This window comes from Pseudoalteromonas sp. PAST1, assembly GCF_021532515.1.
GTDB classification, from domain to species: Bacteria; Pseudomonadota; Gammaproteobacteria; order Enterobacterales; family Alteromonadaceae; genus Pseudoalteromonas; species Pseudoalteromonas simplex.
The window spans coordinates 1-57,671 of sequence record NZ_JAKGBH010000009.1 but is presented as its reverse complement, the minus strand read 5'-3'; the positions used below and the strand labels follow the sequence as shown (position 1 = coordinate 57,671).

The following is a 57,671-nucleotide window of genomic DNA, read 5'->3' as shown; positions in this document are numbered from 1 at the left end:
CCGTACGTTTGATGGTCGTGGTGGCGCAGGCGGTGGTCAACAACGTTTCGACCCGCTAAATAGCTGGCCTGATAACGCAAACCTTGATAAGGCACGTCGTTTACTTTGGCCTATAAAACAAAAATACGGTCGCAGCATTTCTTGGGCTGACTTGATGGCGTTAACAGGTAACGTTGCGCTTGAATCAATGGGCTTCAAAACCTTTGGTTATGCCGGTGGTCGTGAAGACGATTGGGAACCAGATTACGTATACTGGGGCCCTGAAGGCAAAATGTTAACTGACGAACGTCGTGACAAAAAAGGCAAACTTAAAGGCCCATTAGCGGCAGTTGAGATGGGCTTAATCTATGTAAACCCAGAAGGCCCTCACGGTAACCCTGATCCACTACTTGCAGCAGACGACATCCGTTTATCATTCGGCCGCATGGCAATGAACGATGAAGAAATCGTTGCACTAATCGCCGGTGGTCACAGCTTTGGTAAAGCACACGGTGCGAAAAAAGCGACCTGCTTAGACAAAGAGCCTGCAGCAGCCGGTATCGAAGAGCAAGGTTTAGGTTGGAAAAACAAATGTGGTAAAGGTCACTCAGAAGACACTATCACTTCAGGTCTTGAAGGTGCATGGACAGTGACACCAACACGCTGGTCAATCAACTACCTACAAAACTTATTTGCTTTTGAATGGGTTAAAACTAAGAGCCCTGCAGGTGCGACTCAATGGATCCCTGAAAATGGTCAAGCGTCTAACCTAGTGCCAGATGCACACATTAAAGGTAAGCGTCATGCGCCTATCATGTTCACAACTGATATCGCGTTAAAAGCAGATCCTGAATTCCGTAAGATCTCAGAGCGTTTCTTAAACGACCCGAAAGAGTTCGAACTGGCATTTGCTAAAGCATGGTTCAAACTAAACCACCGCGATATGGGCCCACGTGCTCGTTACCTAGGTGACCTAGTGCCAGAAGAAGTATTAATTTGGCAAGACTACATCCCTGCGGTTGATCACAAACTAGTAGACAGCAAAGATATCGCATCACTTAAAGCTAGCATCTTAGATTCAGGTTTATCTGTATCTGAACTAGTGCGTGTTGCTTGGGCATCAGCAGCAAGCTACCGCGACACAGATATGCGTGGTGGTGCAAACGGTGCACGTATTCGTTTTGCTCCGCAAAAAGATTGGCCGGTAAACAACCCGAAAGAAGTGGCTAAAGTACTTAGCAAACTTGAGAAAATCCAAACTAAGTTCAACAAAAAAGCATCTGGCGGTAAAGAAATTTCACTTGCAGATATGATTGTTCTTGGTGGTGCGGCTGCAATCGAAAAAGCAGCAAGCGACGCAGGTTTCTCTATCGCAGTACCGTTCAAGCCAGGCCGTATGGACGCGTCATTAGAAATGACTGACGTTGAATCATTCGAAGTACTTGAGCCAACAGCAGATGCGTTCCGTAATTACTACAGCTCAGCATGGAAATCACCGGCTGAAATGTTAGTTGAACGCGCTGATTTACTAAGCTTATCAGTACCAGAAATGACTGCACTACTAGGTGGTATGCGTGCCCTTAACGCGAATACTGACCAAACTAAACACGGTGTATTCACGAAAAAACCTGGCACATTAAGCAACGATTTCTTCGTTAACCTATTAGATATGTCAACGAAGTGGTCTAAGTCTTCTGAAGAAGGTGTTTACGAAGGCCGTGACCGTCAATCAGGCAAACTTAAGTGGACAGCAACACCAGTAGATTTAATCTTCGGTTCAAACTCAGAGCTACGTTCAATTGCTGAAGTGTATGCCTCTGACGATGCTAAACAGAAGTTCGTTGATGACTTCGTAGCAGCGTGGACTAAAGTAATGACGCTAGATCGTTTCGACCTACGTTAACCCTATATCAATCGTGTTAAGTCGATTGGTATCATATTTTCGCAACCAACAAAGCCGCTAAGTTAGCGGCTTTTTTATTTCAAATCGAGTTATTAGAGCACTTTGAGATTTACAGGCACTCGAGTTCAGCTTATTACTCAATAGCATGAAGCCACCGTAACATTAGATGTAGGTCGCCATTTATGGCGTCATAATAAACGCGCTAAAGCACGACCTACAAGCAAGTGCTAACCTAGCAACTAGCAGCTAGAAACTTAAATCAACAATACTGCCCTGCTGCAAAGCCGCAGCTCCAGGCGTATTGGAAGTTGTAGCCGCCTAGCCAGCCGGTGACGTCAGTGACTTCGCCGATGAAATAAAGGCCCGGTGACTTTTTCGCTTCGAAGGTTTTTGAGCTTAATTCGTCGGTGTCTACACCGCCAAGCGTTACTTCGGCTGTTCTATAACCCTCTGTGCCGTTGGGTTTAATTTGCCAATTGTGAATGTAGTCATGTAATGCGTCGATTTGCGCATGGCTTAGTTGGTTTACATTGCAATCTGGGATCGCTTTCGTGTCGTGCAGCATTTCAACAAAACGTTTTGGTAAAATTGTCGCAAGGGTATTTTTTAGTGACTTTTGCCCTTGGCTTTGACGCCAAAGCTCAAGCTGCTGCTTTAAATCGAGCTCGGGTAACAAGTTGATGTACACAGTTTGCCCTGCACGCCAAAAAGAGCTGATTTGTAAAATAGCTGGGCCCGAAAGGCCACGATGTGTAAACAAGATGTTTTCTTTAAACTGGGTGCCATCTTTACTGGTAACCAGACAAGGAATGCTGATCCCCGATAACCCATCAAAGCGATCTTTATCATGCTGGTGCAACGTAAATGGCACTAATGCCGCCATGGTTGGTAGCACTGCTAAACCAAATTGCTCTGCAATTTTATACCCAATTGGTGATGCACCGAGCTTAGGCATGGTTAATCCGCCCGATGCGACAACTAACGACTCGCATTGATAGCTATCTTGCTCGGTAATAACTTCATAACCCACATCGGTTTTTGTCACGCTGAGTACTTCGTTACGCAGCGCTATGTTAACACCTGCCCACTCACACTCAGTTAAAAGAATGTCAACGATATCTTGTGCGCTGTTATCACAAAATAGCTGACCCAGCGTTTTATGGTGATACGCCAAGCCGTGACGGTCCACCAGCTCTATAAAGTCATGTTGGGTATAACGGCTTAAACACGATTTTACAAAGTGAGGATTGCCACATAAGTATTTGTCTGGGCTTGCATTTTCATTGGTGAAGTTACAACGCCCGCCGCCGCTGATTAATATTTTACGGCCCGGCTTCTTGCCCATATCAAGCACAGTAACATTGCGACCACGGTAGCCTGCTTGTGCAGCGCACATCAAACCTGCGGCGCCGGCGCCAATCACAATTACATCTACTTGGGTCATTAATCATACTCACTAAAAAAATTTAGCTGATTATAACAAGTTATTGTCGTCGCAGTGTTAACTCAGAGATGTTTTTACAAAAAAGATAAATCCAAAAAACGAAATAAAGCAAAAACTCAAAACCATAAAATTATAACTTTATTATGAGAAAACAATCAAAAAACACCATAAAAAGACTGATTTAGACGTCTATACATTTAGTTATAACCAAAATAGAGACAACCATAATAAAACGATATTTTAACTAAATTAACATATATTTTACCTTTGTCCCCCTTCACGAAAAACATCGTGGAGATTTACATAACAATCTAGGGATCATTATGACAACTAACAACAACTTGAAGAAATGCGCAATTGCACTGAGCTTGACTGCGTTGTTTGGAACAACAGCAGCTATGGCTACTCCAGATCAACTTATGTCACCATCTATGCAGGAAACTGCAGCTAAATTACAAGGCCAAGAAGGCTTTGGTACTCAATTTATCATCAAGTATAAAAACAATAGTGATGAAATGATGACCATGTCGGCAGCAGAACAAACGCCGACTATGATGAACAAAAAAGCAAAAGGCTTTATTAAAAACTTCAGCAGCAAAAAAGGTAAAGTAAAAGCACAATACGTTCGTGCAATGGCGATGAGTAATCACCACGTAATGCGTGCTGATAAAAAACTATCAGCTGAAGAAACCCAAGAATTTATGCAAGAAATGGTCGCTTCTGGTAACGTTGAATACATCGAAATCGACCAAATGTTAAAGCCGTTTGCGACGCCTAACGACCCTCGTTATGACGACCAATGGCACTACTACGAGCAAGCGGGCGGTCTTAACCTTCCTACTGCTTGGGATACAGCAACGGGCAGCGGTGTGGTTGTTGCGGTACTTGATACTGGTTACCGCCCTCATATTGATTTAAATGCTAACATTCTTCAAGGCTATGACATGATCTCTAACGTGTCTGTAGCGAACGACGGCGGTGGTCGTGATAGCGATGCACGCGATCCGGGTGATGCAATCAGCGCTAACGAATGTGGTTACACACACAGTGCACAAAGCTCAAGCTGGCACGGTACACACGTTGCGGGTACTGTTGCAGCAGTCACTAATAACGGTGAAGGTGTTGCCGGTGTTGCTTACAACTCAAAAGTAGTGCCAGTGCGTGTACTTGGTAAATGTGGTGGTTTAACTTCTGATATCGCTGACGGCATCATCTGGGCATCGGGTGGTTCAGTTTCTGGCGTACCAGCAAATGCTAACCCTGCTGATGTTATTAACATGAGTTTAGGTGGTAGCGGTTCATGTAGCTCAACAACGCAAAATGCAATCAATCAAGCGCGTAACAACGGTTCTGTAATTGTAATCGCTGCAGGTAACGATAACGATAACTCTGCAAACTACAACCCTGGTAACTGTAATGGTGTTGTAAACGTTGCATCTGTTGGTCGTAACGGTGGTCGTGCATACTACTCAAACTACGGTAGCAACATTGACGTTGCAGCACCGGGTGGCGCACAAAGCTTTGCGAATGACTCTGAAGGTGTATTATCTACTCACAACTCAGGCTCTTCAAGCCCTAGCAGTGATTCATACCACTACTCACAAGGTACATCGATGGCAGCTCCACATGTTGCGGGTGTCGCAGCATTAATCAAACAAGCTAAGCCATCAGCAACACCTGATGAAATCGAAAGTATCTTAAAATCGACAACTCGTTCTTTCCCAGCAACATGTACTAGCTGTGGTACAGGTATTGTTGATGCGGCAGCCGCGGTTGCAGCAGCCTCAGGTGCAACACCGCCACCACCAACGGGTAACGTATTAGAAGATGGTCAAGCACTAACTGGTTTAAGTGGCTCTGCTAGCAGCCAAACTTTCTATACAATGGAAGTGCCAACAGGTGCGACTAACGTAACCTTCACAATGAGTGGCGGTTCAGGCGATGCTGACCTTTACGTTCGTGCAGGTAGCGCACCAACAACATCAACCTATGATTGTCGCCCGTATAAAGGCGGTAACAACGAAGTATGTTCTATCGATAACCCAACAGCAGGTACTTACCATGTAATGCTGAATGGTTACTCTGCATACTCAGGTGTTAGCCTAGTAGGTGATTTAACAACTTCTGGCGGTGGTTCAGGCTCAGGTTCACCACAAGCAGGTGGTGGCACAGTAACAGATATCTCTGCAAGTGCAGGCCAATGGAAGCATTACACTATTGATGTTCCTGCCGGTATGGCAAGCTTTACAGTAACGACATCAGGCGGTACTGGCGATTCAGACTTATTCGTTAAGTTTGGTAGCCAACCAACATCATCAAGCTATGATTGTCGCCCTTACAAAAACGGTAACGCAGAAACTTGTACGTTCAGTAATCCACAAGCAGGTACTTGGCACTTAAGCTTAAATGCTTACCGTACTTTCTCGGGTGTTACACTGGATGCGCAATATCAACCTTAATAGTTGATCTCCTAAGTCACCCCCAGGGACTTTCAGCCGGACTTACGTCCGGCTTTTTTGTACTAACTTAAGCACGAATTGCTATTAAAGCTTTTCTAGCACAGCTTCAGCGCGGCTTACTACAAACTCTTTGTCTTGTTCAACAAACAGCCCTGTTACAGTTTGGTTTTCAACGATCATTGCATAACGTTTAGAACGTATACCACCAAAACCAGCTGTGTCTTTATCTAAACCAAGTGCTTTGGTAAAACTTGCATCACCATCGGCTAACATACGAATATGCTCAGCGTTATGAGCTTCACCCCATGCTTTCATTACAAATGCATCGTTCACCGATACACAGTAGATTGCATCAACGCCTTTAGCAGTAATTTTATCGGCCAGGGTAATAAACTCAGGTAAGTGAGCATTAGAGCATGTTGGTGTAAATGCACCCGGCACCGCAAACAACACTACTTTTTTATCTGCAAATAATGCCTCTGTTGTTAAGGTTTGCATGCCTTCGCTAGTTAATTCACTAAGGGTTGCTGTAGGTATAGTGTGGCCTTGTTCGATCATCGTAATTCCTTGAAAGAAAATAAGAGTACAGAGTATATACCTAAAAAATTGAATACAGCATGATTTTAAGGACAAACAACGTAAACCATTGCTCGCCCTTTGGAAGGTTATAAACCTAAGCTGGCTTTAATGGTATGCATTTGCTCTTGTAGGCGATGCTGAATATCACTAACCAGAGAGTTTGATTCGCTTACCTGCCCTTTCATGCTTTGCATTGATTGACTGAAGTTTTCTAGTAAGGCGTTTTGCTGTTTAGCCAGCTCCATAGCATCAAATGCGACCTTATTTGCATCTTGCGCGTTGCCAGCTACGCCTTCGGAGTTACGTTTAAGTTCTTGGGCATTTTGTGTTTGTAGCTCGGCATCATTAGCCAGTGCGCTAATTTGCTCCGATACCATGGTGGAGTTTTCACTTAAGCGGTTTAACTGATTGTTAATATCATCAAGTGAACCCTGCGTTTGTCTGGCAAGTTTTCGTACTTCGTCAGCGACCACCGCAAAGCCTCGGCCATGCTCACCTGCACGCGCCGATTCAATCGCTGCATTCAGTGCTAATAAGTTTGTTTGCTCAGCAATATTTTTGATCACCTCAATAACTTGGCCCACATCATCAACGCCTTTTAATAGCTCTTTTAAGCTATCTAGGCCTTGCTCAACGCGTTCTTCAGTACGAGAGCTTGCGGTTAACATGCTATCTGCAAAGCCTAGGCTCTGCTCCATCGCACCAAAGGTTTGTTTGGCGTTATCAGCAACTTGACCATTGATGTTATTGACCTGCTCACCAATGTCTTGAATATCAGTAAGTAAACTTTGGTTTTGTTCAACCTGAGAGTGGCTAGCATCAGTTTGCTGGGCAATCGTATGTAAGTGCTCGCTCATCTCTAGCATAAAGTCATTAATAACCTTAAGCATTTGTGCTCGTTCTTCTGCTTCACCACGCTGGCGCTCAATCAATTGATTAAAGTAATGGGCAATTTCACCGACTTCAGTTTTCGGATTTTTACTCTCAATGTTTTTAAGCTCATTACTCTCAATTAAGAAAGCAAAGCCATCACGCAATTGACGCAGCGGGTTAAGCACTTGGTTACGCTGTACGAAATACACACCCGCTGCTAAAACCACCAGCATGCCAATGGCTACACAAAACACGATAAACACTTGCTGCTTAAGGTCGCTCTGTTCATCTTTTAGCTTTTGCTCTGCACCGAGCACCGTTGTAGACAAGGCGCCTATTTGCTCGCGCAAGGCTTGCATACCGGTTTGACGCTGCTCTGCTTGCTCAAGAGTGGATGCTAAATCACGTGGGAAGCGTTTGGGCCAGCTACTTAACTCAGCTTTAATATCACCGGCTAAATCTTCTGCTTCTTCACCAAAAAATAAAGCGTCTTCATCCACTTCACTCATTACACCTAGGTTTTCGAGTCTGTCGATTTTAGTAGCAAGAGCATTTAAGTTTTCAACACTTTGGTTAAGGCTGTTTTTAGTGTCTTGATCAAAGTTGATCACTAACTTGTAAGTATATAAAGCAAGTGATGTCACTTCGCTGTAGTAGTCAGCAGCAAGTTGATAATATTCAAGCGCAAGCGCTGTTTGCGGCTCGGCTTTACTTGCATAGCCAATTAATGATGACGCTGAACCTGCCATTTGTCTTAACGAGTTATCAAGCAGCGCCATTTCGTTACCCGATAGCTTACCTAAAGCGCGGTACTTACCATTGATGTCTTTATCGAGTGCTGTTAGCTGGCTATTAAGCTGACTTGCAAGATCACTAGGCAACTTAGCTAAATGCTGCTTTTTAACATCACTTATCAGCGTAGAAGCTTTATTTAAATGTTGGCTGTCACCTTGTTCTAAATAATCATCAAGGTAGCTTTTTAAATCAATAATGATGGTGTTTTTTAGCTTGTTATAAGCGTTATCTTGTTGCTCTAAACCGAATAAGGTTTGACTTGCCCAAAACAGAGTGGCTGCTAATAAAATACTAGCGAGAGTAAGTAAAACGGCCAATAGCCGAGTAAATGATGACACGCGCATAAACGATATTCCCAAGTAACGTTGCGCGCGTAGAATATTAACCTTTTATGACAATATGATGAAATACCACCATAAACAACTACACGAAAAAACCAGATACATCCAAAAACATTAGATTTAAACCATTGCCGCTTTTACATATACATCAAAGCGGTTTTTTTTGGTTTTGATTTGCATACTCGGGGTTTTGTCATTTAAAAATGGCGCGTAGTCAGGGCGCTTCACAACTACTCGCTTACTAGCAAGCGGATAAGCAAACTCTAATAGATCATCGGCATCGCTATCTGAGCCCACAAGCTCTTGGAATACTCGCATTTCTTTTTTAACGAGAGCTGATTTTTCACGATGAGGAAACATAGGATCTAAGTACACAACATCAGGAGTATCACTACACTGCGCCAGTAACGTATGACTAGAGCCAAACACTAAGCTCATGTTTTCTTTCATCCAGGGGCCAATTTCTGCATCGTTATAGGCACGTTCTAGGCCATCAAATAATAGCGCGGCAACTACTGGATGGCGCTCATGTAAAATCACTTTACAGCCTAGTGATGCCAGTACAAAGCCATCACGACCAAGGCCTGCGGTGGCATCAAGAACCACTGGTGTGGCACCTTTATTTAACCCTACAGCCTTTGCTATAGCTTGCCCTTTACCTCCACCAAACTTACGGCGGTGAGCAGCAGCACCCGTTACAAAATCAACGTGGATTGCACCTAGCTTAGGTTCGTCCTTTTTTTTCAAGCTAAGACCTTGGTCGTCATAATGAAGCGAAAAGCCCGCATTCTGCTCAGCCCACTTAGCTAAACCAAAACGCAACTCTATTGCATCTAAATAAGGGCGCATTTCTTTAAAAGGACAATGAATTACCACACAAAACTCCGAGCTATATTAATCGGCGTCAGTATAGCATGGCTTAAAATAGCTCGATATCCGTTTGTGAAGTGACATCTTCAGTGTGACTAGGCTCTGCCATTTTTTGCAAACTGGCGAGAAGATCACTACGCGCTTCAATAATGTGTTTTAACTGATATTTTATAAACGCTAAATCATCATTGAGCGAAGAAAATAATAACTTAGTCTGCTCTAATTGCTGTAGATGAAAAGTTACTTCATCACTACTCGACAAATTGCTTTGTGCGACTGACTTATTTAACTCATCCAATTGCGCAGCTAGCTTTTCAACCGCTCGTTCGCGTGAATCACTGTTTTGATACATTTGTTGAGATAGTTCATTAAAGGCATTCCCAATTTGCTGTGCCTGAGTCAGTGCTCGCTCATTAATTTCCATATCTTGAACTTTTGCGTTTGTGACTTCGAGGATGTGCGGGAATAAATCTTTATAACGACCATAAAGTTGGGCATCATCAAGTGGCATGTTTTTGACTAACATTGACACTTTAGGGTAATTAATAATGGTGCGGTGGCTAAAATCAACAAAGCGATTCGCATCACGATGTTTTTCTAGTAACTCCTGCTCTAAAGGACATACTCCACCTTCGGCACAGCAAAACACGCCAACATCGTGATACCAAAACGCCAGCACGACATCAAGCTCCATCGGGTTAAAAAACTCAAACATATGCTCAGATAACGCTTTGATATCATGCGCATGATAAGTCTGCCCAACGTAGCGCATGATGCGTCCCATATCACCTGAATCTGTCATCGCTATTTCGGCGGTTATTTGCGCTCGCTCAACATCACTGGTTAATTTTTTTGAATGCTGGCGGTACTGATATAACACACGAATTCGTGCCATCAGCTCTTCAGCATTGAATGGTTTTACAATGTAATCAGCTGCACCTGCGTTATAGCCTTTTACACGGTCTGGTAAGTCCGCTTTACCCGATAAAAACATCACAGGAATATCTTTAGTTTGCGGGTTAGCTTTTAATTCGTTACACACCTCGTACCCTGATTTAGCAGGCATTTCAACATCAAGTAAAATAATGTCTGGGCTGTACTTTATCGCCTGTCTTAATCCTTCTTCACCATTTTTAGCATGGATCAACGTGCAAAAGCCCGATAGTGATTCTTCAATCACATGATGGACATACTTATCATCATCAATGGCTAATACAAGTTTTGACATACTTAATTCCTGCAACTGTTTTTAAAAAGAATAGTACGCAAGATTGAATTTGCTAAGAATTATTAATAAAAAAGCGCCTTACGGCGCTTTAGCTTAAGTAATGTGTATTATGCTGCAATACCACTATGTCTTAGTAGTGCATCAACTTGTGGTTCGCGTCCACGGAACTTTTTAAATAGCTCCATTGGCTCTTCGCTCCCCCCTTTTTCTAAAATGTTCTTTAAGAAAGCTTCGCCCGTTGCTGGGTTAAAAATGCCTTCTTCTTCAAATTTAGAAAACGCATCGGCCGAGAGTACTTCAGCCCATTTATAAGAGTAATAACCTGCGCTATAACCGCCTGCAAAAATATGGCTAAAGCCATGCTGGAAACGATTAAACGCTGGCGCTTTAACAACAGCCGTTTTACTGCGTACCTCATCAAGTGTTGCTTGAATATGACATGGCTCACCCGCTTTGTAAGTATGGTGAATAGTAAAATCAAACAACGAGAACTCAAGCTGACGCAGCATTTGCATACCTGATTGGAAGTTCTTCGCCGCAAGGAGTTTATCTAGTAACTCTTTTGGTAATGGCTCATCTGTTTCGTAATGACCCGAAATAAAGCTCAGCGCTTCTTCTTCGTAACACCAGTTTTCAAGGAACTGACTTGGTAACTCAACCGCGTCCCATGCAACACCGTTAATACCAGCAACTGGCGCTGCATCAACTTGTGTCAACATATGGTGAATACCATGACCAAACTCATGGAATAACGTAGTCACTTCGTTATGCGTAAACAAAGCCGGCTTATCACCCACTGCTTTATTAAAGTTACACACTAAATACGCAACTGGGGTTTGTAATTCGCCGTTTGCACGTACTTTTCGACCCATGCAGTCATCCATCCAAGCACCGCCACGCTTGCGATCGCGGGCATATAAATCTAGATAAAAGCGACCACGTAACGTGTTGCTGTTATCGTAAATTTCGAAGAAACGTACATCAGGGTGGTAAGTATCAAACTCTGTCACTTCTTTAACGCTAATACCAAATAAACGATTAACTGTAGTGAATAAGCCACTTAGAACTTTATTGGCTGGAAAATATGGGCGCAGCACTTCATCAGAAATCGCGTACTTCTCTTGCTTGAGCTTTTCGCCGTAGTAAGCGTAGTCCCATGCAGCCAGTTCAGTCACACCGTGCTTATCTTTTGCGTAAGCTGTTAGCTCAGCAAGCTCTTGCTCAGCTTGTGGCTTAGACTTAGCAGCTAAATCTTCTAAGAATGAGAAAACTTGCTCTGGCGTTTCTGCCATTTTAGTCGCCAATGACATATCAGCGTAGCTGTTAAAACCAAGTAACTCGGCAAGTTCATGACGCAGGGCAAGCTCTTCGCTCATAATAGCTGAGTTATCAAATTCACCAGCGTTAGGACCTTGATCAGAGGCACGCGTCACAAACGCAGTGTAAAACTCTTCACGTAACTCGCGGTTATCAGCATAAGTCATGATTGGTAAGTAAGATGGAAAATCTAACGTGAATACCCAGCCTTCTAGCTCTTTGCTTTTAGCTGTATCAGCACCTAGTGCTAACGCAGACTCTGGTAAACCAGCCAGTTCGCTTTCATCTGTAATATGCTTTTGCCAAGCAAGCGTGGCATCCATTACATTGTTACCAAACTTAGAGGCCAGCTCAGATAAGCGCGCACTGATTTCGCCATAACGCTTTTGTTGTTCAGGCTTTAAGGCAATACCAGATAGCTCAAAATCGCGCAGTGCATTAGTAATGGTTTTTTGCTGGGCAGTCGTTAGTGTTTTAAATTCATCACTGTTGTGAAGCGCGTTGTAAGCATCGTACAAACCTTGATGCTGACCAACAAAGGTTGAATACTCAGATAACAACGGCAAACATTGCTCATAGGCTTCACGTAACTCGTCGTTATTAACGACAGAATTCATATGTGATACCGGTGAAAATAAGCGTGATAACTTGTCATCAGCTTCTTCAAGCGGAAGCACCAAATCATTCCATGTGTATGATTTGCATGCCAGTACCTCATCTATTTTGGTACGACACTCAGCAATCGCTGCTTTTAATGCTGGCACTACGTGTGCTGGTTTAATTTTAGAAAACGGCGGAAGCCCTTCTAAACCAATGAGCGGGTTATTTTCTGCAATTGTCATTTTCGTTCTCAAATTTTATGCGAAGATGATTTTGAAGTTGGGGCGAATTGATGAAATACAAGGGGCTTAACCTTGGTCTTTATTATGCTATTATCAACTTATTACTAAATCGATTAATTAATAAAAAGTTATCTATTTTTGAGGACAAACTATGGCTCAGCATTTTGATTACATTGCAATTGGTGGTGGTAGTGGCGGTATTGCCTCTGCAAACCGTGCAGCAATGCGTGGCGCAAAAGTCGCTCTTATTGAAGCAAAACACATGGGTGGCACCTGTGTAAACGTGGGTTGTGTTCCAAAGAAAGTAATGTGGCACGGCGCACAAATTGCTGAAGCAATTAACGCATATGCACCTGACTACGGCTTTGATGTTGAATTAAAAGGTTTTAGCTGGGCTAAATTAGTTGAAAGCCGCGAAGCGTATATTGGCCGTATTCACCAAGGTTACAACAAGTACTTATCTAGCAATGGTGTAACTGTAATCAATGGCTTTGCTAAGTTTGTTGATAACAAAACAGTTGAAGTAAACGGTGAGCTATACACTGCTGACCATATTCTTGTTGCTGTTGGTGGTCGCCCTACTATTCCTAACATTCCAGGCGCTGAGCTTGGTATTGATTCAAATGGCTTCTTTGAGCTAGACGCACAGCCTAAGCGTGTTGCTGTGGTTGGTGCAGGCTACATTGCCGTTGAAATCGCAGGCGTACTTCATAGCCTTGGTACAGAAACACACCTGTTTGTTCGTAAAAACAAACCACTACGTACTTTTGACCCATACATTGTTGATACGCTTATCGATATTATGGCAAAAGAAGGCCCAACTCTTCACACTGAGTGCACACCTAAAGAAGTAGTTAAAGAAAGCGATGGCAGCTTAACCATTCACTTTGAAAATGGTCACAGCCAAAACGTTGATGAAGTTATTTGGGCAATTGGCCGTACACCTACAACTGACAAAATCAACCTTGCTGCAGCAGGTGTTGAAGTAACTGAAGCTGGTTACGTTAAAGTAGACGAATTCCAAAACACCACAGCTGAAAACGTATACGCAGTTGGCGATATCATCGAAAACGGTATCGAACTTACGCCAGTAGCCGTTAAAGCAGGTCGTATTTTATCAGAGCGCTTATTCAATAAAGAACTACCTGATGATTTAAAAATGGACTACGAGCTAGTACCTACTGTGGTATTCAGCCATCCACCAATCGGCACAATTGGTTTAACAGAGCAGCAAGCGATTGATCAATACGGCAGCGATAACGTTAAAGTATATAAATCAAGCTTTGCAGCAATGTACACAGCGGTTACTCAGCACCGTCAAGCATGTAACATGATGCTAGTGTGTGCAGGCGAAGACGAAAAAGTTGTTGGCTTACACGGCATTGGCTTTACCGTTGACGAAATGATCCAAGGCTTTGCCGTTGCAATGAAGATGGGCGCAACCAAAGCAGACTTTGATGCTGTTGTGGCTATTCACCCGACGGGCTCAGAAGAGTTTGTAACGATGAGATAAACTCGCTTTGCGAGTCAATTTTAAAACCTTGTGGTGCTGCCACAAGGTTTTTTATTGAGTAAATTTGGTAGTGATTTCAGTACACAATCAAAGCTCAGAAATTGCTTGACTAAAAATACGTTTAAGTAAATCTAGGTTTAAATTCACACCTGCAATATTCGCATCAATCCACTCTCTCTGAGAGATTGGAGGCCACGAAACCTTATAGCCGATGCTATATAACATTTCTTCAAAAAAGAAACGTAACACTCTACCGTTACCTTCGCGGAATGGGTGAAGTAAATTTAGCTCACAAAACAAGTCTGCCACTTTTTCAATTAGTTCATCATTATTCTGACAATTCGATATTGCCGGAATGGTTCGAAATAATTTGTTAGCTTCAGGCTCAATACGCGTCCAAGTACAAAAGCGGGTATTACCCTTGGAGATATCAACATCCTAATTTGACCTGCCCACACATATAAGTCTTGAAATAAGTGGTGATGAAGATGTTTTAAATGCTCAAGTGAAAACTTAGATAGAGGTTGTTCGGGGGAGTCATAAGTTCTATAGCGTTCAGCGGTAAACTCAGCTTCAGCTTGATCTAATATATCCGATTCTCGAATATCTAATAAATTAATTAATACATCAGAGGCAGGGTAGCAATATTTATCTTGAGCTACCCCGTATTTATCGCGCATATTTACGCTTCAATTCAGCAATACTTTTGCCTTCACTATTAGTTTTCAGCGTTAGACCTTCATAGCTTAAACTGACCTTAAAGTTATCCATATCGGGCATAAACTTAGTTTTTTGCTGATTGCTAGTCTTAGCAGTTTTGGTAGTCATAAACCCTCCTGTAATACTGATAATTCTAGCTTATTCAAGCATAAATTGCCATTAATCAACTTATTCGAAAGTACAGCCAAAAAGAAGAGAAAAAGGCAATTAAAATACTGACCAATTTAAACTTTTTAATGCCTATGATTACAAAGTGAGGGGGAGTTGTTAAACTCAGCTAAAAGAATAAAAACGTAAACTACTTTGCAATCAATCACTTTATTCCCTGTACACCTTGTACAGAGTATCTTTCTGTTCCAAATGTTATTTGGTGCATTATTAATTAATAGCCAAAAACAAAGTCGTTCCTTGGTGCTGCTGTTTGCATTTCAAGGCTGTGTGTGCGCCTTTAACCTGCTAGAAGGGTTAGGGTTTTCTAGTTACTTAATTACCCCTGCATTTACATTACTGTATGGGCCTATGATTTACTTTTTTACCTTGTCGATTACAGGTAAACAGCCCTTTAAAACATCACACTACGCGGTACACTTAATTCCTGCGGCTATTTCCTTGGCCTTTACCCACTACACGCAAGCGATCATTTTACTTGGTTCGCTCAGTCAACTTGGTTATTTCTACTTCGCTTATGGCATTTTAAAGCGCTATCACAAACAACTTATGCATGCGCGCTCAGATGCTGAGAGCCTTAAATTAAAGTGGCTGATCAAAGCATTATTTATTTTTGCCATTATTGTCGTATTTGATTTGCTGCGCATGAATGTGCAACCAATCACGCCGCTCGATTTAAAGATGCACTGGTATTTATTAAACGAAATACTGTTACTGCTAATGTTTAGCTTTTTGTTGTTTCACACCATCAAAAATAGCTTTCAATTCGAACCAGTCACATTGCCTGAAGAACCCGAAGCTGAACAAACTGATTCGGCTGACGAGCAACTTGCGCAGCAAATTTTCTCAACCATTGATAACTTGGTTATTAACGAATCGCTTTATCGACAACCTAGGCTCTCACTAAACGACTTAGCAAATCAAACCGGGCTCGGTAGTAAAGAAATATCTTGGGCTATTAACAGCTCTACGGGGAACAACTTTTGTGAGTACATCAACCAGCATAGAGTGAATGATGTTAAACGCGAAATAGAGCAAGACTCACCTCAAAAACTCAGCCTGATAGAGCTGGCATTTCAAGCAGGCTTTAATTCTAAATCGACTTTTAATGCCGTGTTTAAAAAAGAAACGGGATTAACACCGAGTCAATTTAAGAAGCAAACGCAAAAGAATTAGCTCATAAAACAGACAAAAAACGTCCTAAATCCTGTTTTAGGACGCTTTTTTACAACTCAAACGCTAATTTAAACAAAAAACAACTTTGAGACTCCTGATGTACAAGTCCTATTTTTTACTACTAACTTTGTGCCTATTAATAAACTTTTCGGGTTTTGCTTTAGCAACGAATCACTCTTTAGAGGTGACGAATCAAGCTTTAAAAGTGCAGCCAAGTCGTGTTGGTGCAAGCGATCCAATCGCTTACTTTCAATCGAAAACAGCAGCAATAGAATTTGCTAAACAACAAAACTGGGCTCAGGTGAATAAACTCACAAAAATGCTCATTAATGAATATCAACACGATGGCGATACTTGGTATGTACTTGGCCTCAGTTATTTTCAATTGGCCGATTATCAAAATGCCAGCAATGCTTTGCAACGCGCACTTGCAATTGGGACTAGCTTAAAAGGCATTCCTAATGGGGCCAGTAACCCAAACGATTTAATGGTTAAAATTGCAGAGGCATACGCAGAGCTTGATAACCAACAGCAAGCCGAGTATTGGCTTAAAAAAGCACTAGCAGCAAGATGGGATGACCGCCCAACACTTGCTGGCACCAGCTTATTTAAATCTGGTATTAACCCTTACTTTGAACGCTTTGCACAATCAGCCAGTTATAAATCACTTGCGGGTAATAATTTGGATACTGAACTCAATCGAGATCAAAAATGGCGCGCCGATTTAGCGTTTTTAGTCTCAGAAATTAAACGTTTACACGTGGCAATGTATCAAAACATGAGCTCACAACAGTTTGCAGAAAAAGTAGCTGAGATTGATAAGTCGATTCCTATTCTAACCGATCAGCAAATTGTTTTTCAGTTTATGGAGCTAATTGCATTACTTGGCAATGGTCATAATCTATTGATCCCAGCATGGGGTGAAACAGGCAACTTTCAGCAACTACCATTTCAGTTTTATCAATTTAGTGACGGTTTATACATCAGCAAAGCAAGTAGCGATTACCAGCAATATGTTGGCTATAAAGTTGAGGCATTTGCCGATACACCAGCCCAGCAAGCTCTTGAGTTAACTAAACGTATTAATGCTCGCGATAATGAAATGCAAACCCTTTGGTTGGGTCCCTATTATTTAAGTTTGCTTGATGTGCTAAACGGGCTTGGCATTAACAAAGGGAGCGAGGTAACACTTACGCTCAGCTCACCACAAGGCGCTATCACCACAGTTACACCAGCGCTCAAACCAATGCAATTTGCAGGTTTTCCTAAGTTACCAAAACTTGCTGAGCACCCTACGCTTAGATACTTAGCAAAAAACAATACGCCGTTTTGGAGCGAACAAATCAAAACGAATAAATTACTGTATGTACAATTCAATGATGTGCGAAATAACAAAGATCTCACCCTTGCTGAATTTGCCATGCAGCTGCAAGCACAAATCAAACACGATGACATTGAGCACCTGGTGCTAGACCTTCGCCATAACAGTGGTGGTAATGGCTCGCTCACCCCGCCTTTGGTGGCAACGGCCGCATTTTTTAACGTATTAAAACCACAAGGAAAGCTATTTATATTAATTGGCCGCAATACGTTTTCGGCAGGCCATGATGTAGCTGTAAAGATTGCCAATATAGTGCCAGCGATTTTTGTAGGTGAGCCATCAGGCACCCGCCCGAATGTGGCAGGTGAAGCTGGCTGGTTTAACCTGCCATACAGTAAACAAACAGGCCTTATTTCGAGCCAATTCCACCAGCAAAGCCGAGCGGAAGATCATCGAATCTGGTTAGCGCCTGATATGCCAATTACACTTTCTGCAAAAGACTACTTTGCAGGTATCGATCCGGTAATGGATGCTGTTTTAACTATAACTAAGCAATAAACAGTACTGGCACAAACCTTGTAACTGTTAATAAAGTAACCAGTTATAGCAAGAGTTTGCTCTTGTTTACTGTGTAATTAAGTAGTTATTACGCAGTAAACAAGGCATTTTTACAAGGAGGCACTGTGTCTAAGTCTGCAATTTTATATCGCATGGTGACCGATGAGCATATTTGCCCATTCGGTTTAAAATCAAAAGATTTACTAGAGCGTCATGGTTACGATGTTGATGATCGTCACTTAACCAGCCGTGAGCAAACTGACGAATTCAAACAGCAGCATGATGTAAAAACCACACCACAAACCTTTATCAACGATAAACGCATTGGTGGTTACGATGATTTACGCGACTTTTTTAATCTGCCCGAGGCTGGCCAACAAGGTACCAGTTATACCCCTGTTTTAGCCATTTTCGCAGTAGCTATGCTACTAAGCTGCGGTTTCACTTATGCCAGTGGTGAGGCTTTATTTTCTATGAAGAACCTGCTGCTGTTTGTTGCATTATCCATGGCGGTATTAGCGATACAAAAGCTGCAAGACTTATACAGCTTTTCTAACTCATTTATTACCTATGACTTACTAGCCATGCGTGTCGTGCCCTACGCCTATGTTTATCCATTTATAGAGGCGTATGTAGCGATAGGTATGGTGGCTAAATTACCCGCCTTAGCTGTAGCACCATTTTCATTATTTATTGGTGGTATAGGTGCGGTATCAGTTATTAAGGCTGTGTATATCGATAAACGAGAGCTGAAATGCGCCTGTGTTGGTGGCGACAGTAATGTGCCGCTCGGCTTTATATCACTGAGTGAAAACGTATTTATGATAGCCGCAGGTATATGGATGCTAATGAGCTAATACAAAAACGCGAGGGATTGCCCTCGCGTTCATTTTAACTATTATTGAGGATTATTAAGCCGTACCACCCACGGTTAGGTTATCAATTTTAAGGCTTGGCTGACCCACACCAACGGGTACGCTTTGGCCATCTTTGCCACATACGCCAACGCCTTTATCAAGCGCTAAGTCGTTGCCTACCATCGAAATTTGCTGCATCACTTCTGGGCCATTGCCAATCAGTGTTGCGCCTTTAATAGGTTGCGTGATTTTACCGTTTTCAATTAAGTAGGCTTCAGAGGCACTAAATACAAACTTACCTGACGTAATATCCACTTGGCCGCCACCAAAGTTAGGCGCGAAGATACCTTTTTTTACCGAGCTGATGATATCAGCTTGGCTGTGCTCGCCACCTAACATATAGGTGTTGGTCATACGCGGCATAGGTAAATGAGCATACGATTCACGGCGTGCGTTACCAGTAGGGTTAACTCCCATCAAACGGGCATTGAGCTTATCTTGCATGTAGCCTTTTAGAATACCGTTTTCAATAAGCACGTTATACGCAGCTGGTGTCCCTTCGTCATCCACGTTCAATGAACCACGGCGATCAGCAATGGTGCCATCATCCACGACTGTACACAGTTCAGATGCCACCTTTTGACCTACTTTACCGCTAAACGCTGATGCGCCTTTACGGTTAAAGTCACCTTCTAGGCCATGGCCTACCGCTTCGTGTAGTAACACACCCGGCCAACCTGCGCCTAGCACGACTTCCATGCTACCCGCAGGTGCATCGATTGCTTCTAGGTTTACTTTTGCTTGGCGAACAGCTTCTTCGGCGTATTCCATCCAGCGCGGTTTGCCATCGACTAACTCTTTAAAATAGCCATAATCTAAACGCGCACCGCCCCCTGCACCACCGCGCTCACGACGGCCGTTCTTCTCAAGTAACACTGAGCAGTTTAAGCGAATAAGCGGGCGAATATCGGTGGCAAAGGTGCCATCACTTGCAGCAATTAACACTTCTTCATAAACCGCCGACATTGAACTGATCACTTGCTCAGCATCCGGCGCTAATTGACGAATATAGTTTTCAAGTTCACGTAGCAGGCTTACTTTGTCATCGTTGCTCATGCTTTGAATTGGCTGATGCGGCGCATACTGTTGTTTAGCAGCTACATCACTGAACACCTGAATTGTTTTGTTTTCGCCAGCATTGGCAATGCTACGCGCAGCCGTTGCTGCTTTGTTTAACGCTTCAAGGTTAATCGCATCTGAGTATGAAAAACCGGTTTTTTCACCGCTAACAGCACGCACACCCACACCACGCTCAACGTTGTATGAGCCTTCTTTTACTAAACCGTCTTCAAGCACCCAAGATTCGTGATGGCTCGATTGAAAATACAGGTCGGCATAGTCAACTTGGTGCTGATGAATAAAAGCGAGCGTTTTTTCTAATTCTTCTCTTGTTAATTGGCTGTCATGTAATAAATGCTGTTCAACCGTGTTCATAATAAATGCTCTCTAAATCGTTGCTGAGACTGCACAGGCATGTCTTGGCGAATTGTATTCAAGCGGTTTAAATCAAGCTCATGGCTGATAAACCCGGTACCAGAGGCAAGCTCACTGAGCGTTTCTCCCCATGGTGAAATAATAATGCTGTGGCCATATGTGTGGCGGCCATTTTCATGCTCGCCCCACTGCGCTGCGGCAACCACATAGCATTGTGTTTCGATTGCCCGCGCAGCTAATAAAATATGCCAATGAGCAGCGCCGGTGACTGTGGTAAAGGCACTAGGCACTAAAATAAGCTCAGCCCCTTGGCGCTGCATGGCGGTGAATAAGCCACTAAAACGTAGATCATAACATACTGCTAAGCCAATTTTACCAAATGGCGAGTCGACCACCACAATATCATTGCCTGCTTGCGTCGCATCAGACTCTCGGTAACTGCGGGTAGTGTCGGCTACATCTACATCAAATAAATGAATTTTATTGTACTGCGCAACCACATCGCCTTGGTTGTTAAATAAAAACGAGGCGGCTAAATACTTACCATTTTGCTGCGAAACAGGCAGGGTGCCAGCGGCTAACCAAATATCATGTTGCTTGCATAAATCGGCAAGTTTCGCTTTATATGCCTCACTTTGGTGACCTAATTGATAGCTTGCTTGGCTTTGCTTACTAAAGATCAAAAAGCTTTCCGGTAAACACACTAGCAATGGCCGAGTTGCAGGTAACTGATTCAACGTCTCTGCTAAAAAAGCGAGATTTTGCTCAGCATTCATACTTGAGCACATTTGTACTGCAACAACCTGTGGGTGAGGATTAGCCTTCATTATTATCTAAACTCGCTAAAGATGCGGCATCTTTTAATTTTAGTTGCGTCGACGACTGCGGCTGGCTTTGCGCGGCTTGCGGTAACGTCACTTCACGGCTCTTACGATCAACTTCTTCGACAACAGGATCGTTCATACTGCCTGTTACTTTAAAGTTGATCTCTGAGATCACCCGCGCTGAGTGAATCACTTTGTCGATTGCCAACGCAGCAAGACCACTTACCGGATTAACCATCCATGCCACAATCACTGGAATACTCGACGTTACCTGCGGCGCAACCGCTAGGTCGTAATCAATTTCAAAGGTATTTAAGTTTGTATGGCCTTTAATCGTTAAATCAGCAGGCACACCATCAAGTTTGGTATCTTGAGTGTAAGCAATGCCCTTTTCTAGCTGCATCGTGCCTTGCATGCTGTTATAGAAAAAGCCTTTGGAGAATACATCTCTAAAGTCCAGTTTCAGCTTACGCACTAACGAGTCTAAACTCAGTAATGAGAATACTCGCGCACCACCATCACTGATCTCAGCAAGGTGTCCTTCACCTAAACGCCAATCTAACTCACCGGCTAAACTTGGTACATCAAAGCTATAAGGTGCGCCTTGCCAAGCAAGATCAAACTTAATATTGGCGTCAGAGTCTTTTACTGTAGTAGTGATATCAAACTCATCAAATAGCGCACCAATATCGTCACTTTGTAAGTTACCACTAAAGCGTGTTTGCCCATCGGCAAATTGCCCTTTACCGCGCAATACGTGATCGCCTTTGTCGATGACCAGCTCAGTAAACAAAAGTTTATCGTTCTCCCCAACTAAGCTGCTTTTAATTTTATCGAGCTGATACTCAGCGACTTTACAATCTTCACAGTTAAACTCGATGGCTGGGACTCGGGTTAACCAGCTTAAATCTTCAGGTTCAGTGCTTTGCTCTGTTTGCTCTGCAACTTCGTTAAAATTAATACGCAGATAGTCAGTAAAAATTTGAATTGGTCTGCGTGTTTCACCGGTTGGGATCAGTGCATCGGCACGTAATTCTTTAGCATTTAGCTTTAACTCTAAATCTGATTGTTTTGGCGCTAAGCGAAATTCAAAATCATTAAAGTCGATATTGTGTAGTGCCAGTTTATTAAATTTGCCCGTTACGTTGTTGAATGCAGGCATCACACTTGGCGCATCTGACTTAACTTTGGTAAGCGCAATAATTTGATCAATTAAGCCAAACCAAGGCACTATTTCGGTTTCTGGTAAATCAATAGATACCGCAAAACCTTCACGGTTCAAACCTAAATCTTGTGCACCTAAAATTAAATGGGCATTACTAAATTTCTTTTCGCCATTATCTAAAATCGCATTAAAAAATAACTGCTCATCAACATTTGCGGTGATCAAATTAGAAATACGGTCGCCCTGTACCACTGCAGTTAATGGCCATTTCTGCTCTGCGCCTTTGTTATAAGGTGCAGGTAGTTGGCTAGTCACACCGATTAAATTACCACTCACATCGGCGCGGTAATTAAAGTCATTCGGTAAAAAGTTAAGCGACACATTAATATCTACATCACTTTGGCCGCTTAAGTAACCGGCCAGTAAACCATGGGCCTGTTCAATTAAAGGCTCAGCTTCAAGCGCTAACTTTATAGCAATTTCAGCGCGATAGTTATCAGCCACACTTTCACTGTTATAACTTGCAGTGAGCGGCATACCCATCCAATCTGCTTTGGCATTTTTTAAGTCGATTTTATCGTTGTTAAACTTAACAATACCGGTCATGTGATTAAGTGTGATCCCAGGCTGTGCAAGGTAAATCGGAATATTAGCTAACTCAACTTCACCAATCGCATCAACATGACCAGATTCTAGATCTACTAATAATTCAATTTCAGCCTGCGCTTCCCCTTTCGCTTGAACTACCTCAAATACATCAGCTAACGGTTTTGCTAACGGAGTCGCAGAAAAGAAGGGATTAAGCTTATCGCCATGGGCGCGTTTATTAATAGCAACTTTTAAGACATCTGCATTCATTAAATCGGCAATACTGACATGCACGCTATCGCCAAGGACTAGATTAACCAGCTTGCCCGACTTGCTATAGATATCCATGCGCTCATTTTCGAAATGTAAAATGACGTTGGCATCTTCAACTTCTGGCCAGCTTGGTGAAAACTTATAGTTCGCGTTTTCAACATTCGCTAACACTTCAAATTGACCTTGCTGCTCTTTGAACGGAAACCCTTTAAATGGCCCTGAGAACAACACTTGCGCTTTATTTACTTCGCCACCTTTAATGGCTCCATTGAGGTAGCTAACAAGGCTTTTGCTCATGACAGGTAACGGAAAATAATGCCCAGCGACTTTGGCATCAGGGGCATAGGCTTCAGCATATAAATCTAACCGCGGTTCATCAGTCAGGCTGAGCATCATCTCAGCAGCCACAGTTACTTCGTCGTTATCAAGCCAAATATTATCGCTACTAATGCGCCAGCCATCATCGTAATGATGAAGGTCTAGTTCTACATTTAATTGGTTATAGGCAATATCTTGGCTAAAGCTGCCGTTTGTTAATAGTTGATTATTCTCGCCATAAAGCTGAATTCGCCCAGCTGATTGATTAATTAAGCCATTAACGCGGATAGCTTGCCCACCCGGAACACCTTGCAGCGACAGCCAATTAATTTGTTCGCCCTGAAACCAAAGTTGCCAGTTATCCTGCTGACCTAACTCAAGGTAGGCATCACTTAACTGACCATTGGGTTGACGAGCTAAAAACGGGGCAAGTACTTCAAAGTTACTTAACTGCGATAACTTGGCCAGCAATGCAAAATCAAATTGCTTTAACCAAATTTGATTTTTATCGCCAAGCTGAGCTTCAAATTGTAAGGTTGGCCATTGTTTTAAATCGCTTTCAAAGGTAAGTCCGGTGCTTTTTAAGCGCCAGCCACCTTGCTTTGGAAATAAATGAAAACCACCTTCGCTTAAACTAATTTGATGCGCTTCTTGGTTTTGTTGCCAGTTGATAAAACTCGGTAGCCACTGCACTTTTACATCGCTGATCAGGCCTTTATCAAGGCTAAACCAAGTTTGTAAGTTGATGTCTGAATTAAGCTGCTGCTTGTCGGTATTAATATATTGTGCCAGCCATTTAGATACATCAACGTTCGCCGCTTGCACATAGATATCACCTGCCATGGTTTCAAGAGTCGACCCATTCAATGCCATACGGGCGTCAAAGCTACCAACAGAAATTCCTGGTAACGCTAATGTACCTGAGCCTTGATGTTGCTCAGGGGTATTTTGCCAGACAATGTTTTCAAGAATAAGCTTACGCTCTTTACCATCATTGAGGATAAAGTTAAGGCTACTATCTTGCACTGCAAAGTGCCCTGTTTCACCAAGAAACAAACCTTCGATAAGTTCTTTTTGCTCAAAGTTACCTGATTGTTGATTATTGCCTAAATCAAGCATCGTTGGTAAATCGACATCAGCATGAAAACCATTGATCACAAAGTAGCTCGATTTAAGCTGACGGGTTTTTATAGATTCCCATAAGTTAACTTCAAGGCTCGCTTTATCAATGGTGAGTGCAATGGGTGAGGTTTGGTTATCTTCAAAGGAAATATCTTCGATGACTAAGGCGGGCCCTTTTCCCTGCCAACTGGCTGAGATTGAGCCAATCGCTAAATTTACATCAAAACGTTCATACAAAAACGCTTCAATGTCATCTTTATAGTCATTCGCGTATGGCAGTGAGTACTTTACTACAGAGACAATAACGGCCAGCAGTACGAGAGTAATAGCAAATACTTGCCATAACTTACGTAAACAATAAAAGCAGACCGTTTTTGCCTTCATTACATCATTACCACATCAAACTGTTCTTGGTTGTATAAACTCTCTGTTTGAATACTGACTTGCTTACCAATAAATAGTTCCAGCTCAGCAAGGTTGTGATACTCATCATTGATCAATGCTTCACTTACCGAAGGCGCTGCGTAAACCATGAACTTATCAGCTGCATAAGCACGGTTTACCCTCACGATTTCACGCAATATTTCGTAGCAAACCGTTTCGACCGTTTTTTGCGAGCCGCGCCCTGAACACGCTGGACACACATCACAAAGAATGTGCTCCAAGCTTTCGCGGGTGCGTTTGCGGGTCATCTCTACTAAGCCTAGTGCAGATAAGCCGTTTATGTTGGCTTTTGCACGATCTTTTGCAAGCGCAGATTCAAGTGAATGCAATACTCGGCGTTTGTGCTCATCACTAATCATATCGATAAAGTCGATGATAATGATGCCGCCTAAATTACGTAAACGTAGCTGACGAGCAATCGCTGAGGTTGCTTCGATATTAGTATTAAAAATGGTCTCTTCGAGGTTACGGTGGCCAACAAACGCACCGGTATTTACATCAACGGTTGTCATCGCTTCGGTTTGGTCGATAATTAAATAACCTCCCGATTTAAGCTCAACTTTACGATGTAGTGCTTTTTGGATCTCGGTTTCAACATCGAATAAATCGAAAATAGGTCGCTCACCCGGGTAGTATTCTAATGCTCCCGATAACAGCGGCACAAATTCTTCAGTAAATTCTTTAAGCTCTTGATAGGTTAGTTTTGAGTCAACACGAATACGCTCCATGTCTTCACCTACGTAGTCACGTAGAGTACGAAACGCCAGTGTTAAGTCTTCATGCAAGATACTTTCTTTACTGGTTTTTTTGCGTTTTGTGACGATTTTTTGCCACAGCTTTTTTAAAAATTCCGCATCGTGACGCAGCTCTGCTTCAGATGCACCTTCTGCTGCGGTACGAACAATAAAGCTGCCGTCATCATCACCATATTCAGCAACAATTTTCTTTAAACGCGAACGTTCTTCTTCGGTTTCAATACGCTGGCTTACACCTACATGTGTTGCATCTGGCATAAACACTAAATAACGAGAAGGAATCGTGATATCGGTAGTTAAGCGCGCGCCCTTGGTACCTAGCGGGTCTTTAACCACTTGCACCATGATATGTTGACCTTGGCGCACAAGCTCTCGAATATCTTGTACTTTTTTGATTGGCTGTTCGTCAACGCCTTCTACAATTGAGGCACTGTTTACAATGTCTGATGCATGTAAAAAGGCGGCTTTCTCTAAGCCAATATCGACAAACGCAGCCTGCATACCCGGTAGTACGCGGCTGATTTTACCTAGGTAAATATTGCCCACTATGCCAAGGTTGCCAATTCGCTCTAGTTGGATTTCTTGCAGTACGCCATTTTCGATAAGCGCAACGCGACTTTCGCTCGGTGTAACGTTGATCAGTAATTCGGTGCTCATGTTACCCTCTTAAAAATTCGTTTAATAACTGCTCTGTCTCATATAAAGGTAAGCCGACAACCGCAAAATAGCTACCCGAAAGATGACTCACAAAGCGGCCACCTAAGCCTTGAATGCCATAACCACCGGCTTTATCTTGCGGCTCACCACTATGCCAGTAGGCATCAATTTCCGCATCGCTGAGTGGTTTAAATGTAACATCGGTGACAACAAGGCAGCTTTTTACTTGCTCACTATCAGCAATTGCCACAGCCGTCATCACTTGATGGGTACGGCCAGATAAGCGCTTCAAGGTGGCGGTAAAATCAGCTTGGTCTAGCGGCTTACCAAGTGCGGTATCATCAATGACAACCACGGTATCGCTGCCAAGTACTGGGCGGTCGGTGTAACCCATAGCAACGCCCGATTGTGCTTTGAGTTTGGCTAGGCGCTCTACATAATCACGCGGGGCTTCGTTTGGGAATTGGCTTTCATCAGCATCAACGCTAAATTGAGAAAACTCAACGCCAAGTTGGCTGAGCAACTCTTTTCGGCGCGGTGATGCAGACGCCAAATAAATTGCGGTTTGCATTATCTAATCCTGAAATGACGGCGATATTTACGCAAAATTAAGAATATCCACCACCAACAAAGCATGCCGGTTAGCACTGGCCACATATAATGCGGGCTAAAATAAACGCCCATTAAAAAGTGGTTAAGCCAAAATTGCATGAGGTGGTAAAGCGTTAAAAACAAAGCAATTAAAATGCTTTGCTGCCATAAAGAAAAGTTTCTAATTTTTTGGAAGTTACTCGCAGTGATAAATATACACACCGAATAAGTCAGTGAGTTCACACCGAGTGGCGAACCTGATGCAAGGTCCATTAATAAACCAACAACCCAGGCTGTGCCAATATTTAGACGGTGCGGCACCGCTAACGACCAATACATTAATACCATTAACACCCAGTCTGGGCGGTATGGCTCAAACGAAATTGGTAACGGCATTAGTGCCATTACCAATGCAAAAAAGATACTGATAGCAATCAGCAAAGAGTGACGACTATTCATTGCTGATGCTCTCCTGCTGATTACGCCACAGCACAACCAATAAGCGAATACGGTCAAGTTGTGCAATTGGCTCAGCATAAACTTGCGCAAAAGGACGCCCTTCATCGCGGTTAATTTCGGTCACCACGGCAACCGGATAACCCTCTGGGAAAGTACCACCAAGACCAGACGTAACCAAAATATCGCCAATACGAACATCAAGGCTATGCGGTACATGCGAAAGCTTTACCACGTTAATTTTACCAATGCCCTCAACCACGGTACGCACATCGTTACGTAAAATACGCACAGGTGTGGCATGAGTTGTATCTGTCATCAGTAGTACGCGCGAGGTAGTTGACCCCACTTGAGTGATTTGCCCCACTACACCCATTTCGTCAATCACAGCTTGGCCTTCGCTTAGGCCATCGGTTGTACCTCGGTTAATAACCACTTGGTGGCTATACGGATTTGAGTGAACAGAGAGGACTTGTGCAATAATTTTACGGTTTGATTGCTTAGCCGATGAACCGAGTAAAGCACGTAATTTATCGTTTTCACGAGATAGAAATTGCAGTTGTTGTAGTTGTTCGCTTTGTAGTAACTGCTTCTTTTTTAATGCTTCGTTTTCGGTTAAAAGCTGTTCGCGGGTATGCAGATTCTTCGCGCCAATACTAAATAGCTCATAGGGCAAGTTGGCAAGGTAAATGAGTGGGCTAACTAGAGTGTTTAGGCTGGTGCGGATTGTTGTACCACCTTGCGTGTAGCGATCGCCCACGATCAGCACGACACTCAAAAGCACTGCGACAAAAAGCCGCAGTTGCAAAGAGATGGTACGACCAAAAAGTAACTTCATTAGTCGTAGCTAAATACGTCACCACCGTGCATATCAATCATTTCTAGTGCCTTACCGCCGCCACGTGCAACACAGGTTAATGGATCATCAGCAACCACAACTGGGATACCAGTTTCTTCCATTAATAAACGGTCTAGATCCTTTAATAATGCACCACCACCGGTTAATACCATACCGTGAGCAGAGATATCAGATGCAAGCTCTGGTGGAGATTGCTCAAGAGCAACCATTACCGCGCTTACAATACCCATTAATGGCTCTTGCAGTGCTTCTAAGATTTCGTGTGAGTTAAGGGTGAATGAACGCGGCACACCTTCCGCTAGGTTGCGACCACGTACTTCAATTTCAATTGGCTCATCTGTTTTGAAAGCCGAACCGATTTGGTGTTTGATGTTTTCGGCAGTTGCTTCACCAATTAAGCTACCAAAGTTACGACGTACATAGTTAATGATAGCTTCATCAAACTTGTCACCACCGATGCGTACAGATGAAGAGTAAACCACACCATTTAAAGAAATAATGGCAACTTCAGTTGTACCACCACCGATATCAACAACCATTGAACCGGTTGCTTCAGACACTGGTAGGCCAGCACCGATAGCCGCAGCCATTGGCTCTTCGATTAGATAAACTTCACGAGCACCGGCACCCATAGCCGACTCACGAATCGCACGTTTTTCTACTTGTGTTGCACCACAAGGCACACAGATAAGAACACGCGGGCTTGGGCGCATAAAGTTGTTGTTATGCACTTGCTTGATAAAGTGTTGTAGCATTTTTTCAGTCACGTAGAAGTCAGCAATGACACCGTCTTTCATTGGACGAATTGCTTTAATGTTACCCGGTGTACGACCTAACATTTGCTTAGCTTCGGTACCGACAGATGCTACGCTCTTAGGGCCACCAGCACGCTCTTGACGAATAGCAACAACTGAAGGCTCGTTTAATACAATACCTTCTTCTTTTACGTAAATTAGGGTATTGGCTGTACCCAAGTCGATCGATAGATCGTTTGAAAAAATACCACGGAGTTTTTTAAACATGAGGCTGGATGACCTTTGAAAATTCGTTCTTATACTAGCTGCTCTCACTCTATCATGCTAATCATGAAAAAGCGCAACTGCTTTAATTAAATTGCTAAAAAAGGAAGCATCCATTGCTTCCTTTTTAAATTCTTATCGTTCGCGTACTAAACGGAAACCGATATAGTTTGCACGAAAATCTGGCGCTAAGATTAAGCGCGTTGAAACGCGTGCTAGGCTTGGAGCAAAATTCCATGCACCGCCTCGAACAGCCACATCAGACTGCCCTGACTTTTTGTTCGTCCATTCCCACACATTACCTACTGTATCGTATAGGCCGAATACGTTAGGAGAAAACGACCCTGTTGGTGCTGCGCTCCTGTTTGACCATTCGCTTCCACACCAGCCACAGTTCGCTAAATTTTTACCAATTTCGTTACCCCAAGGGTATTCAGTTTCTTTACCTGCACGTGCAGCGTATTCCCACTCAACCTCGTTTGGTAAACGAAATAACTGGCCTGTTTGACCCGATAACCAATCTGCATACGCTTTGGCATCGTTATAAGTTAAACAAACCGCCGGGAAATCGCTTTCTTGATCAAAACCCGGATTGCGCCAGTTTAGAGTTGCTTCCCAAACTGGTTCACCATTTAAGTAATATGCACAGCCGCGATCTTTTTCTGCTTCTGTTTTATAGCCGGTATTCGCAACGAATTGCTCATACTCACCAACGCTTACTTCTTTGCTTTGCATTGCAAATGAGTTAGCAATGGTTTTTTCTACCACTGGGCGCTCATTCGCTAACCCATTGCCGTTAATGTCACCCATCTTAAATTTACCAGCGGGAATAACTACAATGCTGGCAGAACTGGTTTTATTAACAATACTTGCAACAGGTGCTGTTACAGGTTGCTCTGGTGCCGCTGTCACCTCAGCAACAACTGGCTCAGGCACTTTAACTAGGTTTGCATTAATGGTTTGTGCTTTACGCAGATCAATTCGCGCTTTATAGCTTTTGTAGCCACGTTTGCGAATTTCAATATCATGAAAACCTTTTGGTAATGATGTCGTTAACCTAGTTGCACCATAGCTCACACCATCAATAAACACTTCGTCATCATAAACATTTGAACGCAGTGTTAATTCAACCATTTTAGATTTATTTTGATCAGGTAATGGTTCAACCTTAATTGGCTTTTTTACAGAATAATCGCTTACAGGTTGCTCATTAAAACGTGATACAGAGACCACTTGATTATTATCCTGAGAGTTACTGAATGTTAACTGACTATCTGAATACGTTGCGTCGTAATTTGCTTGATAATTACCGGCCAAAGGCGTGCCATAATCTGCACAAAAACGATTGTCTAAATTAAGTAGGCTACATAAACGACTGCTGTTTACATCACCGCGCATGGTCACGCTTAAATTAACGTTGTAGTTACCTTGACCACTAAAAGCACTGTTCACGACATGGCTACTTAAAATCTTAACCTGTGCACCGGCAAGGTTACGTTTCGGTTCAACTAAACGCTCTTCTGTTAAGTTAGCAAAAATCTGGTCTACAAAACGTTTAGTGGCTTTTTGTAAACCCATTTGTTGGCCGCGCTGCTCACAGGCAGCAAGCGTTTCGGTACGCTTACAGTTAATCGTATGATTAACTTCTAGCGTGCCTTCACGTGTAAACTCGTTACGTAAACGCTCAACACGTGCTGTTGCTAACTGCTCTTTTAAGCTTTCTAAGGTATTCAGTTGAGTGTGCTTTGATACACGAATTTGCTCGATATCTTTTCTATGCGAAGCAATTGCCGCCAATTGCATCGAAATATCATCTTTGTTTTGTTTATGATCAACCACAGCTTTTTGGTAACGCGACTGCGCATTGCTGATATCAAGGGTTGGGTCATCAATCAGTCGGCGATACATCTCATTCATTGCATCTAGCGCTTGGTTTTTTTCTTTATCTAGCTCAGTTGAGCGGGCGCGCAATAATTCGAGTTGTTTTTGTAACTGACTTTCTTCTTTTAGGTGTTTTTCGAGGATTAGGGTCGAGTTATCGTATTCGGCTTGTTTTTTACTGATCTCTGATTCAATGCCAGTTACCGTAGCTGTATCTTGTGCAAATGCACTTGTCGCTAGCAAACTAACTGAAATTAACAGAGATAAAGGAGCAATTCGCATATATTCCATTCCCAAAAAGCGGCAATTATTTGGTCATTATTATTTTTTATAATTAAACTCTTATGCTATGTACTTGCAAGGCAAAACACAAGCTTTGTTCAATTATTATCTCAGTTTACCTCTATTACCTTAGTTGATGCCAGTAAATAACAAAATCATTTTGGTTTAATTGACTAATTTCTATCTCTAAGACGACTTTGCTACAATTGGGCGTGTTTATTTACTAAAAAATGATACCGTGAATAGTTCTTTTGAATCACCAGTACAAACAATTCATCACCCCTTATTAGCGGCACGTAAAGTTCAGCTCAGCATCAAGCGTGATGATCTTATTCACCCGCAAATTAGTGGCAACAAATGGCGTAAGCTAAAATTTAACTTGCAAGCCATGCAGCAACAGAAGAAATCTGAACTACTCACTTTTGGTGGTGCATTTTCAAACCATATTCATGCCACAGCAACTGCGGGTAAACTATTTGGTTTTAAAACACACGGCATTATTCGCGGCCCTGAACTAGACGAAGCAAATCCAACACTTAACTACGCAAAGCAATGCGGTATGAGCTTACACCCAGTAAATCGAATTACTTACCGGTTAAGGCACGACCACACTTACTTAGCACAGTTACAAGCACAGTTTCCGAATGCCTACATATTGCCAGAAGGCGGCACCAACGCAGCTGCGCTTTTAGGTTGCAAAGAGTTAGCACAGAGCCTACCAAGTTCTGATGTGATTGTTTGCCCTACTGGCAGTGGCGGTACATTGGCGGGGTTAATTGAAGGCGCACCGCAGCACACAAAGCTGTTAGGTGTCGCAGTACTGAAACAAGCGCACTACTTAATTGATGAGATAAAGCAGCTAAGTAATAAAGCAAATCAGCAACAAAACTGGCAGCTGCTTTGCGACTTTCATGATGGTGGCTACGGAAAGTTTAGCGATAACTTGTGGCAATTTTGCCAAACTTTTAGCAAGCAACACACTATTCCGCTTGAGCCAATTTACAGCGGTAAAATGCTCTTTGCTGTATGGCAACTTATAGAGCAAGGCTACTTTGCTAAAGGTTCGCACATCATTGCAGTCCATACAGGTGGGCTACAAGGGTTAAATGGCCTCAAGTACCGAGGACTCATTGACTAACTATAGGGCGTAATATCCGCCAGCTTTTGTAATGGCTCGGCAAAGTAAAAGCCTTGCGCGGCAATAACACCTAAGTTTTTTAAGGTCGCAAGTTCGTTCTGTGTTTCTACTCCAACTGCATAGACAGGAAAGTTTAGCTCTGCCCCTTTAGTAATTATTTGCTTAACAATTCTTTGTTGCTGAGCACTTGTGTCTATATTATGAATTAGCTCTAAAGCTAGCTTAATACTACAAATGTTATTAATGCCTTTGTAGGTCGCTAGGTGCTCACTGCTGCGCACATTATCAATAACTATACCTGCCGAGAGTTTTTCTAAACACTCGAACTGTGTACTAAGCTTTTTATGCTGTTTTAAATAATCATCTTCGCTGAGTTCAAATTGCAACCTGTCGATACACTTAAAGTCATCTGTCTGCTGATTTAACCAATCCCAAAACTCATCATTGAACCAGTTCATCGCATGCAAGTTAATACTTACCTTTAAGCTAACAGACTCATTCAACAACATCTTTTTTACTTGTAAAATTACGGTTTTATCTAACAGTAAAACATCTTTTTTACTACTCATGTGTGGAATAAAGTGCCTAGCAGCAAGCAAGCCTAAGCTTTTGTGTCGAATACGGATCAATGCCTCATGCTGCAAAATATCGCCCGTTTGCAAGTCAAATAACGGCTGAAAAAACAACATAAAGTGTTTTTTCTTTATATACTCAAAAAGATGTTCTTTGCTATCAGCCAGCATGTTTGACTGCGTGTGACCAAAAGGTAAGCGATGAATATGCTGCCAAGCGCTTTGTTTCGCCAGTGCTAATGCCGATTTAGTAAGCTGATAAACCACTGCCTGATCAGCCCCTGTGCGGTAATTACACACACCAATTTTTATATCAGCGCGAGACAAATCACTACGGTAATTTAAACAAGCTTGATAGATAACTTGATGTAGTCGCTTTGTGTATTTATCAATTTCAGTGGCAGGTACATTATTTAAGGTGACAGCGATACCGCCAGAAGGCAGTAATTTAACAGAGCGATTTACAAGCTCACCAAAGCCTTTAGCAATCACTAATTTAAAGTAGTTATCGATATCAAGGTTAGCAGGAAACGGGCTTTTCCAAAAAAATAGTGCAAACAAATGATTATAATTAGTTGGCACACCATATAAGATATTCAAATCTTGGTGCGCTAATGGTTTTGGAGATGTCAACTGCTTTGGCGGTGCCTCAACCACTTGCTGCTCTTGGCTTTGTATTTGTGGCTGCTCTAAGGTTTCTAATTGCTTGAACATTTTTTTCCACCAACGGAAACCCCAATACCCAGTGCCAAGCAATATTAAATTTAAAAATATAAATAAGTGACTTTCAACTAACCATGAAGGCCAATGAAATAAGCGTAAATTAACAGTCTTATAGCTAAAAACCTCCTGCTCAAGATCGATGAAATTCGCAAAGTTTTGCGGAACGTCGCTAGCATTCATTGCAAAGCCTTGGCTTTTAACTAATGTGGCAATGATATCTTGCGACACAACCGGATCAAGGTTCAGCTCATACACCTGCTTGGCTAGTTCAGTGCCTGTTCGGTGCACTTTGTCGTGTAACACATCACTTAAAAAAATATTAAAAACAACTAACAGCAAAAATGCGGCCGCCACGTAGATGGCCTCCGGTTGCTTTATTCGTGAAGTTAAGTCTCGTTTCATTTCACAGGTTAGTTGCTTAAACATACACAAAGTGTTGTTCAAGAACCCTATAAATACAAGGCTGCGGGGCGATTTAAAGCAATATCAGAAATATCCTATAACCAGCGCTGTCAAAAGTTTTGTAATTTTAAACACCTAGCAAAAAGAGTTAATGAGAATTATTTTGTAATCAACACAACCCAAACAAAAGTAGTGATTACGAAGTATTGCGTAAATAAAAAACCCAGCAACTAAGCTGGGTTTTAAAAATTAACTCTACAATCTAATTATATTGTGAATTAGAACGGGATATCGTCATCAAAGTCGATTGGTGGTTCCATTGGATTTGATGCGCCGCCTTGTGGGGCATTTTGAGGCTTAGGAGCAAAACCACCTTGTTGAGGTGCATTGTTTTGCTGCTGACCATAACCGCCACCATATTGGTTATTGCTCTGCTGCGGTGCAGACTGCTGTTGTGGACGCTGTTGCTGCTGTGCTGGCGCAGACTGTTGCTGTGGAGCATAGCTGTTATTGCTTTGTGATTGCTGTGCACCACCGCCGTAACCGCCACCTTGTTGCTGACCACCTTGGTAACCGCCTTGTGATTGACCACCTTGATAGCCACCGCCACCACCTTGCTGCTCACCACGACCGCCTAACATTTGCATTTGACCGCCCATGTCTACCACGATTTCTGTAGTGTATTTTTCTTGGCCTGATTGATCAGTCCATTTACGCGTTTGTAAACGACCTTCGATGTACACTTGTGAACCTTTACGAAGGTATTCACCAGCAACTTCTGCTAGTTTGCCAAATAACACGACACGGTGCCATTCAGTACGCTCTTGCATTTGCCCTGTGTTTTTATCTTTCCAGCTATCTGTCGTAGCAATGCTGATATTCGCTACGCCATTGCCATTAGGCATATAACGTACTTCTGGATCTTGGCCTAAATTACCAACCAAGATAACTTTGTTCACACCGCGTGCCATGGAACTTCTCCTATAAAACGTTAGATTAAACCAGCCACTTTGCGTGCTTGGTCTAGGTCAAATTCTTTATCATTAATCTTTAAATAGCTGCGATTTTCATCACAGACAACCGTTGCTTCAATTACGCCCGGTAAAGCAACAAGACGAGAAGCAAGCGCTTGTGCCTGCTGCTCTGAACTTAATTCAGTCATTAAGCTAATTATTTTACTTCTTGGTGGGACTTGCATATTCCAAGCAAGGATAAGCCATATTACCCCAACAAGTGCCGCCGCCGCAAACACTGCTTGCGCACTTAATGCTTGAGCAACGTAACCCCCTAATAAACCACCTAAAAAGGCACCAAAAAACTGCGTAGATGAAAATACCCCCATCGCAGAACCTTTCTGGTTTGCTGGGGCAATACGCGAAACAAGTGCAGGCATGGTTGCTTCTAAAAAATTAAAAGCAATAAAGTAAACCAACATACAAATACCGATGCCAATCACCGAATCAACCCATAACGACATCGCGAGCATACTTAAAACAAGCAGTGCGATTGAGCCAATAAAGGCTTGTTTTTCTTTTTCTTTACGAATAGCCACAATCATCATTGGTGCCATCAAGAAAAACGCTAAAAACAGCACAGGGATATATAAATACCAATGATGGTCTGCGACTAAGCCGTCTTTTATCAGTTGGCCTGGTAAGGCTACAAATACGGTAGTTAATGTAAGATGAAGCAGCATTACGCCAAAATCGAGGCGTGCTAATTGTGGGTGTTTAATCAGTTGCTTAATATCATCAAGCGTAGCAAGTGTGTCACCTTTTGGCGCCTTATTGACAGCATTAGGCACCAAAAACAACACAATTAAAATACCTAAAATGGCCAATCCTGCGGTAAGCCAAAATACCCCAGCAACTCCCCACGATGCAGCAACAATAGGCCCTAGTAGCATAGCAACGGCAAAGCTCATACCAATACACATACCAATCACGGCCATAACTTTCGGACGTTGTTCATCACGGCTTAAATCAGAAGCAAGCGCCAATAAGGCACTGGCAATCGCCCCCATGCCTTGAAGTGCACGCCCAAGCGTAACCATTTGCACAGACTCAGCGGTTGCCGCAATTACAGAGCCAAGTGCAAACACACAAAGGCCACCAATAATCACTTTTTTACGACCAATTTTATCAGACAACCAACCCATAGGGATTTGCAACACGGCTTGCGTTAAACCATAAGCACCAATAGCAAAGCCAATCCAAAGCGGCGAAAACCCTTCTAATTGCTGCCCATAGATAGCCAATACTGGCATCAGCATAAATAGGCCAAGCATACGGAATGCAAAGACGCTCGCCAACGAAACGGCAGCGCGTTTTTCTCGAGAGTTGAGTGAAGATGCTGTCATGAATTACTGATCTTGCTGTCTATTAAAATTTGAGCGTGGATTCTACCACAAGCGAAAACTAAATAATCACCTGTAAGTGATGATTTTTTCTTTGATCAAGGATTAATCTTATCGCGTATTATGAGATACTGAAAAAATAATTAGGTAATAAAACGAGATAGCATGGAAAACATTGAAGTCCGAGGCGCCCGTACGCACAATTTAAAAGACATCAGCCTAACCATTCCCCGTGATAAGCTGATAGTTATCACTGGCCTATCTGGTTCAGGGAAATCGTCATTAGCGTTTGATACTTTGTATGCAGAAGGGCAACGTCGTTATGTTGAGTCACTGTCAGCGTATGCACGACAGTTCTTATCACTAATGGAAAAACCCGATGTTGATCACATCGAAGGCTTATCGCCGGCTATCTCTATCGAGCAGAAATCAACGTCGCATAACCCGCGTTCAACGGTCGGTACAATTACCGAGATTTACGATTACCTACGTTTATTATTTGCCCGTGTAGGTGAGCCTCGCTGCCCTACTCACGACTTGCCACTTGCAGCACAAACGATCAGCCAAATGGTCGATACGGTTTTAGCGCTTCCTGAAGGAAGTAAGCTAATGCTATTAGCGCCAGTGGTAAAAGATCGTAAAGGTGAGCACGTTAAGCTGCTTGAGCAACTCGCAAGTCAAGGCTTCATTCGCGCCCGTATCGATGGCGAAGTCTGTGACTTATCAGATCCACCGACCCTTGAGCTTCATAAAAAGCATACTATCGAGGTCGTGGTTGACCGTTTTAAAGTTAAAGATGGCCAACAACAGCGTTTAGCTGAATCATTCGAAACAGCCCTTGAGCTATCAGGTGGTATTGCCCATGTAGCGGCAATGGACGATTCACTCAGCGAAGATATGCTGTTTTCTGCTAATTTTGCATGCCCAACGTGTGGCTACGCTATGAGTGAACTTGAGCCGCGTTTATTCTCGTTTAATAACCCGGCAGGTGCGTGTCAAAGCTGTGATGGTTTAGGTGTGCGTCAGTATTTTGATCCAAACCGTGTTGTACAAAATCCAGAGCTAAGTTTATCGGGCGGTGCAATTAAAGGCTGGGACAAACGCAGCTTTTATTACTTCCAAATGCTGCAAGCTGTCGCAGAGCATTATAAGTTTGACCTAGAAGTGCCTTTCCAAGAGCTTAGTAAAGAGGCCAAAAAGGTAATTCTTGAAGGTTCTGGCAAAACTAAAATTGCCTTTAACTATCGTAACGACCGTGGCGACTTAATTACGCGTAACCATGAGTTTGAAGGCGTTTTAAATAATATGAATCGCCGCTACCGTGAAACCGAGTCAAACTCAGTGCGCGAAGAGCTTGCTAAATACCAAACAAGCCAAGCGTGTCCGAGCTGTCATGGCTCGCGACTTCGTGAAGAAGCTCGCCATGTATTTATAGGTCAAACAAACTTGCCAGCTATCACCACAATGAGTATTGGTGAAAGCATGGCATTTTTTGATGGCTTGAATTTAACTGGTCAGCGCGCACAAATTGCCGAAAAAATTCTCAAAGAAATTCGCGACCGTTTATCTTTCTTAATCAATGTCGGCCTTAATTATTTATCACTTGAGCGAAGTGCCGATACCCTTTCTGGTGGTGAGGCTCAGCGTATTCGTTTGGCAAGCCAAATTGGTGCAGGCCTTGTTGGTGTTATGTACGTACTGGATGAACCATCAATTGGTTTGCACCAACGCGATAACGACCGCCTACTAAAAACCCTTATTCACTTACGCGATTTAGGCAACACCGTTATTGTGGTTGAACATGACGAAGATGCCATTCGCGCTGCGGATCATATTATCGATATCGGCCCGGGTGCCGGTGTTCATGGCGGCCATGTTATTGCACAAGGTACCCATGACGATATTCTAGCTAGCAAAGATTCAATCACGGGTCAGTACCTCTCTGGCGAAAAGAAAATCGAAGTACCGGCGGCTCGCCATCAAACTACCGACAAATGGCTTGAGTTATTTGGTGCCACAGGTAACAACTTAAAGAACGTTGATTTACGTATTCCATTTGGCTTAATGACCTGTATCACAGGTGTATCAGGCTCAGGTAAATCGACACTTATCAACGACACTTTATTTAAACTGGCTCATACCGAGTTAAATGGCGCAACGACCGCAGAGGCGGCACCGTATAAGTCAATCAAGGGTCTAGAGCATTTTGATAAAGTGATTGATATTGACCAAAGCCCAATTGGCCGTACTCCGCGCTCAAACCCAGCAACTTACACCGGTATTTTCACCGGTATTCGAGAGCTATTTGCGGGTACTCAAGAAGCCCGTTCACGTGGCTATAAAGTGGGCCGTTTTAGCTTTAACGTTAAAGGTGGCCGTTGTGAGGCTTGCCAAGGCGATGGTGTGATCAAGGTAGAAATGCACTTTTTACCTGATGTGTATGTACCTTGTGATGTATGTAAAGGTCAGCGCTACAACCGTGAAACCCTCGAAGTACAGTACAAAGGTAAAAACATTCACCAAGTACTCGAAATGACCGTAGAAGATGCCCGTGACTATTTTGATAAAATTCCGGCTATTGCACGTAAACTGCAAACCCTAATGGATGTAGGCTTGTCGTATATTCGCTTAGGTCAAGCTGCTACTACCCTCTCTGGTGGTGAAGCACAGCGTGTAAAACTAGCTCGCGAACTTTCAAAACGCGATACAGGTAAAACCTTATATATCCTTGATGAACCAACTACGGGTTTACACTTTGCTGATATTCAGCAATTATTAGTCGTGCTTCACCGCTTACGCGATCACGGTAATACCATTGTTGTTATCGAGCATAACCTTGATGTGATCAAAACCGCAGACTGGATTGTCGATTTAGGCCCTGAAGGCGGCTCAGGCGGTGGTGAAATTTTAATTTCTGGTACACCTGAAGACGTTGCCGATTGTGAGCGTTCACACACAGGAAGGTACTTAAAACCATTACTATAAAAAGGATATTGCGTGCGTAGGTATTTAAAAATTGCAAAATGGCGCGCTAATAAACAGTTTCAACAACAGCAACGTAGCTGGCAGCCTCATAAAACGAGGCTGGTTGAACAGTTAAAAGCCATTTGGTTTAACTTAAGTACCGCGCAAAAGCTCTATCTTTTAGCATTAAGCAGCCTGATTGTTCTGCAATCGGGCTGGTTAAGTGCCACCATCACCATTATTGCGCTTGTTATTGAGTTTTGGCCCAAGTTTAACCAACTTTGGCACTCGCTTGCCGGCAAAGCACTGATTTTAATCTTCTATGCCAGTATCGCTAATTTTGTATTAGCTGGTGCAAGCGGCATAGTTAATGATGTAACTCATGTCTCAGCTAGTCACTTTAACTACACACATAACTTTGCCACCCTGTTATATTTACCACCTTGGGCAATGGGAATAACCCTAGGTACTTTATTGTTATTTCAACTTTTTTTACCTTTTTATATTTTTGTTTTATTGCTGATAAAGCCATTTGGCTCTGAGCGAGTTAAGTTTATTAGTCAAAGCTACTCACCATTATTAACCGCCATTGTACGCTTTGTTTTAGCGTCGGTAGTCTTTATTAACTTAATTTCATTTCTTGATGATAAGCCACCTGAAGAAGTGCTCGACAATATGGTCAGCACCTTTGTGGATAGTAAAGTCATTGCCAAGGAATCAGGTGAAGAACAGCAAAAAGCAGTCGAAGAACTTGGTAAAAAGCTCGAGCAACAACTTCCTGAAAATACACAAAGCTCAGCCTCAAGCCAAGACGTAGATGTAGAAGTTGACGGCGAAACCGCCGAAAACCTTCGCCAATTTTTAGATACCAAAGGTTACTTTGAACGTAGCAAACGTTTAATTGCCATGTTTGCTTACAGCTTTGAAGCCGATAGTTATTCACGCTGTTTAAAAGCAGAAAACAGTAAAGCCGTTGAGCTGAATGATTATGAGATTGTGCAAGTAACCCCTGATCACCATGCTGAGTATGGCTATCGATTTGAAGTCATTGCGTGCGACTCGCCAGGCGTTACCCCAGTAGAAAAATAGCGCAGCAATCTATACTACTCACTTGGCTTACTGCGTTTTTCTCTTATGAAATGAAATATCGAAAGCCCAATAAAGCCAAAGCAAACTAAGGCGATTACTAAATTAGGTATAAAAATAAGTAACATAGCAGCATCATAGCCGATCTTTGCGAATGCAGCACAAAGGCTACCAATGATAAGCTCAGTTAAGATTAGCTCCCATTCTAATGAGCTATTCGCAGGTACAGTTTTAGCCGCATAATGTTTTACTTTAAAACCCATATCAAAACCTCCAAGTTCCTATTTGCTGCATCCAAACTATCATCAAAAGACAAAACCGCAAAAATTAAATGATTTAAAACCTTATTTCCTTTCATAAGAATTAAACTTAACCCATTGAAAATATTCAAATTAATATTTTCAAACCTTATATATAAATTGCTTAGAACTAGATAAGCGACTCTAGCAGCTTTCCTCGCTATTGTAGTTTGCATCAACGGGCTACCAACCAATTTTGCTTCGCTGATAAAACTAATCAACCAATTAAAGGAATTAAATTATGGCTAACTCAGTCTTAAAAATGATGTCACTTTTAGCGGTCACTGCAATCATTATTACATCAACGAATACCTTACTTAATGCTCAAGGTACTCAAAAGCTAAACAAGAAATTAGAGACCTCTATCGAAGCATCTATTGAGCAAATGAACAATAAAATTGATCAGCAAATTGAGCAACAACTGAATAAGTAATACTTGGCTTGCTCAGCATGCTGAGCAAGCTTCTTTAAATTAACAGGCTTAAATAATGAAAACACTAACTCGACACTTGCTAATCTCATCAATTGCTGCGACAGGCCTATTAATAAGTGGTTTTGGTGCAGCAAAAAGTGCCGTATGGAAAGTTAGTAAAGGTGATGAATTTATATATGTTGCTGGTTCAATCCACGTTTTGCCGCCCAAGGAACTCCCCCTTCCTGATGAATTTAATCAAGCGTATAAACAGGCTGATATCTTAGTACTTGAAACTGATGTGCCCGCACCAAGCGATAGCTCAGCACAACTCACTATGCTTAAAACTCTTAGTTATCAAGCTGGCGAAACACTGAGTAGCAAGTTATCAGCAAAGGTGAAACAGCAACTAGAAGAACAACTTGCCCAGTATGATATGAAACTCAGCGAACTCGATAGCTTTCGCCCCTTTATGTTAAGCGTGCTAATCATGTCGCTAGAACTTCAAAAGCAACAACTTATGGGTGAAGGTGTTGATAGTTACTTCGCGAAATTGGCTAAGCGAGATAAAAAAGAAGTCGCTTATCTAGAGACCGTGGCTTTTCAATTAGACCTGTTTAAACAAGTAGGTAGCCAAGACGAAAATGCCTTTATTGAGTCACTATTAACGCAAATTTCTAGTTACCAAGCACTGTACATCGCAATGCTTAATGCATGGAAAAATGGCGATATGCAAGCAATAGATGAACTTACTCTTATGCCTTTACAAGAACATGACCCTAATACTTACCAAATGTTGATCAAGCAACGAAATCTAACTTGGCTTGGTCACATTGAAAATTATTTTACTAATTCGCAAAAAGAGTTACTGCTCGTTGGCACAGCCCACTTAGCTGGTGAAGATAGCTTGTTAGGCTTATTAAAAAATAAAGGTTATGTAATTAAACAATTGAACACAGGTGAGAAATAAAAAATGGAAAAAACAGACAAAACCGCTGCTGCACTTATCTGTTTATTTACAGTATTAATGGCGCTTAGCTTTTAATAGCTAAAAAAATACCGCTATCAAGCGGTATTTTTATTTCAATAATTTATCACAAGCTTACGGGCGAGGGATAAAACCTACCGCATCGTAGACTGCTTTTAATGTTTTTTCAGCGCGGATACTCGCTTTTTCAGCACCTGATTTCATAATGCTATCAAGTAATGACTGATCTTCGCGAATTTCTTTAAAGCGTGCTTGAATTGGCTCAATCATATTAACGACCGCTGCTGCAGTGTCTTTTTTCAGGTGACCATACATTTTGTCTTCATATTCAGGCACTAAGTCTTCAATTGAGCGCTTAGTGGCCACTGATAATAAAGTAAGTAGGTTTGATACACCTGGTTTTTCTTCACGATCAAAGTAGATACGAGCTTGCTCGTCTGAATCGGTTACTGCTTTTTTCAGTTTCTTTTCAATCTTCTTCGGCTCATCTAATAACATAATGTAACCGTTTGGATTTTCATCTGATTTAGACATTTTCTTGAGCGGATCTTGTAAACTCATTACACGTGCGCCGAACTCAGGAATGTATGGCTCTGGTAGTTTGAACACGTCACCGTATAGGTTATTGAAACGTGTTGCAATATCACGAGTTAACTCAAGGTGTTGTTTTTGATCTTCACCCACTGGCACTTGATCCGCTTGGTATAGCAAGATATCAGCTGCTTGCAGCACTGGGTAAGAGAATAAACCCACATTAACGTTATTAGCATGCTTAGAAGACTTATCTTTAAACTGCGTCATACGGTTAAGCTCACCCATTTGAGCGTAACAGTTTAAAACCCAACTAAGCTGTGCATGTTCTGGCACTTGAGATTGTACAAATAACGCCGCTTTTTCTGGGTCGATACCACATGCAGCATACAGCGCAATACCGTCAAGCACGCGCGAGCGTAGTTGCTCAGGATCTTGGCGTACAGTAATAGCGTGTAAATCAACTAACATAAAGAAACTTTCGTGGTCTTCCTGTAGCTTAAGCCACTGGTTAATAGCGCCAACATAGTTGCCTATTGTCATACCACCGGTTGGCTGAATGCCACTTAACACTACTGGTTTACTCATGATGTTCCTTTATATTTTTACTAAACTAAAAAGACGAATTTAAAATGCACTTACCTTTGGGTAAGAACGGGTATTATATCTAAGAAATTCTCGCAGAGGTACTCTGGATTGAAATCAACAAGGTTTTCACCTTGGTTATAGCCATAACTAAGCGCAACAACATCCACCTTAGCCGCTTTGGCAGCCAAAATATCACTTTTAGAGTCGCCTATCATAACCGCTTTGGCTGGGCTGACATCTAATTGCTGACAAGCAAATACTAAAGGCTCAGGTGATGGTTTCTTTGCCATATCATCACCACATACAATCAACTGAAAATGACTAGTCAGTGACAGTTTATCAAGTAGCTTTTCGGTAAAACGACGAGCCTTATTGGTGATCACCACTTTAGGAATACCAGCAAGGGCAGCAAGCCCCGTTTCTACATGTTGATAAAGCGCACTGTAATCGCCTACAACTTGGTCATAGTGCTGATAAAACAAATTAATTGCACGCTCAGCAAGGGCTTCATCTAAATGCTCACTGATTTGCATATCGCCACTCAAACCACGCTTTACAAGCGTTTCTATGCCATTACCTACCCAGCTTTCAACTAGCTTTTGTGTCACAATCGGAAATGCTAGATCAGTTAGGGTCAGGTTCATCGCAATGTATAAATCATAAACACTGTCGACTAAGGTGCCATCTAAATCGAAAAATGCCGCATCGTATTTCATGGCTCAACCTTTGCAAGCTCGTTACGCATCGCATCGATAACCGCTTTGTAATCTGGTTGATTGAAAATCGCCGAGCCTGAAACAAACATATCAGCGCCCGCTTCGGCAATTTCAGCAATGTTATCAACACCAACGCCACCATCAACTTCTAAACGAATTTTGCGACCTGAATCATCAATAATTTTACGCGCTTGGCGAAGCTTTTCGAGGGTATGAGGAATAAAGCTTTGGCCGCCAAAACCAGGGTTAACCGACATTAATAGCACCACATCAACTTTATCGAGCACATGCTCAAGGTAGCTAAGGCTGGTTGCAGGATTAAATACAAGCCCTGCTTGGCAACCACTGTCTTTTATGAGTTGCAAGGTACGGTCAATATGCTCACTGGCTTCTGGGTGAAAGCTGATGATAGAAGCGCCCGCTTCAGCGAAGTCGGGAATTAGACGATCGACAGGCTTTACCATAAGGTGCACATCAATCGGGGCTGTAATGCCGTAATCGCGCAGTGCTTTACAAATCATCGGACCAAAAGTTAGGTTTGGCACATAATGGTTATCCATCACATCAAAATGTACAACATCTGCTCCACTTGCTAGTACACGATCAACATCTTCACCTAAACGGGCAAAGTCGGCTGATAAAATAGAAGGGGCAATTAAATACTTTTGTAATGTTTCCAACATGAGAGATTCCATTAAAATTTGCGACTGCAAGAAGAGCGCATAATGTAACCCAATCGACTGCTGATTTAAACACCGCAGCTGATTGTTAAAGGGCGATTGCTTTAAGCTAATCCTTTTAGCCTATTGAATTAGTGTTATTTTAGTCAAAATTTGAGCAATAACTCTATTAAAAAGCCATCTACAACACAATAAAATGAAACAAATAATAAACATTAAATTTACTTTAAAGAGCTAATTTTATTAAATTTTTATTTAATTCAGCGATAATTAAGTTTGTTATTTGAGCAATTGTTATGTATGCTTGTTTAAGTAACACAAACAAGGGTTATTCTCATGCGTGCTTTTAAAATAGGGATCTTAATCGCGTCCGCACTTACGGTTGCTGCGTTTGTATCTTTTTCATCTGCTGATGAAGACGACTTTTTAGCAGCGGCGTCTGGTTGCTCATGCAACACGCTTAACGCATCATCATCTTCTGCTCAATGTATGAAAGCAGAACAAGAAACAGGATGGTTTTCTTGGTTAACGGGTGATAGCCGCAGTGCTCAGTTCCATTATCTTGATTTACTTGAGTTATTAACAAGTAGTGAAGAGTCAAAGAAAGTTAGCGGTTTAGGTTCTAAGTTCTAAATCGTATGAACAAATTCATGAGTGCATTACAAAGTGTCTTTGCGGCATTTTTTGGTGTGCAATCAGAAAATAAGCGTCAAGCTGACTTCAAAGAGCACTCGCTCAGTACTATCATCGTCATTGCCCTGATTTTTTTCAGTCTATTTGTAGCAGCGATTTATTTCACCGTTTCTTTGGTGCTAAATACATAGCCATTAGCTCGTTCACTTTATTGCGTGAACCGCCCTTGGGGCTAATCGTGCGTTTTACCTGAATCTCATCTAATGATGCTTGGCTGTAGATTTTACGCGTCCACACTGTATCGTGGTTAGAAATAAGTACCGGCGTGTTATTTTCGAATGCGGCTTGCTCAGCTAAATTCGCCAAGTTTGCTTGGTCATCTAAATTGAAACCGCCTTTAGCGTAAGAAGTAAATGAAGCTGTTTTACTCAAAGGCACATAAGGTGGATCGCAATATACAACCGCATTATTAGGAATAAGCTTAAATACCTTGTCATAACCTAAGCAAGTAAAGGTTGCTTGCTGAGCTTTTTCAGCAAAGAAATGCATTTCTTTTTCAGGAAAATACGGGCGCTTATATTTACCAAAAGGAACATTAAAAATACCTTTTAGATTATAGCGACACAACCCGTTATAGCCATGGCGATTCATGTATAAAAATAAAATCGCACGCTCATACACATCACTGCTTTGATTAAACTGAACACGATATTCGTAATAGGCTTCGGGGTGGTTATTAAGCTCTACAAACAACTTTTTAGCGTCGCTAATAAACTCATCGGGCGTGCGCTTAAGCTCAGTGTAAAGATTGATCAGATCCGCATTTATATCATTTAAAATATAATGCTTAAAATCAGTATTAAGGAATACAGAGCCAGCACCAACGAAAGGTTCAACTAAGGTGTCAGCATCCATACTCGCTTGCTTCAAGCGGGTACGAATATCTTCAACTAGGCTGTATTTTCCACCTGCCCATTTAAGGAAGGCTCTGGTCTTTTGCTGCATCTGCTCTTAACTTCAATTCGGTGTTGCGCGATTTTACACTAATCAGCTTTAATTTACTGATTTAGTGAAGCGATTTCTTGTTTAATTTTACTTATTTTTTTATAAAACGGCTGATTTTTACGCACATTATCAGAAAGTGTTGTTACGCCCTTCTTAGCATCATTCAGTGTGGTGTAACTACCATAAGTTACAATCCACCACGGCTTACCACTCCGTAAGCTTTGGTAAGTATTTACTTGCCCTTGCAAGCCATTTTCAGTAATAAACTTATCGCTAATCTCTTTTTTAGTCACCGCAAGTAATTGGATTACAAAATTGTCATCTGGCTGAGATAAATACCACGCATTTCCTACTAATGGCAGCTCTGGCTCAATGGCAGACTCGGTTTGCTCAGCATCGTTGATGACGGCAGCTATAACTTCATCTGTCGTTGGTTGCTCAGTCTCTTGTGTTATTCGCTCTGCTGGCAAAAGGCTATCAACAATCGCAGCCACGTTATTGTTATGACTTTCATTCTCACGGTTTTCTATCGCAGAGTTATCAACTGGCACCTTAGCTGCCTGAGTTGTGTTGTCCTCATCATTAGTAGCAACTTGCTGCTCGGCTTGAAGATCGTCTTGAGCTTGTTCTAGAACTAGCTCTTTGCTTTCTACTCGAGCATTGATTACTGCTTCTGCAGGCAGTGCTGTTGCCACAGAGTTCGTTGTATCCTGCTGGTAATGCGCTTTCCACCACTCAGTCATATCAGCTTTATATAAAAAGCCAATGATCAGCACCATGGTCGTGATTAAGAGCAAAATTAAATAAAGCAGTTTATAGCTTTTTTCTGGTGCGCGAATGTCTGCGGTTTGTTGTTCAGGCTGCCAAGCAAGTAATAAAGCTGGGTTACCATGCGCTTCTTGTAAAAAGGTGCGAAAAACTGGGTCTTCTTCAACAGGGAGGTTATCGAAAAACCAACGCATGAGCTGTTTACTTTCACTTAAATTTAGCGACTCTAAGTGGATTTCAACTGCTTGACTAAACTGCCCTGCCGATTGTGATGCAATCAGTATGTATAACGTGCTCGGGCTTTGCTTGGCAAGGACTTCTAATTGCTGAATTAACTCTTCAGATAAATGACGCCCTCCATCAATGACCCATAAACAATCACCACAAGGCTGTTGTTTATAAAGTTGATAGAAGTTTTCAGACAAACTTAAAGCGTGATCAATTAGTGGGTTGCTAAAGCTTTGTTCTAACAGTTCAGTCATAAACTGTTGGTCGGTCATTTTTCCCGACAACTGAACAAACGCTTTATTAAAGTCGAGGTATTTATCCGTGATGAAGGTTTCTAATAAATAGCTTTTACCAAGGCCAGAAGGACCGAGTAAGCAAATTAGGTTTTGCCCATATTCAAACTGCAGAGCGATTCGATCAACTAGCGCAGCACGGCTAGGCAATATTTGCGATTGCATTAGCGCGCTATTAAATCACAAACCTGCTGATCAGTAACATCACTTACCAGCGCACATTGACCAAATTGGGTAGGTAGAATAAAGCGAATCGTGCCTTTTTTATTTTTCTTATCTTTACGCATGTGCGTTAAAAACTGCTCGCTGGTCATTTCTGCCGGAATATCGACAGGTAAATCATACTCAGCAATCAATTTAATAATGCGTTCAACTTCTGCTGCGTTTAAGTCATCACGGGTATGTGCAAGGCGTGCTGCCAGTACCATACCTGCCGCAACGGCTTCGCCATGTAGCCAATTACCATAACCCATTTGCGCTTCAATTGCGTGGCCAAAGGTGTGCCCTAAGTTTAGTAATGCACGTAAACCGGCTTCTTTTTCATCTTGTGCAACAATCAAGGCTTTGATTTCACAACAGCGATAAATCACATGCTGTAAAGTTTGTTCATCAAGAGACTTAAGTTTAGTGATATTTTGCTCAAGGTAAGCAAATAACTCAGTGTCGTAAATAAGGCCATATTTAATCACTTCAGCCATGCCCGCTGCGAATTCACGCTCAGGCAAAGTATGTAGCGATTGCGTATCGATAAATACTGCTTGTGGTTGGTAAAACGCACCAATCATGTTTTTACCAAGTGGGTGGTTTACTGCCGTTTTACCGCCAACAGATGAATCGACTTGCGAAAGCAAAGTCGTTGGCACTTGAATAAAAGGCACGCCACGTTGATAACATGCAGCAACAAAACCAGTGAGATCACCCACCACACCGCCACCTAAGGCAATAAGGCAAGTATCGCGGCCACAGTTATGTTCAAGTAAGAACGCCGAAATCTTTTCAAACCACTCAAGTGATTTATATTGTTCGCCATCAGGGATGGTAAAAGATAACGGGTTTAGATCAGCCAACGACGTCATTACATCATCAAGATATAAAGGTGCAATGGTGTCGTTGGTGATAATGATAGGTCGACAGTCGCCGATGTGCTCGCGCAGCCGACCAGTCTCTTGAAGAGCAGATTGACCAATATAAATAGGATAACTTCGCTCGTCCAAATTAACTGTTAATTCAAGCATAGCTAGTTTCCTTTTTATTATTGGTTTTTAAAAATCTAATTTCTCGATGATTTGATTAGCAACAACTTTCGCGCTTTGCTCATCAGTGCGGACAACAAAATCAGCAACTTCTTTGTATAACGGTTCGCGTTCTTCAGCTAAGCGCTCTAGTACATCACGCGGTGCTTCTTCTGTTTGCAATAATGGGCGACGCTTGTCGCGCTGTGTGCGTGCAACTTGCTTTTCGATTGGTGTCTCAAGGTATACAACAATACCACGAGCAGAAAGCTTGTTACGTACTTCTTTACTGATCACAGAACCACCACCTGTTGCAAGAACGATACCTTGCATCTCAGTTAGGTCTGAAATTACAGTTTCTTCACGAAGTCGAAAGCCCTCTTCACCCTCAAGATCGAATACCCAAGCAATGTCTGCTCCAGTACGACGCTCGATCTCTTGATCTGAATCGAAAAATTCAAGGTGTAATTGGTCAGCAATGTGACGACCAATTGTGCTTTTGCCAGCCCCCATAGGGCCCACTAGAAATATATTACGTTTCTCAGCCATATCTTTTTAGTACAAACGAACTCTAAAATTTGAAATAAAACCCCGCCTAACGACCTGGCCCCAAAATTAAGGAGGGGATTATCTCAGTAATTGCTTGGGTATTTCAAGTCAATTAGCATAAAAAGCCAGATTACGAGCAATTAAAATGCTAATTGCTCGTTGCTTAAGAAAAAATCACTTAATCAATTTGAATTTTAGGGGTTACGAAGATTAACAACTCTTTCTTCTCGTTAAATTCACTCGTGCTTTTAAACAGCACACCCAAATAAGGAATATCACCTAACAATGGTACTTTCTTAGTTGAATTAACAATTTGTTGTTGAAAAATACCACCAAGCACCACTGTTTGACCATTTTCTACTAATACTTGGGTTTGGATTTCTTGGGTATTGATCGCCACAGCAGAGCCTGTTGGCGTTTGTACCGTATCACCACGAGTATCTTGTGTAATTACTAAGTCTAAAATCACCTTATTGTCAGGTGTGATATGAGGCGTTACTTCTAAGCTCAATACCGCTTTTTTGAATGTTACTGTCGTTGCGCCACTAGATGCAGCTTCAACGTATGGAATTTCTGTACCTTGCTCAATACGTGCTTTTTGTTGATTAGCCGTCGTGATGCGTGGGCTTGCGATAATTTCGCCGCGGTTTTCTTCTTCAAGCGCACTTAACTCTAAATCTAAAATAGTGCCATTGGCTAGCTTAGCGACTTGCACACCAATACTACCTGCAGGGCTTGAAACCGGTAAATTGACATTTAAGCGATCAGAAATACTTGGAATATTATCGTAAGAGCCCGCACCAAACATGCCACCAGCACCTTCTAAAGAGCCAGAAATAGCACCATCGCTTCCTACGTCACTAATACCCCAACGAACACCCAAGTCTTCTTGCACATTATCATTCACTGTCACCATACGTGATTCAATCACGACTTGCTTAACAGGAATGTCTAGGGTCTCAACCATACGACGCACACTTTCAATACTTTTTGCAGTGTCTTTGATCAGCAAAGTGTTCGTTCGTTTATCAACAGAAACACTTCCTCGCGCTGAGATAATGCTATTTGTGTCTGTTTTCAATAGGTCTGCAAACTCTTCAGCTTTTGCATAGTTAAGGCGAATATATTCGCTATAAAGCGGTTCTAAGTCTTCAACTTGCTGCTTAGCTTTAAGTTCTTTAGCTTCTCGGGCAGCCAACTCTTCAGAAGGGGCGACCATTAATATAGAGCCATCCATGCGCTTATCTAAGCCTTTCACTTTCAATACTACGTCAAGAGCTTGATCCCAAGGGACTCCTTCTAGTCGTAAAGTAATATTGCCTGTAACAGAATCACTCGTTACTAAGTTAAATTCATTGTAACCTGCGATTATTTGCAGTACTGAACGCACGGGAATATCTTGGAAGTTTAACGTCATTGGACGTCCTTGATACTCAATTCCCCCTTCAAGGTAAGCGCGTTGTGTATCATCTTTTTCGACAGTTAAAGTAAAAATATTCTCAATTTGCTGATGAGTGAATTTAAATGCAGCGTTTGGCTCAACCACGATACGTGTCATATTGCCTTCTTTAAACGTCTCAATATTGCTAACGACTGTGCCAAAGTCCATCACATCAAGCTGATAAAGTAGATCATCGAGAATATCAGTATGGTGGAACTCAGCAATAATTTTGCCACCACTTTCGTGAACATCTATGGCTGCTTGCGTATCTTGTAAAAATACTAACAGCCTTGCTTCGCCTTTTTCACCACGACGAAAGTCTATCGACTGAACTGTATTTATATAATTATTGGCTGCTGAGAGTGGATCCGCTATTTCGTCTCCACTAATTGGATTATCAGAAACATGCAGCGTTAGGATGTTATCTTTAGCGAACGTTTTATAGATTTTTAATTTATCTAACGATACAACGACCTTCAAACCATCAGCGGTCATGGTGCTTGTTACATGCTGAATACCTGCTTGGTTCACAGGTACATCACGCATTTCATTATCAACACCTACATTACTGAATAACATTTCGATGCGTGCTGGTGAGTTATACACCTGGACTTTTGGTTCGAATGTCAGTGCCTCATCAAACACAAGCTGTAGTTGTGTTTCGCCTTTCATTAATGGGTTATAACGCACATCATATAGTAAAGGTGCCGCAACTGCTGACTGCGCTATTAAAAAAGCAAGTGCAGCTAACATGAACTTATGCATGTTTTTAAACCAAGCCATTCCTTTATGCATATTTTTTTTACCTTTCATAAGATTAACTTGCACCATTTGTATCCGCCTCTAACATTTCTAGCTTTGTCAGACGCTCTTTCCAACAACCAGCCCCATCAGGGATTAATTCTAATAATTCTATGTAATTGTCGTGCACTTCTTTTATTTCACCATGATACAAACCAATGTAATTACCTACGGTTACGCGATAAAGCGTTTCATCTGCCGCTTTGATGAGTGCCCAAGTATTGCCAGCTCGGCCTATGGTACCTTTCATAAGCAAATTATCTAATGGGTATTTCTCAAGAGGTTGGCGAACTCGATTTGGATCAGGATGAAGACAGTTCTTCACCTGCACAAGGTTATTTTGAATAATCTCAGGCTTCGGAGCAACAAATGGGCTGCGAAGTCTACCTGCACTGTATTCAAAATATTCAAATTGCGCTATCTGTGGGATCGGTTCAACTTTCGGCGTTGTGCTAGCTTTTACCTGATCGATAAACTCTTTTTGCTCAGCAGTATCATCATTACAAGCGGCTAACGCAAAGCTCATTAATATAACTAAGGAAAGCTTCTTCATTTTTTAGTGCCCCCCTCGTAACGATATGTTTTGGCTACAACACTAAAAGTAAGCTCGCCATTACCTAAAGTTTGAATTGTAAAATCATGCAAACTAACAATACGCGGTAACTGTGCTACTTTGCCAACGAATTCACCGAATTCATGGTAAGTACCCACCACCTCAATTTTTATCGGTAGCTCTGTATAAAATTCTTTTTCAATTTCAGGTAACCAACCAATTTTTAAGAAGGTTAAACCACTTGTCGTTCCAACATAAGATAAATCATCAAGCAACCCAGGTGTTTCATTCGAGGTAGGTAAGCGCTTCAATAGTTGAGAAAATTTCTCTTCCATTTCTACCATTTGTTGGCGATACAGTTCTAAGTTGCTCGCTAAAGCATATTTTTGCTTGTAAGTGTTACGCAACTCAGTTTCTTTTGCTACGGCGCTGTGATAGCTGGCAATCTCATCAGACACCAATAGGCTATAACTAAAATACAACACGATTGCAGCTACAAAAGCACAACATAACGCTTTTACAGCAATGGGCCAATCACCCATGTTTTCGAGCTCTATTTCATTCCAATCTATTTCAGTTAACGATTTGATATCAAGGTTCATTACGCGCCTCACCTATCTGATCAAACGGTTTAACATAAAAATCCATATTAAAGTCACTTAATAGCCTTGATGTCTGCTCACCTGCAACAATGCCTTGCATTACTGGGCGCTCTAGTAAATAAGAACTTTGAACTTGACGTAGCATGGTCGATAAGCGGTTATTCGATTCGCTACGACCTGTTACATGAATTTGGTCACCACGGCGCTCCAACTTAGTCAAATAGACACCTGCAGGGACTATTTTCGCAACTTCATCCATGATTTGTGTACCTAAGTTACGACTACTTTGCAGCTCTTCAATTAAACGCATTCGTTGCTGTAAGTTTTCTTTCTTTTTATCAAGCTCATTAATTTCCCTAATACGTTGATTCAAAAGAGCGATCTCAGTATTTAAAAAGTTATTCTTTGCATCTTGGCCTTGACGAAGGCCGCTGTAAAAAGAGCTCAATAGATACATACTGATAAAGCTGACAACAACAACAGAAAAAAGCACAGTTATAAATTTATTCTGTGAGTCTTTTCTTTGCTGTTCTCGCCAGGGCAGTAAATTTATATGTGGCATGATGAAAAGCTCCTTAATGCCAGTCCTGTGGCTATTGCAAACTGAGTTCGGTGACGCTGCAGCATATTCCGATCCACTTTTGCGGAGATTTCAATGTTTGCAAATGGCTCAGCAACCACCGTATGGATTCCCAGTTCTTCAATTAAAAGCCTGTCAAGGCCATCAATCATAGCTGTGCCACCCGTTAGAACAATATAGTCAACTTGCTCTTTACCACTGGTTGTTAAGAACATTTGTACTGCGCGTCTTACTTGCTGCAATAGTGATGTTTGGAATGGCGCTAACACCTCAAAAGTATAATTTGGTGGTAAATCCCCAGTTGTTTTACCTATTTCAGCTTCATCAAAGCTTTTATTATAATAAGCAACGATACTATTAGTGTATTGATCGCCGCCAAATACTTGGTCACGGGTATAAATTGTTTCACCCTCTTGCACCACACTAACCAACATCAGAACAGCACCAATATCAACCACAGCGACACACTTATTGTAAGCATCGCTTGGCAACTGTTGATAGTAAACATCCATTGCTCGGCTGAGGGCATAACTTTCTACATCGACCACTGCCGCTTTTAAGTTAGCTGTTTCAAGAGCACCTACACGAGCTTGCACACTTTCAGTTCGCGCTGCCGAAAGAAGTACATTAACTTTACTTGGATCCGCTTCGTTAATAGCCAGTTTTTCGAAATCGATATTAACTTCGTCGAGGGGGTAAGGAATTAAGCTGTCTGCTTCAATAGCAATTTGTGACTCAAGTTCAGCATCAGTTAATGATACATCCATAAAAATTACTTTTGTGATCACGGTTTGCCCAGACACTGCAACAGCAGCGCGTTGTACAGATTTAGGTATTTTTCTTTTTAATTTCGCGATAACATTACCTATTGCTTCTATGTCTTGAATAGAACGTTCAGACATAGCGCCTTTAGGCATAGGTTCAATAGCTAGTGCTTCAAGCCGCAAACCAGTGTCTGTCTCCTGCAATAACACTGCCTTTATACAGTGTGATCCGATGTCGATCCCTACCATCATAGATGAAGGCTTTTTAAATAGCTGACTTAGCATGTTTGCAACTTGGCCTTTGTTTTAATAATAAACAAGTTATAATTTTTATCTGAAAAAATATTATTCATTTTTTAATCAATATATACTAGCAGTCTCCGATTCTAATTGGGAGTCCATTTAGGGAAAATATAAGTGATTTTATTAAAGCGAACTTTACAATTTATTATCATCTGCTCATTCTTAGGACTAATCACTTTAGTTGGTCTATACTATTACGTTAAACCCGACATTCCTAGCGTTCAGGTTTTAAAAGACGTTCAGTTACAGACACCTATGCAAGTTTTCTCACGAGATGGCTTATTGATCAATCAATTTGGTGAAAAACGCCGCATTCCAGTAACAATAGATCAAATACCCCAACCATTAATCGATGCAATATTAGCAACAGAAGATAATCGCTTTTATGAACATATTGGCATTGATCCAATTGGTATAGTTCGCTCAGCCATTGTACTCATATCTACCGGTGAAAAGAAACAAGGCGCAAGTACGATAACCATGCAGCTTGCCCGTAACTTCTTCTTAACCCGAGAAAAAGCATATATCCGTAAAGTTAAAGAGATCTTCATAGCTCTTCACATTGAAAGTATTTTAACTAAGGACGAAATTCTCGAATTATACTTAAACAAAATCGAATTGGGTAATCGCGCCTTTGGTATTGGTGCAGCTGCGCAAGTTTACTATGGCAAAGATTTAAACGAGTTAACTTTAGCGCAAATGGCGATGATTGCAGGCCTACCTAAAGCACCTTCTGCACTTAACCCTATTCGTAACCCAGTTCGCGCAAAGGCTCGTCGAAATGTCGTATTAGGTCGTATGTACACCGAAAATTACATCACTCGAAGCGAATATGAAGAGGCTATTAACGCACCTATTACTGCAAAATTTCACGGCGCAGAAATTGAAGTCTATGCCCCGTATATTTCAGAGATGGTTCGTGCTGAAATGGTAGCTCGTTATGGTCACGAGCGCGCCTATAATACTGGTTTTAAAGTTTACACCAGCGTTGACTCTAACATTCAACAGGCTGCTCAAGATGCGATTGTTGATAACCTACACGCTTACGATATGCGTCATGGCTTCCGTGGTGCTGCGGCTCAGTTATGGGACAGCGAAAATGAAAGCCCTCTTAGCCAAGAAGAGATCTTATCTAAATTAAAAGATGTCAAAGAATTTGGTCCGCTATTAGCAGGTGTTGTAACTAATGTCGCTGAACAATCAATTGATGTGCTATTAAAAAGCGGTGAACAAGTCACTGTTGAGTGGGATGGTCTAAAATGGGCGCGTAAATATATTACGCGTTACCGTCAAAGCTTTGCACCAAAAACAGCTACGGAAATTTTATCAGCGGGAGCGCAAATTTGGCTGCGTAAAAATGCAGATGAAAGCTATATCCTTAGCCAAGTACCAGAAGCATCGAGCGCACTTGTTTCACTTGATCCGCAAGATGGTCGTATTAAAGCGATTGTCGGTGGTTATAGCTTTGAACAAAGCCAATACAATCGCGCAGTTCAAGCAAAACGCCAAGTAGGCTCAAACATTAAGCCATTTATTTATTCAGCGGCACTTGAGAATGGCTATACGCTTGCTTCTATTTTGAATGATGCACCAATTAATCAATGGGATAAAAGCCAAGGTGTGGCATGGCGCCCTAAGAACAGCCCAGCAGTTTATAATGGTCCTATACGTATTCGCAGAGCACTCGCACAATCGAAGAACGTAATCTCGGTGCGCCTATTACGTGGTGTTGGCCTTGAGCGTACAGCCGATCATTTGCTTAAGTTTGGCTTTTTGAATAACGATATTAACCGCAGTGAATCACTCGCACTCGGTAGCGCTTCAATCACTCCACTTGAACTAGCCCGCGGTATGAGTACATTCGCCAATGGCGGTCATTTGATAACCCCTTACTTTATCTCTGAGATTCAGGATTCGGCGGGTACTGTTTTATTTAAAACAGAGCCTGAACTTGCTTGTGATGCGCCTAAGCAAACTGTAACCCCTGAGTTTGCATCTCTTAACCAGAATCAACAGAGTTTTACTGAAGCGGAGATAACGAAAACACCTCGCTGTGCGCCTCGTATCATTTCTAAGCAAAATGCATTTTTAATTTCGCAAGCTATGCACAGTGCAATTTGGGGGGGCGGTAGTTGGACCCATAAAACAGGCTGGAGTGGCACAGGCTGGCGTGCACAAGCACTTGATCGTCGTGATTTAGCTGGTAAAACAGGTACCACTAATGATTCGGTAGATACTTGGTTTAGCGGCTTTAATCGCAATGTAATGACTTCGGTCTGGGTTGGTTTTGATAACCCTGGAAAAGCGCTAGGCCGCTCGACTTACAATAGTAACCTCGATAAATCGCAAATATCAGGTGCAGAATCCGGCGCTAAAACCGCGCAACCTGCATGGGTCGACTTTATGCGTGCAGCCCTTGATGGTATGCCAGAAGCACCTATTGAGCTTCCTGAAGGTTTAGTATCGGTTCGAATCGACTTAGCAACAGGTCTATTGAGTCACAAAAATGATTACACCAGTCGTTTTGAATACTTCATTAAAGGCACTGCACCAACTAAGTACGTACTCGATCAACCAACAGACGTATTTGAAGAAAAGCTCAGCACAGAGGAAGAGTTGTTCTAAATAACTAAGTTGCTATAAGACATAAAAAAGCGCCCTTGGGGTAATGCTGATCAGTTAAGAATATTTTTATGATCACTTGACTGATCTTTTCATAGCTTCAAAATCCGATATTAGAAATAATATCGGATTTTTTATGTCTCTAATTCAGCACTTCGATGATATGTCCTC

At 42.1% G+C, this 57,671-nt stretch carries 48 protein-coding genes (1 of these 48 running past the window's edge); 14 read left to right on the top strand and 34 right to left on the bottom strand.

What is annotated here, in order from left to right:
• A protein-coding gene (gene katG / locus L1272_RS06315) for a catalase/peroxidase HPI (protein ID WP_138598815.1) crosses the window boundary here: on the top strand, positions 1–1,882 show its 3' portion. The gene continues 332 nt to the left of window position 1, outside the view; only the last 1,882 of its 2,214 coding nucleotides appear in the window; its start codon lies off the left edge, out of view; the stop codon is at positions 1,880–1,882.
• A 259-nt stretch (positions 1,883–2,141) separates the two neighbouring features.
• Here katG and L1272_RS06310 read toward each other — a convergent pair whose 3' ends face one another.
• Positions 2,142–3,326 carry an NAD(P)/FAD-dependent oxidoreductase gene (locus L1272_RS06310; RefSeq protein WP_235373009.1) on the bottom strand — a complete coding sequence of 395 codons (1,185 nt, stop codon included), beginning with the start codon at positions 3,324–3,326 and terminating at the stop codon, positions 2,142–2,144.
• A 323-nt stretch (positions 3,327–3,649) separates the two neighbouring features.
• Here L1272_RS06310 and L1272_RS06305 point away from each other — a divergent pair, with 323 nt between their 5' ends.
• Positions 3,650–5,785 carry a S8 family peptidase gene (locus L1272_RS06305; protein WP_235373008.1) on the top strand — a complete coding sequence of 712 codons (2,136 nt, stop codon included), beginning with the start codon at positions 3,650–3,652 and terminating at the stop codon, positions 5,783–5,785.
• 84 nt (positions 5,786–5,869) lie between these two features.
• Here the strand turns inward: L1272_RS06305 and L1272_RS06300 are convergent, their stop codons facing one another.
• The 5 genes from L1272_RS06300 to prlC all read right to left on the bottom strand — a co-directional run bounded on the left by L1272_RS06300 (position 5,870) and on the right by prlC (position 12,630).
• Positions 5,870–6,343 (bottom strand): peroxiredoxin, encoded by a 474-nt coding sequence (locus L1272_RS06300; RefSeq protein ID WP_194442028.1) that lies wholly within the window; start codon positions 6,341–6,343, stop codon positions 5,870–5,872.
• A 107-nt stretch (positions 6,344–6,450) separates the two neighbouring features.
• Positions 6,451–8,376 carry a methyl-accepting chemotaxis protein gene (locus tag L1272_RS06295; RefSeq protein WP_235373006.1) on the bottom strand — a complete coding sequence of 642 codons (1,926 nt, stop codon included), beginning with the start codon at positions 8,374–8,376 and terminating at the stop codon, positions 6,451–6,453.
• A gap of 117 nt (positions 8,377–8,493) precedes the next feature.
• Complete coding sequence (locus L1272_RS06290; RefSeq protein WP_138599257.1) at positions 8,494–9,249, bottom strand: class I SAM-dependent methyltransferase; 756 nt, start codon at positions 9,247–9,249, stop codon at positions 8,494–8,496.
• Between the two features lie 43 nt (positions 9,250–9,292).
• A complete protein-coding gene (locus L1272_RS06285) occupies positions 9,293–10,471 on the bottom strand; it encodes a response regulator (protein ID WP_054552774.1) in 1,179 nt (392 codons plus the stop codon).
• Between the two features lie 107 nt (positions 10,472–10,578).
• Positions 10,579–12,630 (bottom strand): oligopeptidase A, encoded by a 2,052-nt coding sequence (prlC, locus tag L1272_RS06280; RefSeq protein WP_235373004.1) that lies wholly within the window; start codon positions 12,628–12,630, stop codon positions 10,579–10,581.
• A 151-nt stretch (positions 12,631–12,781) separates the two neighbouring features.
• Between prlC and gorA the strand changes: the two genes are divergently transcribed.
• Positions 12,782–14,143, top strand: coding sequence for a glutathione-disulfide reductase (gene gorA, locus L1272_RS06275; protein WP_187489756.1), 1,362 nt, complete (start codon positions 12,782–12,784; stop codon positions 14,141–14,143).
• A gap of 87 nt (positions 14,144–14,230) precedes the next feature.
• Here the strand turns inward: gorA and L1272_RS06270 are convergent, their stop codons facing one another.
• From L1272_RS06270 to L1272_RS06260, 3 genes are read right to left on the bottom strand one after another with little or no spacing between them, the layout of a single operon-like run.
• Complete coding sequence (locus L1272_RS06270) at positions 14,231–14,533, bottom strand: Fic family protein (protein ID WP_235373022.1); 303 nt, start codon at positions 14,531–14,533, stop codon at positions 14,231–14,233.
• Positions 14,461–14,823 (bottom strand): hypothetical protein, encoded by a 363-nt coding sequence (locus tag L1272_RS06265; protein ID WP_235373003.1) that lies wholly within the window; start codon positions 14,821–14,823, stop codon positions 14,461–14,463. Before L1272_RS06265 ends, L1272_RS06270 begins: the two co-directional genes overlap by 73 nt.
• The gene (locus L1272_RS06260; protein ID WP_166338734.1) at positions 14,813–14,971 is read right to left on the bottom strand and encodes a hypothetical protein; all 159 of its coding nucleotides are present in this window, start codon (positions 14,969–14,971) and stop codon (positions 14,813–14,815) included. Before L1272_RS06260 ends, L1272_RS06265 begins: the two co-directional genes overlap by 11 nt.
• A gap of 195 nt (positions 14,972–15,166) precedes the next feature.
• On the opposite strand from L1272_RS06260, the gene L1272_RS06255 reads away from it, so the two are divergent.
• The 3 genes from L1272_RS06255 to L1272_RS06245 all read left to right on the top strand — a co-directional run bounded on the left by L1272_RS06255 (position 15,167) and on the right by L1272_RS06245 (position 18,943).
• On the top strand, positions 15,167–16,207 hold the full coding sequence (locus L1272_RS06255) for a helix-turn-helix domain-containing protein (protein ID WP_166338733.1): 1,041 nt from the start codon (positions 15,167–15,169) through the stop codon (positions 16,205–16,207).
• A gap of 184 nt (positions 16,208–16,391) precedes the next feature.
• Positions 16,392–18,086, top strand: a complete 1,695-nt coding sequence (locus tag L1272_RS06250) for a hypothetical protein (protein WP_235373002.1) — start codon at positions 16,392–16,394, stop codon at positions 18,084–18,086.
• Between the two features lie 125 nt (positions 18,087–18,211).
• Complete coding sequence (locus tag L1272_RS06245) at positions 18,212–18,943, top strand: MauE/DoxX family redox-associated membrane protein (protein ID WP_235373001.1); 732 nt, start codon at positions 18,212–18,214, stop codon at positions 18,941–18,943.
• 54 nt (positions 18,944–18,997) lie between these two features.
• On the opposite strand, the gene tldD is transcribed toward L1272_RS06245, so the two are convergent.
• From tldD to L1272_RS06200, 9 genes are all read right to left on the bottom strand, one after another.
• On the bottom strand, positions 18,998–20,437 hold the full coding sequence (tldD, locus tag L1272_RS06240) for a metalloprotease TldD (protein ID WP_054552780.1): 1,440 nt from the start codon (positions 20,435–20,437) through the stop codon (positions 18,998–19,000).
• The gene (locus tag L1272_RS06235) at positions 20,434–21,264 is read right to left on the bottom strand and encodes a carbon-nitrogen hydrolase family protein (protein ID WP_054552781.1); all 831 of its coding nucleotides are present in this window, start codon (positions 21,262–21,264) and stop codon (positions 20,434–20,436) included. Before L1272_RS06235 ends, tldD begins: the two co-directional genes overlap by 4 nt.
• Positions 21,254–25,111 carry a YhdP family protein gene (locus L1272_RS06230; protein WP_235373000.1) on the bottom strand — a complete coding sequence of 1,286 codons (3,858 nt, stop codon included), beginning with the start codon at positions 25,109–25,111 and terminating at the stop codon, positions 21,254–21,256. Before L1272_RS06230 ends, L1272_RS06235 begins: the two co-directional genes overlap by 11 nt.
• Positions 25,111–26,583 carry a ribonuclease G gene (gene rng, locus L1272_RS06225; RefSeq protein ID WP_054552783.1) on the bottom strand — a complete coding sequence of 491 codons (1,473 nt, stop codon included), beginning with the start codon at positions 26,581–26,583 and terminating at the stop codon, positions 25,111–25,113. Before rng ends, L1272_RS06230 begins: the two co-directional genes overlap by 1 nt.
• A 1-nt stretch (position 26,584) precedes the next feature.
• Positions 26,585–27,154, bottom strand: a complete 570-nt coding sequence (locus L1272_RS06220; RefSeq protein WP_235372999.1) for a Maf family protein — start codon at positions 27,152–27,154, stop codon at positions 26,585–26,587.
• A complete protein-coding gene (gene mreD / locus L1272_RS06215; protein WP_054552785.1) occupies positions 27,154–27,633 on the bottom strand; it encodes a rod shape-determining protein MreD in 480 nt (159 codons plus the stop codon). The genes L1272_RS06220 and mreD overlap by 1 nt, the downstream gene beginning before the upstream one ends.
• On the bottom strand, positions 27,626–28,468 hold the full coding sequence (gene mreC / locus L1272_RS06210) for a rod shape-determining protein MreC (protein WP_054552786.1): 843 nt from the start codon (positions 28,466–28,468) through the stop codon (positions 27,626–27,628). The genes mreD and mreC overlap by 8 nt, the downstream gene beginning before the upstream one ends.
• Positions 28,468–29,511, bottom strand: a complete 1,044-nt coding sequence (locus L1272_RS06205; protein ID WP_054552787.1) for a rod shape-determining protein — start codon at positions 29,509–29,511, stop codon at positions 28,468–28,470. The genes mreC and L1272_RS06205 overlap by 1 nt, the downstream gene beginning before the upstream one ends.
• Positions 29,512–29,643: 132 nt before the next feature.
• Complete coding sequence (locus L1272_RS06200) at positions 29,644–31,671, bottom strand: SUMF1/EgtB/PvdO family nonheme iron enzyme (protein ID WP_235372997.1); 2,028 nt, start codon at positions 31,669–31,671, stop codon at positions 29,644–29,646.
• A 271-nt stretch (positions 31,672–31,942) separates the two neighbouring features.
• Here L1272_RS06200 and L1272_RS06195 point away from each other — a divergent pair, with 271 nt between their 5' ends.
• The gene (locus L1272_RS06195; RefSeq protein WP_407681619.1) at positions 31,943–32,809 is read left to right on the top strand and encodes a 1-aminocyclopropane-1-carboxylate deaminase/D-cysteine desulfhydrase; all 867 of its coding nucleotides are present in this window, start codon (positions 31,943–31,945) and stop codon (positions 32,807–32,809) included.
• Here L1272_RS06195 and L1272_RS06190 read toward each other — a convergent pair.
• The 3 genes from L1272_RS06190 to L1272_RS06180 form a co-directional block, all read right to left on the bottom strand.
• Complete coding sequence (locus tag L1272_RS06190; RefSeq protein WP_138599268.1) at positions 32,806–34,530, bottom strand: EAL domain-containing protein; 1,725 nt, start codon at positions 34,528–34,530, stop codon at positions 32,806–32,808. The two genes, L1272_RS06195 and L1272_RS06190, sit on opposite strands and share 4 nt — an antisense overlap.
• 254 nt (positions 34,531–34,784) lie before the next feature.
• Positions 34,785–35,477 carry a single-stranded DNA-binding protein gene (gene ssb / locus L1272_RS06185; protein ID WP_054552791.1) on the bottom strand — a complete coding sequence of 231 codons (693 nt, stop codon included), beginning with the start codon at positions 35,475–35,477 and terminating at the stop codon, positions 34,785–34,787.
• 20 nt (positions 35,478–35,497) lie between these two features.
• Positions 35,498–36,865, bottom strand: coding sequence for an MFS transporter (locus tag L1272_RS06180; RefSeq protein ID WP_054552792.1), 1,368 nt, complete (start codon positions 36,863–36,865; stop codon positions 35,498–35,500).
• Between the two features lie 162 nt (positions 36,866–37,027).
• Here L1272_RS06180 and uvrA point away from each other — a divergent pair, with 162 nt between their 5' ends.
• Both uvrA and L1272_RS06170 read left to right on the top strand, forming a co-directional pair.
• Positions 37,028–39,847 (top strand): excinuclease ABC subunit UvrA, encoded by a 2,820-nt coding sequence (gene uvrA, locus L1272_RS06175; RefSeq protein ID WP_054552793.1) that lies wholly within the window; start codon positions 37,028–37,030, stop codon positions 39,845–39,847.
• 12 nt (positions 39,848–39,859) lie between these two features.
• The gene (locus L1272_RS06170) at positions 39,860–40,915 is read left to right on the top strand and encodes a hypothetical protein (protein ID WP_209328283.1); all 1,056 of its coding nucleotides are present in this window, start codon (positions 39,860–39,862) and stop codon (positions 40,913–40,915) included.
• 14 nt (positions 40,916–40,929) lie between these two features.
• Here L1272_RS06170 and L1272_RS06165 read toward each other — a convergent pair whose 3' ends face one another.
• Positions 40,930–41,175 carry a hypothetical protein gene (locus L1272_RS06165; RefSeq protein WP_130151675.1) on the bottom strand — a complete coding sequence of 82 codons (246 nt, stop codon included), beginning with the start codon at positions 41,173–41,175 and terminating at the stop codon, positions 40,930–40,932.
• A 277-nt stretch (positions 41,176–41,452) separates the two neighbouring features.
• Between L1272_RS06165 and L1272_RS06160 the strand changes: the two genes are divergently transcribed.
• Positions 41,453–41,644 (top strand): hypothetical protein, encoded by a 192-nt coding sequence (locus tag L1272_RS06160; RefSeq protein ID WP_054552796.1) that lies wholly within the window; start codon positions 41,453–41,455, stop codon positions 41,642–41,644.
• 55 nt (positions 41,645–41,699) lie between these two features.
• On the top strand, positions 41,700–42,593 hold the full coding sequence (locus tag L1272_RS06155; RefSeq protein ID WP_235372996.1) for a TraB/GumN family protein: 894 nt from the start codon (positions 41,700–41,702) through the stop codon (positions 42,591–42,593).
• A gap of 132 nt (positions 42,594–42,725) precedes the next feature.
• Here the strand turns inward: L1272_RS06155 and trpS are convergent, their stop codons facing one another.
• From trpS to rpe, 3 genes are read right to left on the bottom strand one after another with little or no spacing between them, the layout of a single operon-like run.
• Complete coding sequence (trpS, locus tag L1272_RS06150; protein WP_054552798.1) at positions 42,726–43,730, bottom strand: tryptophan--tRNA ligase; 1,005 nt, start codon at positions 43,728–43,730, stop codon at positions 42,726–42,728.
• Positions 43,731–43,780: 50 nt separating this feature from the next.
• The gene (locus L1272_RS06145) at positions 43,781–44,446 is read right to left on the bottom strand and encodes a phosphoglycolate phosphatase (protein WP_138616150.1); all 666 of its coding nucleotides are present in this window, start codon (positions 44,444–44,446) and stop codon (positions 43,781–43,783) included.
• A complete protein-coding gene (gene rpe, locus L1272_RS06140) occupies positions 44,443–45,129 on the bottom strand; it encodes a ribulose-phosphate 3-epimerase (RefSeq protein WP_138599274.1) in 687 nt (228 codons plus the stop codon). The genes L1272_RS06145 and rpe overlap by 4 nt, the downstream gene beginning before the upstream one ends.
• 333 nt (positions 45,130–45,462) lie before the next feature.
• Here rpe and L1272_RS06135 point away from each other — a divergent pair, with 333 nt between their 5' ends.
• Both L1272_RS06135 and L1272_RS06130 read left to right on the top strand, forming a co-directional pair.
• A complete protein-coding gene (locus tag L1272_RS06135; protein ID WP_054552801.1) occupies positions 45,463–45,759 on the top strand; it encodes a hypothetical protein in 297 nt (98 codons plus the stop codon).
• A 5-nt stretch (positions 45,760–45,764) separates the two neighbouring features.
• The gene (locus L1272_RS06130) at positions 45,765–45,950 is read left to right on the top strand and encodes a DUF2970 domain-containing protein (protein WP_054552802.1); all 186 of its coding nucleotides are present in this window, start codon (positions 45,765–45,767) and stop codon (positions 45,948–45,950) included.
• Here L1272_RS06130 and L1272_RS06125 read toward each other — a convergent pair.
• The 9 genes from L1272_RS06125 to L1272_RS06085 form a co-directional block, all read right to left on the bottom strand.
• Positions 45,922–46,764 carry a Dam family site-specific DNA-(adenine-N6)-methyltransferase gene (locus L1272_RS06125; protein ID WP_054552803.1) on the bottom strand — a complete coding sequence of 281 codons (843 nt, stop codon included), beginning with the start codon at positions 46,762–46,764 and terminating at the stop codon, positions 45,922–45,924. The genes L1272_RS06130 and L1272_RS06125 overlap by 29 nt on opposite strands.
• A gap of 53 nt (positions 46,765–46,817) precedes the next feature.
• Entirely contained in the window at positions 46,818–48,218 is a 1,401-nt protein-coding gene (locus tag L1272_RS06120) for an AAA family ATPase (protein ID WP_235372995.1), read from the bottom strand.
• Positions 48,218–49,288 carry a 3-dehydroquinate synthase gene (gene aroB, locus L1272_RS06115; protein WP_054552805.1) on the bottom strand — a complete coding sequence of 357 codons (1,071 nt, stop codon included), beginning with the start codon at positions 49,286–49,288 and terminating at the stop codon, positions 48,218–48,220. Before aroB ends, L1272_RS06120 begins: the two co-directional genes overlap by 1 nt.
• 27 nt (positions 49,289–49,315) lie before the next feature.
• Positions 49,316–49,834: a shikimate kinase AroK gene (gene aroK / locus L1272_RS06110; RefSeq protein WP_036973192.1), complete on the bottom strand. Its 519-nt coding sequence runs from the start codon at positions 49,832–49,834 to the stop codon at positions 49,316–49,318.
• A 178-nt stretch (positions 49,835–50,012) separates the two neighbouring features.
• Positions 50,013–52,106 carry a type IV pilus secretin PilQ gene (locus L1272_RS06105; protein ID WP_138599276.1) on the bottom strand — a complete coding sequence of 698 codons (2,094 nt, stop codon included), beginning with the start codon at positions 52,104–52,106 and terminating at the stop codon, positions 50,013–50,015.
• Positions 52,093–52,629: a pilus assembly protein PilP gene (locus L1272_RS06100; RefSeq protein WP_054552806.1), complete on the bottom strand. Its 537-nt coding sequence runs from the start codon at positions 52,627–52,629 to the stop codon at positions 52,093–52,095. Before L1272_RS06100 ends, L1272_RS06105 begins: the two co-directional genes overlap by 14 nt.
• Complete coding sequence (locus L1272_RS06095; protein ID WP_054552807.1) at positions 52,626–53,231, bottom strand: type 4a pilus biogenesis protein PilO; 606 nt, start codon at positions 53,229–53,231, stop codon at positions 52,626–52,628. Before L1272_RS06095 ends, L1272_RS06100 begins: the two co-directional genes overlap by 4 nt.
• Entirely contained in the window at positions 53,221–53,793 is a 573-nt protein-coding gene (locus tag L1272_RS06090; protein ID WP_054552808.1) for a PilN domain-containing protein, read from the bottom strand. Before L1272_RS06090 ends, L1272_RS06095 begins: the two co-directional genes overlap by 11 nt.
• Positions 53,781–54,860: a pilus assembly protein PilM gene (locus L1272_RS06085; RefSeq protein WP_235372994.1), complete on the bottom strand. Its 1,080-nt coding sequence runs from the start codon at positions 54,858–54,860 to the stop codon at positions 53,781–53,783. Before L1272_RS06085 ends, L1272_RS06090 begins: the two co-directional genes overlap by 13 nt.
• A 132-nt stretch (positions 54,861–54,992) precedes the next feature.
• Between L1272_RS06085 and L1272_RS06080 the strand changes: the two genes are divergently transcribed.
• Entirely contained in the window at positions 54,993–57,503 is a 2,511-nt protein-coding gene (locus L1272_RS06080) for a penicillin-binding protein 1A (RefSeq protein ID WP_235372993.1), read from the top strand.
• Positions 57,504–57,671: the final 168 nt, after the last annotated feature.

What these genes read in the sequence shown, in the direction of transcription:
- L1272_RS06310 (WP_235373009.1), bottom strand. Translation starts at nt 3,326, where the DNA reads ATGACCCAAGTAGATGTAATTGTGATTGGCGCCGGCGCCGCAGGTTTG.
- L1272_RS06305 (WP_235373008.1), top strand. Translation starts at nt 3,650, where the DNA reads ATGACAACTAACAACAACTTGAAGAAATGCGCAATTGCACTGAGCTTG.
- L1272_RS06300 (WP_194442028.1), bottom strand. Translation starts at nt 6,343, where the DNA reads ATGATCGAACAAGGCCACACTATACCTACAGCAACCCTTAGTGAATTA.
- L1272_RS06295 (WP_235373006.1), bottom strand. Translation starts at nt 8,376, where the DNA reads ATGCGCGTGTCATCATTTACTCGGCTATTGGCCGTTTTACTTACTCTC.
- L1272_RS06285 (WP_054552774.1), bottom strand. Translation starts at nt 10,471, where the DNA reads ATGTCAAAACTTGTATTAGCCATTGATGATGATAAGTATGTCCATCAT.
- prlC (WP_235373004.1), bottom strand. Translation starts at nt 12,630, where the DNA reads ATGACAATTGCAGAAAATAACCCGCTCATTGGTTTAGAAGGGCTTCCG.
- gorA (WP_187489756.1), top strand. Translation starts at nt 12,782, where the DNA reads ATGGCTCAGCATTTTGATTACATTGCAATTGGTGGTGGTAGTGGCGGT.
- L1272_RS06265 (WP_235373003.1), bottom strand. Translation starts at nt 14,823, where the DNA reads ATGCGCGATAAATACGGGGTAGCTCAAGATAAATATTGCTACCCTGCC.
- L1272_RS06260 (WP_166338734.1), bottom strand. Translation starts at nt 14,971, where the DNA reads ATGACTACCAAAACTGCTAAGACTAGCAATCAGCAAAAAACTAAGTTT.
- tldD (WP_054552780.1), bottom strand. Translation starts at nt 20,437, where the DNA reads ATGAACACGGTTGAACAGCATTTATTACATGACAGCCAATTAACAAGA.
- L1272_RS06235 (WP_054552781.1), bottom strand. Translation starts at nt 21,264, where the DNA reads ATGAAGGCTAATCCTCACCCACAGGTTGTTGCAGTACAAATGTGCTCA.
- L1272_RS06230 (WP_235373000.1), bottom strand. Translation starts at nt 25,111, where the DNA reads ATGAAGGCAAAAACGGTCTGCTTTTATTGTTTACGTAAGTTATGGCAA.
- rng (WP_054552783.1), bottom strand. Translation starts at nt 26,583, where the DNA reads ATGAGCACCGAATTACTGATCAACGTTACACCGAGCGAAAGTCGCGTT.
- L1272_RS06220 (WP_235372999.1), bottom strand. Translation starts at nt 27,154, where the DNA reads ATGCAAACCGCAATTTATTTGGCGTCTGCATCACCGCGCCGAAAAGAG.
- mreD (WP_054552785.1), bottom strand. Translation starts at nt 27,633, where the DNA reads ATGAATAGTCGTCACTCTTTGCTGATTGCTATCAGTATCTTTTTTGCA.
- mreC (WP_054552786.1), bottom strand. Translation starts at nt 28,468, where the DNA reads ATGAAGTTACTTTTTGGTCGTACCATCTCTTTGCAACTGCGGCTTTTT.
- L1272_RS06205 (WP_054552787.1), bottom strand. Translation starts at nt 29,511, where the DNA reads ATGTTTAAAAAACTCCGTGGTATTTTTTCAAACGATCTATCGATCGAC.
- L1272_RS06200 (WP_235372997.1), bottom strand. Translation starts at nt 31,671, where the DNA reads ATGCGAATTGCTCCTTTATCTCTGTTAATTTCAGTTAGTTTGCTAGCG.
- L1272_RS06190 (WP_138599268.1), bottom strand. Translation starts at nt 34,530, where the DNA reads ATGTTTAAGCAACTAACCTGTGAAATGAAACGAGACTTAACTTCACGA.
- ssb (WP_054552791.1), bottom strand. Translation starts at nt 35,477, where the DNA reads ATGGCACGCGGTGTGAACAAAGTTATCTTGGTTGGTAATTTAGGCCAA.
- L1272_RS06180 (WP_054552792.1), bottom strand. Translation starts at nt 36,865, where the DNA reads ATGACAGCATCTTCACTCAACTCTCGAGAAAAACGCGCTGCCGTTTCG.
- uvrA (WP_054552793.1), top strand. Translation starts at nt 37,028, where the DNA reads ATGGAAAACATTGAAGTCCGAGGCGCCCGTACGCACAATTTAAAAGAC.
- L1272_RS06165 (WP_130151675.1), bottom strand. Translation starts at nt 41,175, where the DNA reads ATGGGTTTTAAAGTAAAACATTATGCGGCTAAAACTGTACCTGCGAAT.
- L1272_RS06160 (WP_054552796.1), top strand. Translation starts at nt 41,453, where the DNA reads ATGGCTAACTCAGTCTTAAAAATGATGTCACTTTTAGCGGTCACTGCA.
- L1272_RS06155 (WP_235372996.1), top strand. Translation starts at nt 41,700, where the DNA reads ATGAAAACACTAACTCGACACTTGCTAATCTCATCAATTGCTGCGACA.
- trpS (WP_054552798.1), bottom strand. Translation starts at nt 43,730, where the DNA reads ATGAGTAAACCAGTAGTGTTAAGTGGCATTCAGCCAACCGGTGGTATG.
- L1272_RS06145 (WP_138616150.1), bottom strand. Translation starts at nt 44,446, where the DNA reads ATGAAATACGATGCGGCATTTTTCGATTTAGATGGCACCTTAGTCGAC.
- rpe (WP_138599274.1), bottom strand. Translation starts at nt 45,129, where the DNA reads ATGTTGGAAACATTACAAAAGTATTTAATTGCCCCTTCTATTTTATCA.
- L1272_RS06135 (WP_054552801.1), top strand. Translation starts at nt 45,463, where the DNA reads ATGCGTGCTTTTAAAATAGGGATCTTAATCGCGTCCGCACTTACGGTT.
- L1272_RS06130 (WP_054552802.1), top strand. Translation starts at nt 45,765, where the DNA reads ATGAACAAATTCATGAGTGCATTACAAAGTGTCTTTGCGGCATTTTTT.
- L1272_RS06125 (WP_054552803.1), bottom strand. Translation starts at nt 46,764, where the DNA reads ATGCAGCAAAAGACCAGAGCCTTCCTTAAATGGGCAGGTGGAAAATAC.
- L1272_RS06120 (WP_235372995.1), bottom strand. Translation starts at nt 48,218, where the DNA reads ATGCAATCGCAAATATTGCCTAGCCGTGCTGCGCTAGTTGATCGAATC.
- aroB (WP_054552805.1), bottom strand. Translation starts at nt 49,288, where the DNA reads ATGCTTGAATTAACAGTTAATTTGGACGAGCGAAGTTATCCTATTTAT.
- aroK (WP_036973192.1), bottom strand. Translation starts at nt 49,834, where the DNA reads ATGGCTGAGAAACGTAATATATTTCTAGTGGGCCCTATGGGGGCTGGC.
- L1272_RS06105 (WP_138599276.1), bottom strand. Translation starts at nt 52,106, where the DNA reads ATGGTGCAAGTTAATCTTATGAAAGGTAAAAAAAATATGCATAAAGGA.
- L1272_RS06100 (WP_054552806.1), bottom strand. Translation starts at nt 52,629, where the DNA reads ATGAAGAAGCTTTCCTTAGTTATATTAATGAGCTTTGCGTTAGCCGCT.
- L1272_RS06095 (WP_054552807.1), bottom strand. Translation starts at nt 53,231, where the DNA reads ATGAACCTTGATATCAAATCGTTAACTGAAATAGATTGGAATGAAATA.
- L1272_RS06090 (WP_054552808.1), bottom strand. Translation starts at nt 53,793, where the DNA reads ATGCCACATATAAATTTACTGCCCTGGCGAGAACAGCAAAGAAAAGAC.
- L1272_RS06085 (WP_235372994.1), bottom strand. Translation starts at nt 54,860, where the DNA reads ATGCTAAGTCAGCTATTTAAAAAGCCTTCATCTATGATGGTAGGGATC.